Source organism: Streptomyces humi (assembly GCF_001005085.2).
In the GTDB taxonomy this organism is placed as follows: domain Bacteria; phylum Actinomycetota; class Actinomycetes; order Streptomycetales; family Streptomycetaceae; genus Streptomyces; species Streptomyces humi.
Window position 1 is genome coordinate 1 of record NZ_LBMU02000017.1, and the last position, 57,671, is coordinate 57,671.

At 72.5% G+C, this 57,671-nt stretch carries 47 protein-coding genes and 1 pseudogene (1 of these 48 running past the window's edge); 26 read left to right on the top strand and 22 right to left on the bottom strand.

Annotation, left to right across the window (positions count from 1 at the left end; genetic code table 11):
• The first annotated feature begins 906 nt into the window (after positions 1–906).
• A complete protein-coding gene (locus AAW13_RS45775) occupies positions 907–1,698 on the top strand; it encodes an RICIN domain-containing protein (RefSeq protein WP_052768784.1) in 792 nt (263 codons plus the stop codon).
• Positions 1,699–1,715: 17 nt separating this feature from the next.
• Here the strand turns inward: AAW13_RS45775 and AAW13_RS46565 are convergent, their stop codons facing one another.
• Positions 1,716–5,957, bottom strand: coding sequence for an ATP-binding protein (locus AAW13_RS46565; RefSeq protein ID WP_071659454.1), 4,242 nt, complete (start codon positions 5,955–5,957; stop codon positions 1,716–1,718).
• A 211-nt stretch (positions 5,958–6,168) separates the two neighbouring features.
• On the opposite strand from AAW13_RS46565, the gene AAW13_RS06475 reads away from it, so the two are divergent.
• Both AAW13_RS06475 and AAW13_RS44085 read left to right on the top strand, forming a co-directional pair.
• On the top strand, positions 6,169–7,062 hold the full coding sequence (locus AAW13_RS06475) for a glycosyltransferase family 2 protein (RefSeq protein ID WP_046730931.1): 894 nt from the start codon (positions 6,169–6,171) through the stop codon (positions 7,060–7,062).
• A 496-nt stretch (positions 7,063–7,558) separates the two neighbouring features.
• Entirely contained in the window at positions 7,559–10,957 is a 3,399-nt protein-coding gene (locus tag AAW13_RS44085) for an AfsR/SARP family transcriptional regulator (RefSeq protein WP_079178728.1), read from the top strand.
• Here AAW13_RS44085 and AAW13_RS06495 read toward each other — a convergent pair whose 3' ends face one another.
• Entirely contained in the window at positions 10,958–12,649 is a 1,692-nt protein-coding gene (locus AAW13_RS06495; protein ID WP_046730922.1) for a bifunctional 3'-5' exonuclease/DNA polymerase, read from the bottom strand. It abuts the gene before it with no gap.
• A 79-nt stretch (positions 12,650–12,728) separates the two neighbouring features.
• Positions 12,729–13,517 carry a Clp protease N-terminal domain-containing protein gene (locus AAW13_RS06500; RefSeq protein ID WP_046730921.1) on the bottom strand — a complete coding sequence of 263 codons (789 nt, stop codon included), beginning with the start codon at positions 13,515–13,517 and terminating at the stop codon, positions 12,729–12,731.
• Between the two features lie 130 nt (positions 13,518–13,647).
• Here AAW13_RS06500 and AAW13_RS06505 point away from each other — a divergent pair, with 130 nt between their 5' ends.
• Positions 13,648–14,784: a DUF2786 domain-containing protein gene (locus tag AAW13_RS06505; RefSeq protein ID WP_046730920.1), complete on the top strand. Its 1,137-nt coding sequence runs from the start codon at positions 13,648–13,650 to the stop codon at positions 14,782–14,784.
• 65 nt (positions 14,785–14,849) lie between these two features.
• Here the strand turns inward: AAW13_RS06505 and AAW13_RS06510 are convergent, their stop codons facing one another.
• Together AAW13_RS06510 and AAW13_RS06515 are read right to left on the bottom strand one after the other, a co-directional pair.
• A complete protein-coding gene (locus tag AAW13_RS06510) occupies positions 14,850–15,365 on the bottom strand; it encodes a DUF4232 domain-containing protein (protein WP_046730919.1) in 516 nt (171 codons plus the stop codon).
• Positions 15,366–15,438: 73 nt separating this feature from the next.
• Entirely contained in the window at positions 15,439–15,963 is a 525-nt protein-coding gene (locus AAW13_RS06515; protein ID WP_206306161.1) for a hypothetical protein, read from the bottom strand.
• 171 nt (positions 15,964–16,134) lie between these two features.
• Here AAW13_RS06515 and AAW13_RS46570 point away from each other — a divergent pair.
• Positions 16,135–16,255, top strand: a pseudogene (locus AAW13_RS46570) (SRPBCC family protein); the annotation flags it as partial.
• Between the two features lie 198 nt (positions 16,256–16,453).
• On the top strand, positions 16,454–16,723 hold the full coding sequence (locus AAW13_RS06525) for a DUF397 domain-containing protein (RefSeq protein WP_046730917.1): 270 nt from the start codon (positions 16,454–16,456) through the stop codon (positions 16,721–16,723).
• Positions 16,724–16,814: 91 nt separating this feature from the next.
• Here AAW13_RS06525 and AAW13_RS06530 read toward each other — a convergent pair whose 3' ends face one another.
• Positions 16,815–17,294, bottom strand: coding sequence for an ATP-binding protein (locus AAW13_RS06530; RefSeq protein ID WP_046730916.1), 480 nt, complete (start codon positions 17,292–17,294; stop codon positions 16,815–16,817).
• Between the two features lie 354 nt (positions 17,295–17,648).
• Here AAW13_RS06530 and AAW13_RS06540 point away from each other — a divergent pair, with 354 nt between their 5' ends.
• From AAW13_RS06540 to AAW13_RS06550, 3 genes are all read left to right on the top strand, one after another.
• Positions 17,649–18,473 (top strand): helix-turn-helix domain-containing protein, encoded by an 825-nt coding sequence (locus tag AAW13_RS06540; RefSeq protein ID WP_046730915.1) that lies wholly within the window; start codon positions 17,649–17,651, stop codon positions 18,471–18,473.
• Positions 18,474–18,625: 152 nt separating this feature from the next.
• Positions 18,626–20,086 (top strand): aldehyde dehydrogenase family protein, encoded by a 1,461-nt coding sequence (locus AAW13_RS06545; protein ID WP_046730914.1) that lies wholly within the window; start codon positions 18,626–18,628, stop codon positions 20,084–20,086.
• Between the two features lie 121 nt (positions 20,087–20,207).
• Positions 20,208–20,744, top strand: a complete 537-nt coding sequence (locus tag AAW13_RS06550) for a DinB family protein (RefSeq protein ID WP_046730913.1) — start codon at positions 20,208–20,210, stop codon at positions 20,742–20,744.
• 4 nt (positions 20,745–20,748) lie between these two features.
• On the opposite strand, the gene gad is transcribed toward AAW13_RS06550, so the two are convergent.
• Positions 20,749–22,158: a glutamate decarboxylase gene (gene gad, locus AAW13_RS06555; RefSeq protein ID WP_046730912.1), complete on the bottom strand. Its 1,410-nt coding sequence runs from the start codon at positions 22,156–22,158 to the stop codon at positions 20,749–20,751.
• 45 nt (positions 22,159–22,203) lie between these two features.
• The gene (locus tag AAW13_RS06560; protein WP_046730911.1) at positions 22,204–23,490 is read right to left on the bottom strand and encodes an ion channel protein; all 1,287 of its coding nucleotides are present in this window, start codon (positions 23,488–23,490) and stop codon (positions 22,204–22,206) included.
• Positions 23,491–23,594: 104 nt separating this feature from the next.
• Here AAW13_RS06560 and AAW13_RS06565 point away from each other — a divergent pair, with 104 nt between their 5' ends.
• The gene (locus AAW13_RS06565) at positions 23,595–24,356 is read left to right on the top strand and encodes a MerR family transcriptional regulator (protein ID WP_046730910.1); all 762 of its coding nucleotides are present in this window, start codon (positions 23,595–23,597) and stop codon (positions 24,354–24,356) included.
• Position 24,357: 1 nt separating this feature from the next.
• Here the strand turns inward: AAW13_RS06565 and AAW13_RS06570 are convergent, their stop codons facing one another.
• A complete protein-coding gene (locus AAW13_RS06570) occupies positions 24,358–24,726 on the bottom strand; it encodes a YbjQ family protein (RefSeq protein ID WP_046730929.1) in 369 nt (122 codons plus the stop codon).
• 156 nt (positions 24,727–24,882) lie between these two features.
• On the opposite strand from AAW13_RS06570, the gene AAW13_RS06575 reads away from it, so the two are divergent.
• Positions 24,883–25,779 (top strand): DedA family protein, encoded by an 897-nt coding sequence (locus AAW13_RS06575; protein WP_046730928.1) that lies wholly within the window; start codon positions 24,883–24,885, stop codon positions 25,777–25,779.
• 95 nt (positions 25,780–25,874) lie between these two features.
• On the opposite strand, the gene AAW13_RS06580 is transcribed toward AAW13_RS06575, so the two are convergent.
• Together AAW13_RS06580 and AAW13_RS06585 are read right to left on the bottom strand one after the other, a co-directional pair.
• Positions 25,875–27,530, bottom strand: a complete 1,656-nt coding sequence (locus AAW13_RS06580; RefSeq protein WP_046730909.1) for a threonine/serine exporter family protein — start codon at positions 27,528–27,530, stop codon at positions 25,875–25,877.
• Between the two features lie 123 nt (positions 27,531–27,653).
• Entirely contained in the window at positions 27,654–28,145 is a 492-nt protein-coding gene (locus tag AAW13_RS06585; protein WP_046730908.1) for an inorganic diphosphatase, read from the bottom strand.
• Positions 28,146–28,224: 79 nt separating this feature from the next.
• Here AAW13_RS06585 and dacB point away from each other — a divergent pair, with 79 nt between their 5' ends.
• The 6 genes from dacB to folE all read left to right on the top strand — a co-directional run bounded on the left by dacB (position 28,225) and on the right by folE (position 36,089).
• Positions 28,225–29,931, top strand: coding sequence for a D-alanyl-D-alanine carboxypeptidase/D-alanyl-D-alanine endopeptidase (gene dacB, locus AAW13_RS06590; protein WP_079178729.1), 1,707 nt, complete (start codon positions 28,225–28,227; stop codon positions 29,929–29,931).
• Positions 29,932–30,025: 94 nt separating this feature from the next.
• Entirely contained in the window at positions 30,026–31,159 is a 1,134-nt protein-coding gene (locus tag AAW13_RS06595; RefSeq protein ID WP_046730907.1) for a zinc-dependent metalloprotease, read from the top strand.
• A gap of 191 nt (positions 31,160–31,350) precedes the next feature.
• Positions 31,351–32,475, top strand: a complete 1,125-nt coding sequence (gene tilS / locus AAW13_RS06600; protein WP_046730906.1) for a tRNA lysidine(34) synthetase TilS — start codon at positions 31,351–31,353, stop codon at positions 32,473–32,475.
• Between the two features lie 66 nt (positions 32,476–32,541).
• Positions 32,542–33,102: a hypoxanthine phosphoribosyltransferase gene (hpt, locus tag AAW13_RS06605; RefSeq protein WP_046730905.1), complete on the top strand. Its 561-nt coding sequence runs from the start codon at positions 32,542–32,544 to the stop codon at positions 33,100–33,102.
• Between the two features lie 208 nt (positions 33,103–33,310).
• Positions 33,311–35,350, top strand: coding sequence for an ATP-dependent zinc metalloprotease FtsH (gene ftsH, locus AAW13_RS06610; RefSeq protein ID WP_046730904.1), 2,040 nt, complete (start codon positions 33,311–33,313; stop codon positions 35,348–35,350).
• A 133-nt stretch (positions 35,351–35,483) separates the two neighbouring features.
• On the top strand, positions 35,484–36,089 hold the full coding sequence (folE, locus tag AAW13_RS06615) for a GTP cyclohydrolase I FolE (protein ID WP_046730903.1): 606 nt from the start codon (positions 35,484–35,486) through the stop codon (positions 36,087–36,089).
• A gap of 63 nt (positions 36,090–36,152) precedes the next feature.
• On the opposite strand, the gene AAW13_RS06620 is transcribed toward folE, so the two are convergent.
• From AAW13_RS06620 to AAW13_RS06645, 6 genes are all read right to left on the bottom strand, one after another.
• On the bottom strand, positions 36,153–36,641 hold the full coding sequence (locus tag AAW13_RS06620; RefSeq protein ID WP_046730902.1) for a DUF3180 domain-containing protein: 489 nt from the start codon (positions 36,639–36,641) through the stop codon (positions 36,153–36,155).
• Positions 36,642–36,691: 50 nt separating this feature from the next.
• Positions 36,692–37,303, bottom strand: a complete 612-nt coding sequence (gene folK / locus AAW13_RS06625; RefSeq protein WP_046730901.1) for a 2-amino-4-hydroxy-6-hydroxymethyldihydropteridine diphosphokinase — start codon at positions 37,301–37,303, stop codon at positions 36,692–36,694.
• Positions 37,300–37,659, bottom strand: coding sequence for a dihydroneopterin aldolase (gene folB / locus AAW13_RS06630; RefSeq protein ID WP_046730900.1), 360 nt, complete (start codon positions 37,657–37,659; stop codon positions 37,300–37,302). Before folB ends, folK begins: the two co-directional genes overlap by 4 nt.
• A gap of 312 nt (positions 37,660–37,971) precedes the next feature.
• Entirely contained in the window at positions 37,972–38,475 is a 504-nt protein-coding gene (locus AAW13_RS06635; RefSeq protein WP_046730899.1) for a nuclear transport factor 2 family protein, read from the bottom strand.
• Complete coding sequence (gene folP, locus AAW13_RS06640) at positions 38,472–39,395, bottom strand: dihydropteroate synthase (protein ID WP_071659457.1); 924 nt, start codon at positions 39,393–39,395, stop codon at positions 38,472–38,474. The genes AAW13_RS06635 and folP overlap by 4 nt, the downstream gene beginning before the upstream one ends.
• Before the next feature lie 101 nt (positions 39,396–39,496).
• Positions 39,497–41,308 carry a phosphatidylglycerol lysyltransferase domain-containing protein gene (locus AAW13_RS06645; protein ID WP_046730897.1) on the bottom strand — a complete coding sequence of 604 codons (1,812 nt, stop codon included), beginning with the start codon at positions 41,306–41,308 and terminating at the stop codon, positions 39,497–39,499.
• A gap of 224 nt (positions 41,309–41,532) precedes the next feature.
• On the opposite strand from AAW13_RS06645, the gene AAW13_RS06650 reads away from it, so the two are divergent.
• A complete protein-coding gene (locus AAW13_RS06650) occupies positions 41,533–42,660 on the top strand; it encodes an alpha/beta hydrolase (protein WP_046730896.1) in 1,128 nt (375 codons plus the stop codon).
• Positions 42,661–42,757: 97 nt separating this feature from the next.
• Positions 42,758–44,056 carry a hypothetical protein gene (locus AAW13_RS06655; RefSeq protein WP_476756029.1) on the top strand — a complete coding sequence of 433 codons (1,299 nt, stop codon included), beginning with the start codon at positions 42,758–42,760 and terminating at the stop codon, positions 44,054–44,056.
• A gap of 497 nt (positions 44,057–44,553) precedes the next feature.
• Here the strand turns inward: AAW13_RS06655 and AAW13_RS06660 are convergent, their stop codons facing one another.
• Positions 44,554–45,882 carry a PH domain-containing protein gene (locus tag AAW13_RS06660; protein WP_046730894.1) on the bottom strand — a complete coding sequence of 443 codons (1,329 nt, stop codon included), beginning with the start codon at positions 45,880–45,882 and terminating at the stop codon, positions 44,554–44,556.
• Entirely contained in the window at positions 45,879–46,382 is a 504-nt protein-coding gene (locus AAW13_RS06665; RefSeq protein WP_046730893.1) for a PH domain-containing protein, read from the bottom strand. The genes AAW13_RS06660 and AAW13_RS06665 overlap by 4 nt, the downstream gene beginning before the upstream one ends.
• Positions 46,383–46,413: 31 nt before the next feature.
• On the opposite strand from AAW13_RS06665, the gene AAW13_RS06670 reads away from it, so the two are divergent.
• Positions 46,414–47,565, top strand: coding sequence for an NADH-quinone oxidoreductase subunit D (locus AAW13_RS06670; RefSeq protein ID WP_046730892.1), 1,152 nt, complete (start codon positions 46,414–46,416; stop codon positions 47,563–47,565).
• A gap of 18 nt (positions 47,566–47,583) precedes the next feature.
• On the opposite strand, the gene AAW13_RS06675 is transcribed toward AAW13_RS06670, so the two are convergent.
• Positions 47,584–48,606, bottom strand: a complete 1,023-nt coding sequence (locus AAW13_RS06675) for an SAM-dependent methyltransferase (protein WP_046730891.1) — start codon at positions 48,604–48,606, stop codon at positions 47,584–47,586.
• Between the two features lie 118 nt (positions 48,607–48,724).
• On the opposite strand from AAW13_RS06675, the gene AAW13_RS06680 reads away from it, so the two are divergent.
• Positions 48,725–49,930, top strand: coding sequence for a sensor histidine kinase (locus tag AAW13_RS06680; RefSeq protein ID WP_046730890.1), 1,206 nt, complete (start codon positions 48,725–48,727; stop codon positions 49,928–49,930).
• An 84-nt stretch (positions 49,931–50,014) separates the two neighbouring features.
• Positions 50,015–50,689 carry a response regulator gene (locus AAW13_RS06685; protein ID WP_046730889.1) on the top strand — a complete coding sequence of 225 codons (675 nt, stop codon included), beginning with the start codon at positions 50,015–50,017 and terminating at the stop codon, positions 50,687–50,689.
• 13 nt (positions 50,690–50,702) lie between these two features.
• Here AAW13_RS06685 and AAW13_RS06690 read toward each other — a convergent pair whose 3' ends face one another.
• Together AAW13_RS06690 and AAW13_RS06695 are read right to left on the bottom strand one after the other, a co-directional pair.
• Positions 50,703–51,803, bottom strand: coding sequence for a DUF5937 family protein (locus AAW13_RS06690; protein ID WP_046730888.1), 1,101 nt, complete (start codon positions 51,801–51,803; stop codon positions 50,703–50,705).
• 163 nt (positions 51,804–51,966) lie between these two features.
• Positions 51,967–53,205 carry a threonine aldolase family protein gene (locus tag AAW13_RS06695; RefSeq protein ID WP_079178730.1) on the bottom strand — a complete coding sequence of 413 codons (1,239 nt, stop codon included), beginning with the start codon at positions 53,203–53,205 and terminating at the stop codon, positions 51,967–51,969.
• A gap of 207 nt (positions 53,206–53,412) precedes the next feature.
• Between AAW13_RS06695 and AAW13_RS06700 the strand changes: the two genes are divergently transcribed.
• The 4 genes in view from AAW13_RS06700 to nadC are tightly spaced (at most 5 nt apart) and all read left to right on the top strand, a layout consistent with a single transcriptional unit that may run on beyond the window.
• Positions 53,413–54,378, top strand: a complete 966-nt coding sequence (locus AAW13_RS06700) for a Rossmann-like and DUF2520 domain-containing protein (RefSeq protein WP_046730887.1) — start codon at positions 53,413–53,415, stop codon at positions 54,376–54,378.
• Positions 54,375–55,376 carry a pantoate--beta-alanine ligase gene (gene panC, locus AAW13_RS06705; RefSeq protein ID WP_046730886.1) on the top strand — a complete coding sequence of 334 codons (1,002 nt, stop codon included), beginning with the start codon at positions 54,375–54,377 and terminating at the stop codon, positions 55,374–55,376. Before AAW13_RS06700 ends, panC begins: the two co-directional genes overlap by 4 nt.
• Complete coding sequence (locus AAW13_RS06710) at positions 55,373–57,094, top strand: L-aspartate oxidase (RefSeq protein WP_046730885.1); 1,722 nt, start codon at positions 55,373–55,375, stop codon at positions 57,092–57,094. Before panC ends, AAW13_RS06710 begins: the two co-directional genes overlap by 4 nt.
• Before the next feature lie 5 nt (positions 57,095–57,099).
• Positions 57,100–57,671: the 5' portion of a carboxylating nicotinate-nucleotide diphosphorylase gene (gene nadC / locus AAW13_RS06715; protein ID WP_046730884.1), read on the top strand. It continues 406 nt past the right edge of the window; only the first 572 of its 978 coding nucleotides appear in the window; its start codon is at positions 57,100–57,102; its stop codon lies off the right edge, out of view.

The following is a 57,671-nucleotide window of genomic DNA, read 5'->3' on the forward strand; positions in this document are numbered from 1 at the left end:
GCGAGGGCGACCGCACGGGCGTGGGTGAGGGGGCGCGGGGCGAGGACGCGGGGCGTGGGCGACCACCCGGGCGGGGGTTGGGGGCGTGGGCGACCGTGCGGGAGAGGGTGAGGGCGACCGCGAGGGGCGTGGGTGAACGCACGGGCGTAGGTGAGGGGGTTGGGGCCGACGGGGGTGCTCCGGGGAACCAAGGTGCTGACTGGGCTCGGCAGAGCCCCGCAGGGGCGTGGGGAACTGCGCGAACCGTGGTGCTTGCCTGGGCTTGGCAGCGCCCCGTAGGGGCGCGGGGAACTGCGCGAGCAACCCCCACCGGCCCGCAGGGGAAGGGTTTCCGGTCCTGCGGGGCAGAGTCCGCGGCGATCACGGGGCCGCCCCTCGCCGCACCCCTAGATTCGCGCGCCGGGGAACATCACACGCGGAGACGGGCAGGCAGACATGGGGCACACCGCAGAACAGCCGGAGACACCGGAGGAACCGGCCGTCTGGGAACGGCCACTGCCATGGCTCCAGGAACCCGCCCCGGAACCCGGCCCGAAACCGGCAACGGAGCCGGAGCGGGAGCCGGCAACGGAGCCGGAGCGGGAGCCTGAGCACGCCTCCGAGTCCGAGAAGCCCGAGGCCGGACCCGCGCCCACGCCTACCACTGCCCCCGCCCCCGTTCCAACGGCGGCCCCAGCCCCCGTGCCTACGGCGGCCCCAGACCCCGTGCCTACGGCTGCCTCCGCCCCCGCGCTCGCACCGGCCCCCGAACCCGCGCCCTCGCTCACGTCGGCACCCGTGGCCTCAGCCGGTGCGGCCGGGGGGCTGTTCCGGTCGGCGGGCGGGACGGCGGGGCAGGTCGGTGCACAGGATGACGGGGGTACAGGGGAGGCCCGGCCGGAGCGTGGCGCGCGGGTCGTCGGAGCCGTGGTCGCCGCCTGTGTCCTGCTGGTCCTCGGCCTCGGCAGCGCGGCGTTCGTGGCGCTGCCCAAGCACGACGACGCCACGCCGCACGCCGCCGCCGTCGCTGACGGCGCCGTCCCCCAGCTCACCGAGGGCGCCTCGGCCTGGCCCACCGGCTCCGCGTCCGCGTCGGCGTCCGGCAGCCACCGTCCGGCGCACGACCCGAAGGGCTCGAAGCCCGGCAAGGACAAGGGCGCGCACACCACCGGGGGTTCGCCCGCGGAGACGGACCCCGCCGACCCGGACAAGGCGTCCGGCGCCAAGTCCACCCACGCCACCGGCACCAGCGGCAGCAACGGCGACGGCGGTACGAAGTCGAGCACGTCGACGTCCCGGCCGGCCGCCACCCACGTCGCCTCCTCGGCCACCGTGCCCGGCGACGCGATCGCCGGCTACGCCTCCTCGAAGTGCATCGAGGTGAGCGCCCACGCCGGCGTGGACGGCTCCCCGCTACGGCTGTGGGGGTGCGACGGCGACGCCTGGCAGAAGTGGGTCTTCAAGTCCGACGGCAGCGTGCGCTCCATGGGCCTCTGCCTGGACATCGCCAACGCCTCCCAGGACAACGGCGCGACCGTCCAGCTGGCGACCTGCAACGGCGGCTGGGCCCAGAAGTTCAACCTCAACAGCTCGCACGACCTGGTCAACTCCGTGATCGGCAAGTGCGTGGACGCCAAGGACTCGGGCACCGCCAACGGCACCCGGCTCCAGCTGTGGGACTGCTCCGGAACGTCCAACCAGAAGTGGCACCTTGCCTGATCCCGGCCGTCGTCCGGTCAGCTCCGAGGGACCGTGTCCCGCGCGGCGGCCCGGACCGCGGCCACCAGGTGCGGGGAACCCCACTGCCGGGCCACGTCCTCGGCGAGCGCGAACTGCCGTGCCGCTTCGGTCCGATCACCCAGCAGCCGGTACAACTCGCCCAGCGAGTGCGCGAACGGCCGGGTGGTGAAGGAGACACTGGCGGCCCCGGCGAGCTGGGAGCGCAGCGGCAGCAACAGCGGGACCAGCTCCAGCGCGGCGGTCATGTCGCCCAGCAGGAACGCCAGTTCGGCACGGAGCGACAGGGCGATGCCGTACAGGTGGTCGGGTACGAGCGGTACGGCGGCCTCGGTGTGCCGGCCGAGCGCGTGCGCCTGCTCGTGCTCGCCCAGCCGGGCCAGGACCACGCCGAGGGCGAGCTCGGCGGTGGGTTCGGGTTCCGGTCCGGTGAGCAGGGCCCGCAGCAGCGGTTCGGCCTCCCGCGGGCGGCCCTGCCCGAGCCGTACGGTCGTCAGCCCCAGGCCGTACACCAGTTCGCCGTACGGCGATCCGCGGGAACGCAGCCGTTCGCGGACCTCCGCGTAGCCGGCCTCGGACTCGGCGAAGCGGCCCTCGACGCGGGCCAGCATGGCGAGGGTGGTCAGGTTCATGGCCTCCGCCTCCGCCAGCCGGTGCCGCCGGGCGACGGTCCGGCCCTCCTCGGAGTGCCGGCGGACCTGGGCCACGTCGTTGCGGGCACCGGCGGCCATGGCCCCGATGTGCTCCCGCACCCAGCTGTTGGCGGGCAGGTCGTGGGCGTACCCGAGCAGTCGCAGTTCGGTCGCCAGCGCCGCGCGGCGGTCCGGGAACGTGCCGGGCGTGACGACGGACGCGACGGTCAGCGCGGAGGAGAGCAGCAACGGATCCCCGACCGCCCGCGCGACAGCCAGCCCCCGAGCCACCCCCTCCCCAAACCCCCACCCACCACCGGCACCAGCCCGACCACCAACCCCGGCCCCACCGGGGCCCGCGCCACCACCGGCATCCGCCCCGGCCCCACCGCGGCCAGCGCCGCCATCGGCACCAGCCCGACCACCAACCCCAGCCCCACCGGGGCCCGCGCCACCACCGACCCCCGCCCCACCGCGGCCCGCGCCACCACTGGCATCCGCCCGACCACGGGCATCCACTCGACCACCGGCATCCACTCGACCACCGGCATCCGCCCAGCCACCGGCATCCGCCCAGCCACCGGTCCCCGCCCAGCCACCGGTCCCCGTCCCGGCACCGGAATTCGCCCCGGCACCGGAACCCGCCCCGGTACCGGCCCTCACCCCGCTCGGGTATCCGCCGCCGTCCCCACTGTCGTCGGTCTCTCCGTCGTACCCCGCACCGGTGGCCGGGGGCGGCAGGGCGGTGAGGACGGCCGGGTCCAGGTCGGCGCGGGCCAGGAGACGGTCCACGAAGGTGTCGAGAGCCGCCGGTCCGACCAGCCCCCACGGCCCGCTGAGGGCCCCGCCCGGCAACCGCTCGGGTCCCATGGACGCGCCGAGGGCCGCGGCCGCCAGTTCGTCCTTTCCGACCCCCTCGGCCGCCGCCAGGGCACGCTGCCGGGTGTACCGCGCCGCCATGATGGCCCCGGCCCGTATCTCGGCCCGCAACAGCCGCCCGAGCAGGGCGACCAGCCGGCCGTCCCGGCCACCGCCGACAGCGTCGACGGCGTCGACGGCGTCGACGCCGTCGACGTCCACGGTGCCGGCGGGTATCAGGGCGAAGGACTCGATCGCCTGCGTCAGCAGTCCGACCGCCGTGTCGTGGGCGTACCGCCGCTCGGCCAGGTCGGCCGCCCCCAGCGAGTACTCGACGGCGAGGGCGGCCGTCCGCCCGTTCGCCGCGCGCGCGAAGTGGTGTGCGAGGGCCGTCAGGTCGTCCGGGCGGCGCCGGCGCAGGACCTCCGCCAGCCGGGCGTGCAGCCGTGCGCGCCGTACGCCGACCAGGTCGGTGTAGAGGGTGTCGCGGACCAGTGCGTGCGCGAACCTGACCACCCCCGGCGCCGGTTCGGTCAGCAGCCCGGCCACGACGGCGGCCTCGACGGCGTCGAGCACCTCGTGCTCGCCGTGCTGCGCCGGGTCCGCGGCCTCGACGAGCACCCCGACCTCGGTCTCCCGGCCCACCACCGAGGCGAGCTGGAGGACGGCCGGTGCCCCCTCGGGCAGCTGCCGCAACCGGCGTCGCAGCACGTCCCGTACGCCCTGCGGCACCTCCGAGACCGCCACCAGGGCGCCCTCGCCGGCGAGCAGCCGGGCGCTCTCGCGGACGTAGAAGGGGTTGCCGCCGGTGCGCTCGGCGAGCGCGGTCACGATGGCCGAGTCGACCGGCTCCCCGCACACCGCCCCGACCAGCGTGGCCACGTCCGGCAGCGGCAGCCCGCCGAGCGCCAGCCGGTACGGCGAGCGGTGGGCGAGTTCGGCGAGGGTCTTGGTCAGCCGGTCCGCCGCGTCGGCCGGCCGGTACGCGGCGATCACCAGCACCGGGGAGCCGACCAGCTCGGCGGCGCGTTCCAGCAGGGCCAGCGTCTCGCCGTCCGCACGGTGCAGGTCGTCGACGACGACCGCCAGCGGGGCGTCCGCGGCGGCCTCCCGCAGCCACGCGCCGAACGCCCGGTGCAGCCGGAACCGTCCCGCCGACGCCCTGCCGCCGTCCGGACCCGGGACCGCACCGTCCTCGCTCCCGGCGTCCCGGTGGGCGTAGCCGGCCTCCTGGAGCAGGGCGCCGAGTGCGGCGGGGTCGGTGGGCGGCACGCGGCGGGCGAGCTCGCCGAGCGCCTCCACCCAGGCCCAGGCGGAGGGAGCGCCGTCGAACTCGGGGCAGCGGCCGACCACCACGGTCCAGCCCCGCTCCCGCAACCGTCGGCGGTACTGGCCGAGCAGCGCCGACTTGCCCGCCCCGGCCTCCCCGGTCACCAGGACGACGCCCCCGCCCCGCCGGGCGTCGCGCGCGACCTCGTCCAGCTTCCGCAGTTCCCCGTCCCGCCCCACGAACAACTCCTCGCCCGCCGGAACCCCGCCGGCCGCGACCGCGGATTCCGCGAACGACCTCGGCGTACCGGCCGGCACCGCCCCGGGCCGGTCGGGCGTGACGTCGGCGGCCGCCCCGGAGCCCGCGGCCGACGACCCCGCCGTGATGTCCTCGGCGCCCGCCGGCCCTGACGTGGCGTCCTCCGCGTCCGACGGCCCCGGCGCGCTGTCCGGGACCGGTCCTGACCGCTCCGGCGCGGCCCGGGGCACCCCGCTCTGGCCGTCCGCCCCGATGGCCGAACTCTGCCAGGGCGTCCCACCCTGGCCGTCCGCCCCGATGGCCGAACTCTGCCAGGGCGTCCCACCCTGGCCGTCCGCCCCGATGGCCGAACCCTGCCCGGTGCGGGCGAACGGTATGTGCGGGACGACCGGGGCGCGGGCCCTGGCGTGGGGGAACGGTACGGACCGGACGGCCGGAAGCGGCGCCGGAGCCGACGGCACCGACGCGCGCAGGACCTCGGTCCGCCCCGTCAGCAGCGCGTTCTCCAGTTCGGTCAGGGCGTCGCCCAGTCCCAGACCCAGTTCGTCGGCCATGACGGCGGCGGCGCGCCGCAACTCGGCCAGCGCGTCGGCGCGGCGCCCGACGGCCCACAGCCCGAGGGCCAGCAGCCGCCGGCCCTCCTCCCGCAGCGGGTGCTCCCGCACGAGCGCCTCGGCCGCCGGCACCGCCTCCGCCGGAGCCCCGGACGCGAGGGTCGCCCCGATCGCCAGCTCCCGTGCCGCGAGATGCAGTTCGTTGAGCCGGGCGGCCTCGGTGACCGCCCACTCCTCGTCGGCCCACTCGCCGTACGCCGCCCCGTGCCACCACCCGATGGCCTCCTCCAGCAGGCGCCGGGCCTCGGCCGGAGGCGCCGTACGGGCCCGCCGCACCGCCGCCTCGAACCGCCAGGCGTCGACCGCGTCCTCGGACAACCGCACCGCGTACCCGGGGGCGGCGCTGACCAGGACACCGGCGGGGGTACGGGGTGCCCGGCCCGGTTCCAGCACCCGGCGCAGGTTGGACACGTAGACATGCAGGGAGGCCGCCGCCTTCTCCGGGGGCCGGCCCCGCCACAGCCGGTCGATGAGCCGGTCGACGGACACCACCCGGCCGCGGTTCGCCAGCAGCAGGGCGAGGACCGCACGCTGCCGGGGACTTCCCAGGCGGACCGGTGCGCCGTCGATGTCGGCACCGATCGGTCCCAGGACCTGAACACAGAGCATGGACCGGCAATTTACAGCGCTGCCGCGCCCCCTCGGAGGCGCTCCGTGGCGTGTCCGAGGTGCGTGTGCAGGTGCCCGTGAAAGCGCGCGCGGCGCCACGAGGCAGGCCCATTTATGGAGTATCGACCTACCAGTGGTGACGCCTTGGTGAACAATAATCATCCTTGAGGGCAGGTGCGAAAGCCGCCGTCGTCCGGATGGGGTGAAGGCCATGCAGGAGCCGGGACTCGGGGTCGCCGTGGTGACCATGGGAAACCGCCCCGACGAAGTCGACGCCCTGCTCAGGTCGGTCGCCAAACAGGATCTCGCCCCCACCAGGATCGTGATCGTCGGCAACGGCTGCCGGCTTCCCGAGTTCGCCCGCCGTCTCGACCTGCCGGGCGAGGTCACCACCGTCGAGGTCGAGGAGAACCTCGGCTGTCCTGGCGGCCGCAACGTCGCCCTCGCCCGGCTGCGCGCGTTCGGTGACGTGGACGTGGTCGTCGAACTGGACGACGACGGGCTGCTCGTGGACGTCGAGGTGTTCCGGCAGGTCCGCGACCTGTACGCGGCCGACCCCCGCCTCGGCATCGTCGGTTTCCGGATCGCCGACGAGCACGGCGCCACCCAGCGGCGGCACGTGCCGCGGGTCGGCGACGCCGACCCGATGCGCGGCGGTTACGTCACCGGCTTCCTCGGCGGCGCCCATGCCCTGCGCATGGACATGCTCGCCGACATCGGCGACTGGCCCGCCGAGTTCTTCTTCGCACACGAGGAGACCGACCTCGCCTGGCGGGCCGCCGACGCCGGCTGGCGCATCCTCTACGCCCCAGAGCTGCTTCTCCGGCACCCCCGCACCTCGCCCGCGCGGCATGCCGTCTACTTCCGGGTCACCGCCCGCAACCGGGTCTGGCTGACCCGCCGCCGGCTGCCCTTGCCGCTGATCCCGGTCCACCTGGGTGTCTGGATACTCATCACCCTGCTGCGCGCCCGTTCCGCGGGCGGGCTGCGGGCCTGGTTCGCGGGCTTCGTCGAGGGCCTGCGGGAGCCCGCCGGCGAGCGGCGGCCCATGCGCTGGCGCACGGTCTGGCAGCTCACCCGCCTCGGGCGCCCGCCGATCATCTGAGAAACAGCCCTGCGGCAAACGGCCTGGCGGCACACGGCCCGTCGGCAGACGGCCCGTCGGCAGGCGGCCTGGCGGCAGGCGGCCTGGCGGGAACGGTGCTGGAAACGGGACGAGGGTTCCGGTCGTTCACCTCCGCCGACCGGAACCCTCTCGCGTCCCCGGATCAAGGCCTGCGGCGACACTCCCCCGAGTCAGCGCGACATACGCGCGCGCCGTCGGACCCGATCCGATGCGAAGATCACATCAAGGCTCGCCAACGGATCGCTAACATGTGGCCAGCGTTTCTCCCGGAGGTCGCCGACCGGTTGGCGAGAAGCGGTCGTACGACTCCTGAAACACACCGGAAACCCGGGGTTCTCCGGCTCCGACCGTACGCAGAAGATGGCGGGAATCCGACCCCGATGTGATGGGATTCCGCCACGATCCACGGGCAGGATCCAGGGACCGGCGGACACTCCCGCCGTGCGACGCGGGCTGTCATGACCGCGGGAAGGCGATGGGCGGAGCGATGCGGCGGTACGAGCTGCGGTTCGGACTGCTGGGCCCTCCTGTACTCGTCGACACCGACGACGTACGGCCCATCGGCAGCCCCAAGGTGCGGGTACTGCTCGCCACACTGCTGCTCGCCGCCGGGCGGGTCGTCTCCGTGGAGTCGCTCAAGGAGGCGCTGTGGGGCGGGGTGCCCCCGGTGTCCGCGCAGGCCTCGCTGCACAACCACGTCACCCGGCTGCGCCGGCTCCTCGACGACCCCGAGCGGCTGCGGGCCGTTGCTCCCGGGTACCTGCTGCGGATCGACGACGGTGAGCTGGACGCCGACGTGTTCGACGCCCTGGTCGCGCAGGCGCGGGCCGCGCACGGACGGCAGGAATGGCCGGTGGTGCTGCGTGCCTGCGACGACGCGCTCGCGCTCTGGCGGGGCGCCCCGCTCAGCGGGCTTCCCGCCGACTTCGGCGGCTACTCCTTCGTCCAGCGGCTGGAGGCCGCCCGGCTGCTCCTGCTGGAATGGCGCTACGACGCGGAGCTCGCCCTCGGCGACGACCGACCGGGCGGCCTGGTACCGGAGTTGGCGGCGCTCGTCGCCGAGTATCCGTTCCGGGAGGCCTACCACCGTCAGCTGATGCTCGCCCTGCACCGCACGGGCCGGCAGGCGGAGGCTCTCGCCGTCCACCGTGACCTGCGCAACCGCCTGAGAGAAGAACTGGGCATCGAACCGGGACCGGCGATCCGCGCGGCCCACGTGGAGGTGCTGCGGGGGAGTGGCAGGTCGGAAGAGACGACACCGCCCGAAGCCGAGCCGCCCGAAGCCACGCCGCCCGAAGCCACGCCACTCAAAGCCACGCCGTCCGAAGGAGCGGCGTCCGGTGGAGTGGCGTCCGGAGTGGTGGGTGGCGGGGACGAGGCCGGTGCGACGCCGTCGTGGCCGGTCGCGCAGTTCCCCGCGCCCCTGGGGGGCGCGTCGGTGAGCCGTCAGCAGGAAGGCGACGGCGCCCGTGAACCCAAGGAGTCCAGCCCACCCGCCGAATCGCCCGCCCGTGCCGGCGAACCCAAGGAGTTCAGCCCGTCCGCCGAGTCGCCCGCCCGTGCCCGCGAACCCGGGGGCTCCAGCCCGTCCGCCGAGTCGCCCGCCCGTGCCCGCGAACCCGGGGAGTCCGGTCCGTCCGCTGAATCGCCCGTTCGTGCCGGTGGGCCCACGGAGTCCGGGCCGGCCGTCGTATCAGCTGTCGGTGGTGGGTCTACGCGCGCCGACTCCCCGCCGCGGCCTGCTCAACTGCCCCCGGCGCCCGCTCACTTCATCGGACGGGCCGCTGTCCGTGCGGAGCTGCGCGGTGCCTTCGCCTCGGCGCCCGCCCCCGCCCTCGCCGTCGTCAGCGGTATGGCCGGGGTCGGGAAGAGCGCGCTCGCCCTGTACGTCGCCCACCAGGTGCGGGAACGTTTCCCTGACGGTCAGCTCCACCTCAACCTGCACGGCGCCACCCCGGGCGTGCCCCCGCTCGCACCCGGCCAGGCACTCGCCGCGCTGCTGCGGGACCTCGGCGCCGACCCCCGGCACATCCCCGGACACCCGGACGCGGCCGCCGCGCTGCTGCGCTCCCTGCTGGCGCCCACCCGCACCCTGCTGGTGCTCGACGACGCCGCGAGCGCCGCGCAGGTACGGCCGCTGCTCCCGGGCGGCCCCGGCTGTGCGGTGATCGTCACCAGCCGGTCGCCGCTCACCACGCTGGACGGCGCGCGCCGTTTTCCGCTCGGACCGCTGACCGGCGAGGACAGCGCGGCGCTGCTGCGCGCGGTCAGCGGGCGGGAGGAGATCGGCGCCGGTCACCCGCTCGTCGGACTCACCGGCCGGCTGCCCCTCGCGCTGCGCGTGGTCGCCGCCCGGCTGGCGGCCCGCCGGGCCCTCACCCCCGATGTGCTGGCCGGTCAACTGGCCGCCACCGAAGGCAGGCTGCGCCACCTCGAATACGACGACCTGAGCGTCCGCCGGTCCCTCGCCGTCGCCCATGACGCCCTCGCCGCCGCCGACCGCGCCCCCGACCGCGACGCGGCCGACGCCCTGCGCCACATCGGCGCCCTCGACCTGCCCACCTACGGCGCCCCGCTGATCGCCCGGCTCACCGGAACCGACGAGCACCGCGCCGAGGCCGCCCTGGACCGGCTGGTCGACGTGGCCCTGCTCGAGGAGACCGCGTACGGCCGCTATACCCCGCACGACCTGGTACGCGACTTCGCCCGTGAGCTCACGGAGGACGCCGACCGCACCGAACCCGCGCTCACCGCCCTGCGCTGGTTCGCGGCCGTCGCCGAACACGTCCTCGTCGCGATCCTCGAACCCGGCCCGGACCAGGGCGACCGCCGCCGCCCCACCACCGCCCAGCCGCCCGGACACCAGGCGTACACCGCCGCCGTGCCCCCTTTCGAATGCGCCGAGCACGCCTTCGCCTGGGGCGATCTGGAGCTGGAGAACATCGTCGCCCTGGTGGCCCGGCACGCCGACACGGCGGACGCGCGGATCAGCGCGCACCTCTCGGTGCTGGTCCGGCTGCTCTTCCCGTACGTGCTGCGCCGTGGCCGGGTCGCCGAGATGGAGGTGCTCGGCACGGCCGCCCTGGCCGCCGCCCGCCGCCTCGGCGACGAACCCGCCGAGGCCTACGCCCTGGGCGACCTCGCCGGGCTGCGCTTCCTGACCGGCCGCCAGCGGGAGGCCCTCGACCTCACCGACCGGGCGCTCGCCATCTGGCGGCGGCTGGAGACGGCGTCCTGGATCCGGCGCTGCCTGAACAACCGCGGCCTGCTCCTGGAAGGGCTCGGCAGATACGAGGAGTCGGGCGAGGCGCTGCGGCTGAGCCTGGAGTACTCCCGGCGGCTGAACGACCCCTACGGCGAGGCCGTCACCCGCAGCCACCTCGGCAACCTCTACGAGCACACCGACCCCCGGGCCGCCATCGGGCAGCACCGGCGCTCACTGGCGATCGGGGACGCGATCGGCGCCGTCATCGTGCGTCACTCGGCGCACTGCAACATCGGTTTCGCCCATCTCACCCTCGGCGAACCGGCCGCGGCCGCCACGCACTTCGAGGAGAGCCTGCGCATCCTCGGCCGGCACGGTGACTGGCACGGCGAGTCCCAGACCCGGCTCGGCCTGGTCCGCGCGCTGCGCGGGCTCGGCCGCACCGACCGCGCCCATGAGGAGTGCGCCGAACTCCTGCGGCGCGCCGACGCCCGCGCCGACCGCTACAGCGGAGGTCTCGCGCGCCACCAACTGGGTCTGCTCCTGCGGGAGCGGGGCCGTACGAGCGAGGCGCACCAGGTCTGGCGCGAGGCCCTGACGGCCCTGGACGGCACGGACGAGACCGAGGTCATCGCCGAGCTGGGGGACCTGCTGGCCCGGCGGAACTGATCACTTGGCGTCGGCATAGCACTCCACCACCGCCGTGGTGAACGGGAACCGGACCGGCGTCTCCCCGAACGTCAGCCGCCCCGCGAGCTCCGCCGCCTCCCGGATCGCCGCCACGACGGTCTCGGCCTCCTCGGCCGGGCAGTGCACGATCACCTCGTCGTGCTGGAAGAAGACCAGCTCGGCCGCCATGTCCGCACAGGACCTGCGCAGCGCCGCGAGCATCAGCAGCGCCCAGTCGGCGGCACTGCCCTGGACGACGAAGTTGCGCGCGAAGCGGCCCCGGGCACGGGAGTCGGTGGACGCGTAGCCCGGCACCCAGCCGTCGGCCGAGCGTTCCTCCGCCTCCTCCTGGGGCATGCCGCCCTCCTCGGTGCCGTCGCCCGCACCGGCCGCCGGCGGGCAGGTCCGGCCCAGCCAGGTGCGCACCAGCCGGCCCTCCTCGCCGGCCCGCGCCGCGTCGTCGACGTAGGCCACCGCTCTGGGGAAGCGGCGCCTGAGCGCGGCCAGGTTCTTCAGGCCGTCGCCCGAGGTCTGGCCGTAGACCGCCCCGAGAACGGCGAGCTTGGCCTGCGCGCGGTCGCCGGAGAACGCGCGGTCGGAGACGGACTGGTAGAGGTCGGTCTCCCGGCCCGCGACCTCCATCAGACCGGGGTCGCGGGAGATCGCCGCCAGCACCCGCGGCTCCATCTGGTCGGCGTCGGCGACGACCAGCCGCCAGCCGGGGTCGGCGACCGCGGCCCGCCGGATCACCTTCGGGATTTGCAGCGCGCCCCCGCCGTTGGTCACCCAGCGCCCGGTGACCGTGCCGCCCGCGTGGAACTCGGGCCGGAACCGGCCGTCGCGCACCCAGTCCTGAAGCCAGGTCCACCCGTGCGCCACCCAGATCCGGTACAGCTTCTTGTACTCCAGGAGCGGTTTCACGGCCGGGTGGTCGACGGCCGAGATCTCCCAACGACGGGTCGACCTCACCTTGATCCCGGCCTGCGCGAAGGCCTTGATCACATCGGCCGGCAGGTCGGGGCGGACCCGCCTGCCGAACGCGGCCGACACCTCGTCCGCCAGCTCGGCCAGCCGCCGCGGCTCGCCGCCGCCCGCGTACCGCTCGCCGAGCAGTTCGCGCAGCATCTCGCGGTGGACCCCGGCGCTCCAGGGCACGCCCGCGCGGTTCATCTCCGCGGCGACCAGCATCCCCGCGGACTCGGCGGCGGTCAGCAGCCGCATCCGCTCCGGGTGTTCGGCCCGGTCGTGCCGGCGCTGCTGCTCGGCGTAGACGGCGAGGAGTTCGTCGAGTGTCAGGGAGGACGTGCCGCCGTGCGGTTCGAACAGCGGGGACTGGGCGCCCGGTTCGGCCGCGCGCTGCGGTGGATCGGGCGGTACGGGGCCGCCGCGGAGGCGGGCCAGGGCGGCGGCGGCCGAGTGCGGCTCACCGGACCGTCCCTCGTGGCCCAGCAGAAGTGTCTCGGCGTCCTCGATGTCGTAGCACCGCTCCACTCGCACCCCCGTGGCGAGCAGGCGCGGGTAGACCTCGGCGGTCGACCGCCACACCCAGCGTGTGACCTCCGGGCGGCCCCCGACCGCCGCGGCGGGATCGGGCTCCCGCCGCACCGGCCCGGCGGGCAGCCCGTCCGGGCCGAGGGGGGCGACGTCCACGCCACCGTCCTCGGCCGGAGCGAGAGCCCACCGGTCGGTCATGCCGAGAGTGTTGCAGGCGGCACTGACAATCGCTCTGACCTGCGGATTCACTGGCTCCGAGAACGTGTCGGCCGACCGCTCACGCCTCCGGCCCCGCCGGGTCGCCCGCCGCGGCCTCCGCGGCGCCCGCCGCCTCCGCCGCCGCGTTCTTCTGTTCCAGCAGCAGCCCCAGCACCTTGGTGACGTACTCCTCGGTCGCGGGTTTGGTGATGCCCAGACCGCTGAGGACGCCGTCGCCGTTCTCGTGCTCCAGGAGGGCCAGCAGCAGGTGTTCGGTGCCGATGTAGTTGTGGCCGAGGCGCAGGGCCTCACGGAAGGTGAGTTCGAGGGCCTTCTTGGCCTCCGGGCCGTACGGGACGAGGTCGGGGACCTCGTCCGCGGCCGGCGGGAGCGCGGCCGTCGCCGTCTGGCGCACGGTGTCGAGCAGGACGCCCTGCGCGAGGATCGCCTTCGCGGCGACGCCCTCCGGTTCGGCCAGCAGGCCGAGGACCAGGTGCTCGGGCCGGCCTTCCGGGTTGCGGGCCGCCAGCGCCTCGTTGTGGGCCGCCATGACCACGTTGCGGGCGCGTGGGGTGTAGCGGTTGAACCCCTGGCTGGGGTCGAGGTCGGCCGACTCCTTCGGCACGAAGCGCTTCTGTGCCGCCTGCCGGGTCACGCCCATGCTCCGGCCGATGTCGGTCCAGGAGGCGCCCGAGCGCCGGGCCTGGTCCACGAAGTGGCCGATCAGGTGGTCGGCCACGTCGCCCAGGTGATCGGCGGCGATCACCGCGTCCTCGAGCTGGTCGAGGGGTTCCGGATGGACCTTCTTGATCGCCGCGATGAGGTCGTCGAGGCGTACGGATGCCGTGATGTTCGGGTTGGTCGCCATGTGTCAACCATAGGTTGACACCCCTTCACTGTCAACCCGAAGTTGACACCCGAAGAGGGTGCTCCGGGTGTTGTCCACAGGGTGTGGACGGCCGCCGCGCCCGGTCCGCACGGCATGGCACGATCGACAGGTGACCAGCACCGAGCCCAGCACCGTCGACCGAGCCTTCCAGGCCGCCCTCTACGACGGCACCGACTCCGGCCTCGACACGGGCGCGTCCCTCCTCGCGGCCGACTCCGGCGCGGACGCGGAACTCGAACGCCGGGGCCGGGAGTTCGTCGCGGCGGCCTGGCGGCGCGGCTGGCAGCCCGCCGACGTGGTACGGCTGGTACGGCGCGAGCTGGACGAACCGCACCTGCGGCTCGCCGCCGGTCTGATCAGGGCGCAGGTGCCGGACGACCGGCCGCGCGGCCCCCGCTGGCGGTCCCAGCTCGACACGCTGCCGGACGGGCACGCGCGCGTGGGTGACCGTTTCTCGCACGCCACCGCCGTCCTGGAGCTGTACCGGCTGCTGTTGCGGCTGCCCGCCCTGGAGCCTCTCGACGAACCCGGGCACCGCGCGGACGCGCACCGGCCGGAGTCCCGCATGCTGACCCGGATCCGGGCACTGCTCGCCAAGGCCGAGGCGACCGGCTTCCCGGAGGAGGCGGAGGCGCTCAGCGCCAAGGCGCAGGAGCTGATGGCCCGGCACAGCGTCGACGAGGCGCTGCTCGCCGCAGGGGCGCCCGCCCCGGACACGCCCGGCGCCTGCCGGATAGGCGTCGAACCGCCGTACGAACAGGCCAAGGCCGTGCTGCTGGACGCGGTGGCCACCGCCAACCACTGCCGCGCGGTGTGGAACGAGCCGCTGGCCTTCTCCACGGTCGTCGGTTTCGAGCCGGACCTGGAGGCGGTCGAACTCCTCTACACCTCGCTGCTGGTGCAGGCCACGCACGCGATGACGAAGGCGGAGGCGGCTCAGCGGGCCGGCGGCCGGAGGCGGACGAAGACCTTCCGGCAGTCCTTCCTGGCGGCCTACGCCCACCGTGTCGGAGACCGCCTGGCCGCCGCCGCCGAGGCGGCGGTGTCCGGGACCGTGGCGCCGGCCGACCTGCTCCCGGTCCTGGCGAGCAGGGCGGTGGCCGTCACCGGCCGCATGGAGCGGATGTTCCCGGAGACGACCACGACCCGGCTGCGCGGGGTGACCGACGAGGCGGGCTGGACGGAGGGCACGCGGGCGGCGGACCGGGCACAGGTCCGTTCCCGCGCACAGCTCCGACCGTCATGACGCACCCGCGACGGCCTTCGTGAGGCGCCCGCGACCGCGGTCCTGAGGTGCCCCGCGACGGGCGGTCAGTCCCCCGCCTGCTGGAACGTGCTCACCGTCGCGTCCACCTTGTCCGCCGAACCCTTGCCGGCGACCGCGCCGTACTTCCACGGGAAGCTCTGCGTCGCGTCGCTGCCCGGCAGGGACACCGTCATCGAGGTGGCCGCGAGGCTCGCCTTGTCGCCGTCCTTGCCGCGCACGTAGCTGACCGAGAACGTCGCGGAGTCGCCCTTGGCGAGCTTGAGCTTGCCGGTCTTCGCGCCGGACTGCGCGGCGACGGTCACGGAGGTGCCGCCCGCCTTCAGCGTGACCCCGGGGAAACCCTCCAGGGTGCACGGCGCGCTCTGGTTGGTGATGCTCACCGGCACCTCACCGGTGTCCCCCGTGGCCGGTGCCACGCTCGCGGAGCCGACCTGGACGGAGACCGTGCCGATCTCGCAGGCCGAGCCGTTCTTGCTGTTGGTGCCCGAGCCGTCGTTGCCGCAGGCGGTCAGGGCGAGGGCGGCGGCGAGGGCGGTGACGGTGAGCGGAATGGCGCGCATGAGCAGATCCCCATCGAGGTCGTGACGTGTCCCAGCATCATCACGCCCACGGTCCGGTCCCGCTCACCCGGCCCTACTGTCCGAGGCTCGCCGTGGGCAGCCCGGACGGCAGCTTGCCGCCCTCGGCCTTGGTGTAGGTTTCCTCGCCGGATTTACCTGACCAGGTGACTTTCATGCTGTCCTTGCTGACCGTGTCGACCATTCCGGTGACCCGGTTCTTGCTGCCGTCCGTGCAGGCGAGGTGGATCATCCGCATCCCGGCCTCCTCGCCCGCGGTCCCGGAGCACACCGCTCCGCCGGTCTCGAAGAGCCCGGCCTGCTTCCCGGTGACCACCAGGGCGACGATCTTGCCGCCGCTCGTGGTGATCCAGCTGCCCTGCAACGCGTCCGACGAGGCGGTGGCGCTGCCCGATCCTGCGGAGGCGGTCGCGGCCGCGGACGACGTCCCGGAGGGGGTGGCGGAGGAGCCGCCGCCGGAGTCACCGCCGCTGCACGCGGTCAGCGTGAGCGCGCCCACCAGCCCGGCGGCGGCCGCCGCGAGCCGTACGGCCGACCGCGCGGCCACCGTCTCCGTACGCGGCGCAGCCGTACGCGTCATGGACGTACTCGCCGTAGCCGTAGCCGTAGTCACCGCAACGCTCCCGGGTTCTAGGGGGTCGGCCGCCCGGCTGCCCGGGCGACAGCGGCAAGCTACCAGCACGCACCCACGGGACTTGTGTATGCCAGGTAGGGATCCGCTGTGGCCGATCCTGTGTGTCTCGCTCACCGGACCATCACACGGACACTGGAACACCCCGGCCGCGGTACGCGTCTGTTCCTAGTACACGATGGTTTCGATCCGGACGATCCCGCCGCGGACGGCGCGCGTGATCATGGACGGGGGCCGGTGACCGCATGTCCTCGCAGCTCTGGGGCAGACGCAGGAACGGGCAGGGTAAAGCGGACGTCAAAGCTGTAACCGCAGGAACACCCCGCGTGCACGTGCATCTGCTCATGCATCTGCACATGAACAGGGTTATGATCCGGGTCAGTTGACCACAGCACCAATGGTCACATCAGCCAGTTAGTGCACCACCGGGGAGCGACCTGTGGACCTCGACGTTGACGGCGTGTACGAGGGGTTTGACGTGTACAACGGCATGGCTGCGACGCAGCTGGACGGAGTCGCCTGGCAGAAGAGCAGGCACAGCAACTCGCAGGGGTCCTGCGTCGAGTTCGCCCGGCTGCCGGGCGGTGACGTCGCGGTCCGCAACTCGCGCTTCCCGGACGGCCCGGCCCTCGTCTACACGCGGGCGGAGATAGAAGCGATGCTCCTCGGCGTCAAGGACGGCGAGTTCGACCACCTGATCGTCAGTTGACGGCGGTCCCGGCCGGGTGCAACCCGGTGCATAGGCGGCACAACGCTCGGTGACGCGCGTAGAAACCCGGCGTCGGAAGACGCCGGGTCCGCTACTCGGCCGACGGGAGCCGGAACAGCGCCCAGACGACCTTGCCGCTCAGGGTGCCGGCCAGCGGGTGCCAGCCCCAGCTGTCGCTGAACGAATCGACCAGGAACAGCCCGCGGCCCGACTCCGCCGAGAAGTCGTCGGAGTCGCGGGGGGTCGGGGTCGCGTGACTGGGATCGCGCACCGCGCACACCAGCCGCTCGGTCCACCTCAGCAGATGCAGGCGCACGGCCGGTGCCTGCGGCGCGTCCGCACACTCGCTCTCGCCGGGCACCGCGTGCCGCAGCGCGTTGGTGACCAGCTCCGACACGACGAGACAGACGTCGTCGAAGCGGTCGCCGACATCCCACTGGCCGAGCGTTCTGCGGGTGAACAGGCGGGCCTCGCGCACGGCTTCGTAACGGGCGGGCAGAGCGCACGAGGCGGCGTTGGACACGGCCGCGGGATCAAGCGGCGGAAGGCCCTGCCGTAATGGCTTGAGCATGGTCGATCCATTCGTCCCCATGCGAGGCACTCCCGGGAATTCGCGGTCGTTGCGATGCAGCGGTGGCGCGGGACCATGGTTTCGGATGCGTACAGCAGATGCAAGGGCAGATGCACGTGCACGCGACCGAATTGGACCCTCCCGTACCGCTTGTTGGCCATTTTTTCCGCCAACTTCGTGCCAGTGGCTCACTACCTGCTTGCCAGTTCCTGTGCTTAAACTTTGGCCGCTTTCCGTTTCCGTAACCGGACGAGTACTGCTCGAAGTGTTTTAGTGGCAGACTGCGGGCCCTGAAGACGGTTGGGGAGGCTGGCGAACGTGAGCGCGGGAGAGCCCGGATCGGTGGTGCGGCGAATGCTGCTCGGCTCGCAACTCAGGCGGCTGCGCGAGGCGCGGGGGATCACCCGCGAGGCCGCGGGGTACTCGATCCGTGCCTCCGAGTCGAAGATCAGCCGCATGGAGCTGGGCCGGGTGAGCTTCAAGACCAGGGACGTGGAAGACCTGCTGACGCTGTACGGCATCACCGACGAGGCCGAGCGCGAGCAGCTCGTCTCCCTCGCCCGGGAGGCCAACGTGGCGGGCTGGTGGCACAGTTACTCCGACGTCCTGCCGACCTGGTTCCCCACCTATGTCGGCCTGGAGGGTGCGGCGCACCTCATCCGGGCGTACGAGGTGCAGTTCGTCCACGGTCTGCTTCAGACGGAGGACTACGCGCGCGCGGTGGTGCGGCGCGGTATGAAGGGGGCCGGTGAGGCGGACGTCGAACGCCGGGTCACCCTGCGCCTGGAGCGGCAGAAGTACCTGGTGGCCGAGAACGCCCCCGACTTCCACATCGTTCTCGACGAGGCCGCCCTGCGCCGGCCCTACGGTGGCCGTGAGGTGATGCGCGGGCAGCTCCAGCACCTCGTCGAGATCTCCGAACGCCCCAACGTACGGCTCCAGATCATGCCGTTCAGTTACGGCGGTCACTCCGGGGAGGGCGGCTCCTTCACGATCCTGAGCTTCCCGGAGTCGGACCTGTCGGACGTGGTCTACCTGGAGCAGCTCACGAGCGCCCTCTACCTCGACAAGCGCGAGGACGTCGCCCAGTACGAGCAGGCCCTGAAGGAGCTCCAGCAGGACAGCCCGGGGCCGGACGAGAGCCGGGACCTGCTGCGCGGACTCCTCCAGCTCTCCTAGGGCTGCCCGCTGTCCCGCGGCTCTCCCGGAGCCTTCCCGTAGCTCTCCCCAGAAGTTCGCTCTCCGTCCCCAACTGCCGTGTGACGCAAGTAGGATGACGCGTGATCAGACCGTGATGTCGATCATGTGTCTGCTACTGATTTGGGGTGCACATGTCGTCGTACTTCACTGAACTGGCCCAGCAGTACATCGACGGTGAGTGGCGCCCGGGGACCGGTTCCTGGGACATCATCGACTTCAACCCCTACGACGGGGAGAAGCTCGCGTCGATCACGATAGCCGCGGTCGAGGAGATAGATCAGGCCTACCAGGCCGCCCAGCGGGCCCAGAAGCAGTGGGCCGCCACCAACCCCTACGCCCGCCGCGCCGTCTTCGAGAAGGCCCTGCGCCTCGTCGAGGAGCGCGAGGACGAGATCACCGAGGCGATCATCGCCGAACTCGGCGGCACGCACCTCAAGGCCGGCTTCGAACTCCACCTCGCCAAGGAGTTCCTGCGCGAGTCCGTGCACCTGGCGCTGCGCCCCGAGGGCAAGATCCTGCCCTCCCCGGTGGACGGCAAGGAGAACCGCCTCTACCGCGAACCGGTCGGTGTCGTGGGCGTGATCAGCCCCTTCAACTTCCCCTTCCTGCTGTCCGTCAAGTCGGTCGCGCCGGCCCTCGCGCTCGGCAACGGCGTGGTGCTCAAGCCGCACCAGAACACCCCGATCGTCGGCGGCACGCTGGTCGCGAAGATCTTCGAGGACGCCGGTCTGCCGGGCGGCCTGCTCAACGTCGTCGTCACCGACATCGCGGAGATCGGCGACGCCTTCATCGAGCACCCGGTCCCGAAGGTCATCTCCTTCACCGGTTCCGACAAGGTCGGCCGCCACGTGGCCACCGTGTGCGCCTCGCTCTTCAAGCGCTCGGTGCTCGAACTGGGCGGCAACAGCGCCATCGTGGTCCTCGACGACGCCGACCTCGACTACGCGGTGGACGCGGCGGTCTTCAGCCGGTACGTCCACCAGGGCCAGGTCTGCATGGCCGCCAACCGCGTGCTGGTGGACCGCTCGATCGCGGACACGTTCACCGAGAAGTTCGTCGCCAAGGTGCGGACCCTCAAGACCGGCGACCCGCGCGACCCCGGGACGATCATCGGCCCGGTGATCAACTCCCAGCAGGCGGAGTCGATTTCGGCCACCGTCGAGCAGGCCCTCGCGGAGGGCGCCACCGCCCTCGTGCACGGCACCACCACCGACAACCTGGTGGAGCCCTCGGTCCTCACCGGCGTGCCCGCCGACTCCGCGCTGCTCCGCCAGGAGGTCTTCGGCCCGGTCGCCTTCCTCGTCCCCTTCGACGGCGAGGAGGAGGCCGTACGCATCGTCAACGACACCCCCTACGGCCTCAGCGGTGCCGTGCACACCGGGGACGTCGAGCGCGGCGTGGCCTTCGCCAAGCGGATCGACACCGGGATGTTCCACGTCAACGACGGCACCGTGCACGACGAGCCGCTGGTCCCCTTCGGCGGCGAGAAGCACTCCGGCATCGGCCGCCTGAACGGCGAGACCACCCTGGAGGCCTTCACCACCCTGAAGTGGATCTCGGTGCAGCACGGCCGGAGCGGCTTCCCCTTCTAGCCCGCGCGGCCGCCCAGCCGGCGAATCCGCGTGCCCGGGCCCTTTAGGACGCGATCTGTCCTAGAGGGCCCGTAGCTTCGGTCGGGACAGGGAAACACGACCCGAGGAAAGGCGGCCGGCCATGGTCACCCACGTTCCCGCGGAAGCACAGGGCGACGAGCGCGGAGCACTGCTCTCCTTCATCGAGGAGCAGCGCGGCGGCATCCGCCGGGCGCTGCTGGGCCTGACCGACGAGCAGGCGTCGAGCAAACCCAGCGCGAGCGAACTGTCCCTGGCGGGCGTGCTCAAGCACTGCGCCGAGGTCGAGCAGAGCTGGATCGCCCGCGCCAGGCAGGAGCCCCCGGCGATCAGCCGCGACCAGTCCAACTGGCACGAGACCTTCCAGCTGGTCGGCGACGAGACGGTCGCCTCCCAGCTCGCCCACTGGGAGCAGGTCGCCGCCGAGACCGAGAAGTTCATCCGCTCGGTCCCCAGCCTCGACGACACCTTCCCGCTCCCCGAGGCCCCCTGGTTCCCGAAGGGCAGCGTCTCCATGCGCTGGGTCTGCCTCCACCTGATCCGCGAGACCGCCCGCCACGCCGGCCACGCGGACATCATCCGCCAGTCCCTGGACGGGAAGACGGCCTTCGAACTGGTGGCCCTGGAACAGGGCTCGTGAACCCCTAGTGGTGGAAGCTGGTGGCCGCTTCCTTGTCCCTGACCAGCGGATGCGGCTGCCGGCGCAGTTCCGGCAGCAGCCGGGCCAGGTCCTCGATGAACAGGTCCGCCAGGTCCTTCGAGAAGCCGTTGCGGCACACCACCCGCAGTACCGACAGGTCCTCCCGGTTCGCCGGGAAGGTGTAGGCCGGCACCAGCCAGCCGCCCTCGCGCATCCGCCGGGACACGTCGAAGACGTCGTACGCCGTCACGTGGTCGGCCGTGGTGAACGCGAACACGGGCAGTTCGTCGCCCCGGGTGAGGAGCCGGAAGTCGCCGAGCGCCTCGATGCGTTCGGCGAGCCCGGTCGCCACGTCCCGGGACGCCTGCTGCACCGCCCGGTAGCCGTCCCGGCCCAGACGCAGGAACGTGTAGTACTGCGCGACCACCTGGGCGCCCGGCCGGGAGAAGTTGAGGGCGAAGGTCGGCATGTCGCCACCGAGGTAGTTCACCCGGAAGACCAGTTCCTCGGGCAGCGACTCCTTGTCCCGCCACAGCGCCCAGCCGACGCCCGGGTAGACCAGGCCGAACTTGTGCCCCGAGGTGTTGATCGACGCCACCCGGGGGAGCCGGAAGTCCCACACCAGGTCCTCGTCGAGGAAGGGCGCGATCATCGCCCCGGAGGCGCCGTCCACGTGCACCGGGACGTCGTACCCGGTGCGCTCCTGGAGGGCGTCCAGGGCGGCGCAGAGGTCGGCGACCGGCTCGTACGACCCGTCGAAGGTGGAGCCGAGGACGGCGACCACCCCGATGGTGTTCTCGTCGCAGAGGTCGGCGGCGGCCTGCGGATCCAGGTGGTAGCGGTCGCCGTCCATGGGCACGAACCGGGGTTCCACCTCCCAGAAGTTGCAGAACTTCTCCCAGCAGACCTGGACGTTGATGCCCATGATCAGGTTCGGCCGGGCACCGCCCGGGTAGCGGTCGGCGTTGCGCTGCGTCCAGCGGCGCTTGAGCGCCATCCCGGCCAGCATGCAGGCCTCGCTGGAACCGGTCGTCGAACAGCCGACCGCGGTCGACGGGTCCGGCGCGTTCCAGAGGTCGGCGAGCATCGCCACGCAGCGCCGCTCCAGTTCGGCGGTGCGCGGGTACTCGTCCTTGTCGATCATGTTCTTGTCCCGGCACTCCTGCATCAGGACGCCGGCCTGGGGTTCCATCCAGGTGGTGACGAAAGTGGCCAGATTCAGCCGGGCGTTGCCGTCCAGCATCAGCTCGTCGTGGACCAGCTGGTACGCGGTGTTCGGCGGCAGCGGGGTGTCCGGCAGCCGGTGCGTGGGCGGGGCCTCGGTCATGCCGCCGACCGGATTCGCCTCCCCGAAGAACGGGTTGACGGACATCGGTCGCTCTTGGTGCTTCTCGGGGCCTTTGTGGAGCGGCATGAGGGGTGCCTCCTGGGAGAGTTCACATGGTTCGCTTCGAGGGGATCAGCGCAGCGCGGTACCGTCCGTCCGCAACTGCATTCTCGGCCGCCCGGTCACCAGCAGCCACGCGGGCAGCGACGCCACGCACAGCAGGACGATGACGGTCGGAGAGGCCACCAGCACCGCGGCGGTGAACAGGCTCACCCAGCCCTGCCGGGTGATCGCCAACAGCATGCCCAGGACACCCGCCGCCACGCCCACCGACGGCTGGACGGCGGGCACCAGGGCGTGGGCGCACAGCCCGAAGGCCGAGCCGATGAACACCGACGGAAAGATCCGGCCACCGCGGAAGCCGCAGGAGGCGGCCACCGTCAGCGCGGCCAGCTTGACGACCGTCATGACGGCGAACTGCCCCGCCGACCAGCCCTCCGGGTCCTTCGCCAGCACCGCGACCTGGTCCAGCCCCTTGAAGAGCGTCAGCGGGCCGCCCAGCGCCCCCAGCAGGCCCAGCACGAGCCCGCCGACCGGAAGCGCCACCATGGGGTGCCCGAGGCGCCGGAAGGCGCCGTGGAGGTACGGGAAGGCGCGGACGGCGCACATGCCGAGCAGCGCGGCCGCGGGCGCGATCACCAGGGCGGCCAGCAGATCGGGCCAGCGCGTCCCGTCGAGCGCGGGCAGTCCGAGGTCCAGGGTCGGACGGGCCAGCAGGTCGGTCGTCATCGCGCCCGCCGCCGCGGCCGTCAGCGGCCCGAAGAGGTTGTCCCACAGCGCCCCCTTCAGCGGTTTTCCGGCCAGCGCCTCGGAGATCACCAGGGCCGCCGCCACCGGCGTCCCGAACAGCGCGCCGAGTGTCGCCGCGTCGGCCAGCGCGGGCCACAGCGAACCCGGCAGCCGGGGCATCGCGAGCCGCCCGAGCCACAGCGCCAGCCCGACGTTGACGGCGATGAGCGGATTCTCCGGACCGAGGCTCGGCCCGCCCGCCAGCATCAGGGCGGTCGCCAGCACCAGCCCCGGCAGCACGGCCGGCGGCAGCGCCACCGCCTCCAGGCCCATGGTGGCCGGATCGGGTCCCGCGTGCCCGGGCACCTTCCACACCACCAGCCCCACCGCGATCCCGGTGGCGGTCAGCATCACCAGCATCCACAGCACCGAGTACCGTCCGATGCCCAGCGCGTCCGGCAGGTTGTTCCACAGCACGTGCTGTAGCCGTTCGGCCAGCGAGCTCACCAGCAGGAACAGCAGGCTGCTCCCGACACCGACGGCGAGGGAGGGCAGGATCAGCGGCAGCAGGGCACGCGCGGGGGCCGAGGGCGGGGTGGGGAGCGCGTGCTGCGCGGTGTCCTGGACCACGGGCCCACCATAAGCGGGCAAAAGCGGCACAACATCCGGAGCGTGACCGGGCTTGCACCTCACGTGGCGTGAGGGCCCAGGCTGGAGCGCGGAAAGGAGCGGAAGTGAGCTACTCCGTAGGACAGGTCGCCGGCTTCGCCGGGGTCACCGTGCGCACCCTGCACCACTACGACGAGATCGGCCTGCTGGTCCCGGGCGAGCGCAGCGCCGCCGGGCACCGGCGCTACGGCGACGCCGACCTCGACCGGCTCCAGCGGATCCTGTTCTACCGGGAGCTCGGCTTCCCGCTCGACGAGGTCGCGGCCCTGCTGGACGACCCGGAGGCGGACCCCCGCGCGCACCTGCGCCGGCAGCACGACCTGCTGACCGCCCGGATCGAGCAGCTGCGGAAGATGGCCGAGGCCGTGGAACACGCCATGGAGGCACGCAGGATGGGCATCAACCTCACCCCCGAGGAACGCTTCGAGGTCTTCGGCGACAAGGACCCGGAACAGTACGCGGAGGAGGCCGAGCAGCGCTGGGGCGGCACCGAGGCCTACGCCGAGTCGCAGCGCCGCGCGGCCCGCTACACCAAGGCCGACTGGCGGCGCATGAAGGCCGAGGTCGACGACTGGGGCGCGCGTTACGCCGCCCTGGTGACCGCGGCCGAGCCGCCGGACGGCGAACGGGCCATGGACATGGCCGAGGAACACCGCCGGCACATCTGCGTCTGGTTCTACGACTGCCCGTACGAGATGCACCGCTGTCTCGGCGGGACGTACGTCGCCGACGAGCGTTTCAAGGCGTTCTACGACGCGATGGCCCCGGGCCTCGCCGAACACCTCAGGGAGGCGATCGAGGCGAACGCGGACCGGCACGCGGGATGAGCTAGCCGTCCCTGTCGATGATCACGGCGGTCCCGTAGGCGCAGACCTCGGTCCCGACGTCCGCCGCCTCGGTCACGTCGAACCGGAAGGCCAGCACCGCGTTGGCGCCCCGCGCGCGTGCCTGCTCCACCAGCCGGTCCATGGCCTGGTTGCGGGTCTGCACGAGGGTCTTCGTCAGACCCTTCAGCTCACCGCCGATCATCGACTTCAGACCCGCGCCGATCTGACTGCCCAGGTGCCGGGAGCGCACGGTCAGTCCGAAGACCTCGCCCACGACCTCGCGCACGCGGTACCCGGGAACGTCGTTCGTGGTGACGACCAGCACGTCCGGCTGGGGCCCCTGGCCGCCGCCGTATTCTTCGATACCCATGTCCACAGGTGTTCCCCAGGGCGGGCACAGTGCATCCAGGTTCCACCGGTGGAACCTGGGGTGGACACATTACGTTGATAGGTTTGTGCGCCCGCACGAGGACCTCGACGTGCCTTCACCCCTCAGGAGCCCGGAACCGTGACGACCGGAACCGCGATGACGCTCGCACTCGGCCCGAGCTGGCTGGATCCGAACAACCTGCTCGACTCGTTCGGCATCTGGGGCCTGCTCCTGGTCGTCTTCGCCGAGTCCGGGCTGCTGATCGGCTTCTTCCTGCCGGGCGACTCCCTGCTGTTCACCTGCGGCCTGCTGATCACCTCGCACCAGCTGGACTTCCCGCTGTGGGGCGCCGTCGCCCTGATCTGCCTCGCCGCGGTCCTCGGTGACCAGGCGGGCTACATGTTCGGCAAGAAGGTCGGCCCGTCGCTCTTCAACCGCCCGGACTCCCGCCTCTTCAAGCAGGAGAACGTCGCCAAGGCGCACGAGTTCTTCGAGAAGCACGGCCCGAAGTCCCTGATCCTGGCCCGCTTCGTGCCGGTGATCCGCACCTTCACGCCGATCATCGCCGGCGTCAGCGGCATGGCCTACCGCTCGTTCCTGACGTTCAACGTCATCGGCGGTGTCCTCTGGGGCGCCGGCGTCACCCTGCTCGGCTCCTGGCTCGGAAAGATCGACTTCGTCAAGAACAACATCGAGGCGATCCTGATCCTGATCGTCCTGGTCTCGGTGGTCCCGATCGCCATCGAGTTCCTGCGGGCCCGCTCGAAGGCGAAGAAGGAGGCCGCGGCCGCCCCGCCGGAGCAGCAGTTCCAGCCCTTCCAGCAGTACCCGCCGGCCCCGGTGATGGACGACGCCACGACCCGGCTCCGCAGGATCGAGCCGACGTACGAACAGCAGCAGCCGCAGCAGTACGCCCAGCCCCAGCCGCAGCAGTACGCCCAGCCCCAGCCCCAGCAGTACGCCCAGCCCCAGCAGCAGTACTACGACCAGAACGGCTACTACGACCAGCAGCAGTACCCCTACAACGAGGAACAGCAGTACCGAGCCCCGTGAGCTGAAGCGTTCCGAAAGGGGCGCGGGGAACTGCGCGACCGGCCACGACGCACCCGCACCCGCCGACGCACCTCACCTGCCCCCACGGACGCTGCTCAGAACCCCCTGGTCCGCTTGGCAGCCCGCCGCTTCCCGGCGGACCCCACCCGCAGCCCCAACCGCGAGATCTCCGACCCCAGGTTGACCCCGATCGCGATGGCCATGGCGAGCGACGCCGCCTTGGCCAGCGACACCAGCCCCTTGTCGACCTCGTTCTGGGCCATCGACAGCAGCCCGAAATACGTCGCGGAACCCGGCAGCAGCGGCCCGATCGCCGCCGTCGTGTACGGCAGCGCGGACGCGAACCGGTACCGGGACAGCAACTGCCCGAACAGTCCCACGAGACCCGCCGCGACGGCCGTGGAAGCCACCGGCGAGATCTTCCCGGCGTCGTGCATGGCGCCGTACACCGACCACGCCACGCCGCCGTTGAGGGTCACCGCCAGCACGGTGGACCGCTCCTGCTGGAGCAGTACCGCGAAGGTCAGCGACAGCACCATCGACGCGGCGATCTGTAGGTACGGCCGGTCGGAGCCGATCAGCGCCGCGTCCGGGTTGAGCCGGCCGCCCAGCTTCACGCCGAAGTACAGGACCGTCAGCACCCCGATGACGATGCCGACGAAGAAGTACATGACCTCCAGCAGCCGCGCGGAGGCGGTGATGTAGAAGCCGGTCAGCCCGTCCTGGACGCCCGCGACCAGCGCCCGCCCGGGCAGCAGCGCGAACAGCCCACCGGTGACCACGGCGGACGCCGCCACGTCCACGTGGGCGAGCGAGAACGCGATCCCGATCGCGGCCGGCGGCATCGCGGCGATCATGAACTGGTAGAACTCGGGCAGCCCCCGCCCCGCGCACAGCCATGCCAGCCGGTCGCCGAGCATCGCGCCGATCGCGGCGGCCACGAACACCAGGAGATCACCGCCGACCAGCACGGAGGCGGCTCCGGCGAGCAGCCCGCTCGCACCGGTCAGTGCCCAGCCGGGATACGGGTGCCGGTTGCGGCGGATCTCCGCGAGCCGCCGGTAGGCCTCCTCCAGCGAGACACCGGTCTCCGGGTCGGTGAGGTCGTCCACGAGCCGGAAGACGGCCGCGAGGCGCGTGTAGTCGGTCCCGCGCCGCCGTACCGTCCGGGACGCGGTCACCGGGTCCTCGACGAGCGAGGGCTGGTAGGAGATCGCCAGCAGCGTGAACGTGACGTTCGGCTCGCACCGGTCGAGGCCGTAGGAACGGCAGACCGCGAACATCGCGGCCTCCACGTCCTCCGCGCCCTCCCCGCCCGCCAGCAGCAGCTCCCCGATGCGCAGCGTCAGGTCGAGCACGCGCGGGACGGCGGGACCGCCCTCCTCGGCCCTCTGCACCGGCTCCGGCGCCGGCCGCTCCGCCACCGGCATACGCAGCATCGTGCGCATCCGGTCCTGCCAGGGAGCGTCCTTCACCAGACTGACGGCGGGAAACCCGGAGGCGGGCGTGAAGGCGGCCGGGGCGTCATGGGCGCTGTAGGTACGCGGCACGCTGAACGCCGAGCCCTCCGGCTCCGCACTCACCGGCTCCCGCGCCTGGAACCCGTCCGGCACCGCGAACTCGGACGTGGTCTCCGGCTCGGTCCCGGCCTCGGGGACCGCGACGCCCGCCGGAACGGCGAACTCCGACGTGATCTCCGGGTCGTACCTCGCCTCGTCCGACTTGGGTTTGCGGTCCTCCGCCTCCGTCACTGCCGTAACGCTCCCTGAACGACATCCTCACGTAAGCCTCAGTATGCGCACTGCCCCACAGCAGGCACGAAAAACGGGCCGCACACGCGCGTGCGGCCCGCCTTCCGAGGACGTTCGGGGGTGTCAGTGACCGCCCTGCTCCTTGAAGCGCTTGTACGACCGCTCGATCTCGACCTCGGCGTCCGTGCGGCCCACCCAGTTGGCGCCCTCGACGGACTTGCCGGGCTCCAGGTCCTTGTAGACCTCGAAGAAGTGCTGGATCTCCAGGCGGTCGAACTCCGACACGTGGTGGATGTCGCGCAGGTGCTCCACGCGCGGGTCCGTGGCCGGGACGCACAGCAGCTTGTCGTCGCCGCCGGCCTCGTCCGTCATCCGGAACATGCCGATCGCGCGGCACTTGATGAGGCAGCCCGGGAAGGTGGGCTCGTCCAGGATGACCAGCGCGTCCAGCGGGTCGCCGTCCTCGCCGAGGGTGTTCTCGACGAATCCGTAGTCGGTCGGGTAGGCGGTCGAGGTGAAGAGACGACGGTCCAGGCGGATCCGACCGGTCTCGTGGTCCACCTCGTACTTGTTCCGCGAACCCTTCGGGATCTCGATCGTGACGTCGAACTCCACCGGTGGCTCCTCCATGATCAACACATAGTTCTGGTGGTTAAGTGTCCCTCACGCAGGTGTGTGATCGCGAAAGGGGCTGGTGGTCGTGCCAGAGCTGAGGCCTTGGCAGGCCGCGAAACCGCGGGTGCGGAAGATCGCGGGCGCCGTGCGACCGCGTCTGGCACGCCTGGCGACCGCCACGAAACCGCAGGTCACGCGGTTTCGGCAGGCAGTAGGACCGCAGCTTGCCCGCTTCACGCGCGCGAGCGGACCCCGGCTGGCCACCCTGGTCCGCCTCCCCCGTGCTTCTCGTCCTCGGGGCCCCCAGGACCCTCGAGGGTCCCGGACCCTCAGGACCTGGCAGTACACCGCCGGCGCCGCCACGGCCGGACTCGCGCTGGCCGCCGGAGTGGCGACCGCCGCGGGCCCCTGGGACGCCGACGGTCAGCGTACGGCCGAGCGGGACCGGGCGGCCGCCCTGGAGCGGCCGGGTGGCGCAGATCACGGCACCGGCTCCGGCACCGCCGCCCAGGACCCCGCGGCCGCCCCGAGCGCCGGCCCCGTCCTCACGGGCCTCGGAGGCGCCACGGACACCGTGAAGTCGGCCCCGACCGCGAACGCCACCGGAACCACCGGGGACGACGCCGGGGCCTCCCCGGCGGCCCTCACGGACCTCCTGGGGCCCCTTCTGGACGCCCCGGAGCTCGGCCGGACCCGTACCGCCGTCGTCCTCGACGTGGCCACCGGCAAGCGGCTCTACGCCGAGGGCGCCGACACGGCCCTCACCCCCGCCTCCACCACCAAGATCGCCACCGCCGTCGCCGCCCTCTCCGCCCTCGGCCCCGACCACCGCCTCACCACCCGTGCCGTCCTCGAACCCGGCACCCGGCAGGTCGTCCTGGTCGGCGGCGGCGACCCGACCCTCACCGCCCGCCAGGACCCCGGCGGCTGGGCCAGCCTGCGCACCCTCGCCACCGAGACGGCCAGATCACTGACCGAGCGCGGCATCCGGCAGATCACGCTCTCCTACGACACCTCGCTCTACACCGGCCCCGACCTGCACCCCATCGGCGTCAACGACAACCTCGCGCGCGTGAGCCCCCTCATGGCCGACGAGGGCCGCACCGACGACTCCGTCAGCGGCCCGGCGGCCCGGGTGAGCGACCCGGCGGCCGACGCGGCACGGAAGTTCGCGGCCTTCCTGACCGACGCCGGCATCAAGACCTCGGCCCCCGGCACCGCCAAGGCCGGCAGGCGGGCCGGCACCCTCGCCACCGTCTCCTCGCCCCCGCTGTCCTCCGTCGTCGAACGCATGCTCACCAACAGCGACAACGACATCGCCGAGGCTCTGGCCCGGCAGACCGCGCTGGCGACCGGGGGACCGGCCGGCTTCGACGGGGGAGCGGCCGCCATCGACGCCCGGCTGACCAAGCTGGGCCTGCCGACGACCGGCGCCTCCTTCCACGACGGCAGCGGCCTCGACCGCGACGACCGGCTGACCGCGAACCTCCTCACCGCCCTGCTCGCCAAGGCCGCCGACGCGGACCTGCCGGGCCTGCGCCCGGTCCTCACCGGCCTGCCCGTCGCCCACTTCACGGGCACCCTGACCAGCCGTTACACGGACGGCGCGGCCGGCGTCGTACGCGCGAAGACCGGCACCCTGACCGGCGTCAACACCCTGGCGGGCACCCTCGTCGACCGGGACGGCCGCCTGCTGGCCTTCGCGTTCCTGACGTCGGACACCACGAACCCGCAGGAGGCCCAGGAGGCACTGGACCGGACGGCCACGGCCCTGGCGGGGCTGTAACCGCCGCCGGCCGCGCCGGAGACCGACAAGTCACGCCAACCTCACCAACCTCCACGGCCTGCCCCAAGCGGTAGCGCTAACGTACGGTTGACGCATGACGAGCATCGGTGGCGCTGCTTCTTCTGGGATGGTCGACTGGAATCTCGCGGTCGCGACCGCGACCCGGCTCGTGCGGCCGGGCCCCGAGGTGAGCCGCGACGAGGCCCGGGCCATCGTCGCGGAACTGCGACGACACGCGAAAGCCTCGGAGGAACACGTCCGGGGCTTCACTCGTATGGGGACCGACGACGTCCACGACACCCCCGTTCTGGTGGTCGACCGCCCCGGCTGGGTGAAGGCGAACGTCGCCGGGTTCCGCGAACTGCTCAGGCCACTCCTGGAGAAGATGCAGGAGCGGCGCTCCGGCACTCCGGGCGGCGCGGTCCTCGGCGCCGTCGGCGGCAAGGTCACCGGCGTGGAACTCGGCATGCTGCTCTCGTTCCTGTCCTCCCGCGTCCTCGGCCAGTACGAGACCTTCGCCCCGGCCTCCGGGGACCTCCCGGCGGACGAGCGCGGCGGCGGCCGGCTGCTGCTCGTCGCCCCGAACATCGTCCACGTGGAGCGCGAACTCGACGTGCAGCCCCACGACTTCCGCCTCTGGGTGTGCCTGCACGAGGAGACGCACCGCACCCAGTTCACGGCGGTGCCCTGGCTGCGCGCCCATCTGGAGGGCGAGATCCAGGCGTTCCTGTCGGAGACCGACGTCGACCCGATGACCGTCCTCGAACGCGTCCGTGACGCCGCACAGTCGCTCGCCGGCGGCCGCCCCGAGACCGAGGAGGACGACGGCGGACGGTCGTTCGTCGAACTGGTGCAGACCCCGGCCCAGCGCGAGATCCTCGGCCGGCTCACCGCCGTCATGTCCCTCCTGGAGGGCCACGCCGACTTCGTCATGGACGGCGTCGGTCCGGCCGTCGTACCGACCGTCGCGGAGATCCGCGAGAAGTTCCAGCAGCGCCGTGCCAAGGGCGCCTCCCGGCTGGACATGACCCTGCGCAAACTGCTCGGCCTGGACGCCAAACTCCGCCAGTACCGGGACGGCGAGCGCTTCGTACGGGCCGTCGTCGACCAGGTCGGCATGGACGGCTTCAACCGGGTGTGGACCTCCCCGAACACCCTGCCGACCAAGGCGGAGATCGCCAAACCGGCGGACTGGGTCGCGCGGGTGCACCGCAGGGCCGAGTCGTGAACCGGTCGGGACGGGGTGAACCGGATCCGGCACGCGGCAGACGAACGCCCCTTCAATCACCCGTCCGAGGGACCGTGAGCGATGGGTAGGCGTGCGATGCTCGGGGAACGGCCCGTTTCTGTCACCATCTACACACTCTGAGTGACCGATCTCGGGCTCACCCCCCGAAAACTTCATGAAGGGAACCGGACATGGGTCCCCATCCTGCGGTCGCGGCGATACGCCTGGCGGTCCGCCGCGTCCTCCACGACATCCTCACCGACCAGAGCCGTCACAGCCGCACCACCGGCGACCGCACCGGAGGGCGCATCACCGCGCGCTTCGCACGCCCCGTCGGGGACATCCCGGAGCAGACCCCGAGCGAGCAGGCCTCAAGCGAGCAGGCCCCGAACGAGCGGACCCCCTCCCCGCTCGTCCTCGTGGCGTGCTCCGGCGGCGCCGACTCCATGGCACTCGCCTCGGCCCTCGCCTTCGAAGCCCCCAAGCTCGGCATCCGCGCGGGCGGCATCACCGTCGACCACGGCCTCCAGCCGGGCTCCGACCTGCGCGCCGAGGAAGTCGTCCTGCGACTGCGCGAACTCGGCCTCGACCCGGTGGAGTCCATCACCGTGACCGTCGGCCGCGACGGCGGCCCCGAGGCCGCCGCCCGCGACGCCCGCTACGCCGCCCTGGACGCCGCCCTGGAACGGCACGGCGGCACCGCGATCCTGCTCGGCCACACCAGGGACGACCAGGCGGAGACCGTCCTGCTCGGACTCGCCCGCGGCTCCGGCATCCGCTCCCTGTCCGGAATGGCCGCGGTCTCGGGGGCCGACGGCCGTTACCGGCGTCCCTTCCTCCAGCTGGACCGGCAGACCGCCCGCAAGGCCTGTCTGGTCCAGGCCCTGCCCGTCTGGGACGATCCTCACAACGCGGACCCGGCGTACACCCGCTCCCGGCTCCGCCACGAAGGGCTTCCCGCCCTGGAGAAGGCGCTCGGCAAGGGCGTCGTCGAGGCCCTCGCCCGCACCGCCCAGCTCTCCCGCGACGACGCCGACGCCCTCGACACCTGGGCCAGCCAGGCGGAGGCCTCCGTACGCGACGCCACGGGCCTGCTGGAGTGCGCCAAGCTCTACGCCCTGCCGCCCGCCGTGCGCCGCCGGATCCTGCGCCGTGCCGCCATCCAGGCGGGCGCACCGGCCGGCTCCCTGTTCGCCCGGCACATCGAGGAAGTCGACCGCCTGATCACCGGCTGGCGCGGCCAGGGGGCCATCAATCTCCCCGGCAAAGTCGTCGCCCAGCGGCAGGGTGGCAGACTGGTGATTCGGCAAGGCTGAATCCCGGCCTCCCGGAGGACTCCTCCGAAGGGCTGGGTAGGCCGGTGGGACGACCGACCGAAAGTGATGCGGGTGGACGCGAAAGACATGGGTGCCGACCTCCAGCAGGTGCTCATCACCAAAGAAGAGATCGACGCGAAGCTGGCCGAGCTGGCCGCGAAGATCGACGCGGAGTACGCGGGCAAGGACCTGCTCATCGTCGGCGTCCTCAAGGGCGCGGTGATGGTCATGGCGGACCTCGCCCGGGCGCTGTCCACCCCCGTCACCATGGACTGGATGGCCGTGTCCTCCTACGGCGCGGGCACCCAGTCCTCCGGCGTGGTGCGGATCCTCAAGGACCTCGACACCGACATCAAGGGCAAGCACGTCCTGATCGTCGAGGACATCATCGACTCCGGGCTGACCCTGTCCTGGCTGATCAACAACCTCGGCTCCCGCGAGCCCGAGACCCTGAAGATCTGCACCCTGCTGCGCAAGCCCGACGCGGCCAAGGTGGCCATCGACGTCGAGTGGGTCGGCTTCGACATCCCCAACGAGTTCGTCGTGGGCTACGGCCTCGACTACGCCGAGAAGTACCGCAACCTCCCGTTCGTCGGTACGCTCGCGCCCCACGTCTACGGCGGCTGAACCCCGGCTGATACGCCGGAGGGTCCACTTACGTAAGACGATCGGGAACCCCAGCGGGTTTCGCGCCGTTGGAGCATGCAGAGACGGGTTTACCAGCCGTCCGAGCAGCTTCGTGCGGCTTCGGGCGACAATGCTGGGGTACCGTCAGAAGAACTGTCTTATCAAACTCACTATGGCAGGAGGGACGGGGCGACACCGCTCCGTATGGATGGACGTGAAGCGATACTTCCGTGGGCCGGTCATGTGGATCGTGCTGGCCGTCCTTGCCGTGGTCGTGTTGATGCAGGTCGTCGGCTCGTCCGGCGGCTACAAGACGGTGGACACCGGCCAGGTCGTGGCGGCGATCAACGACAACAAGGTGGAATCGGCGAAGCTGACCACCGGTGACGAGCAGACCATCAAGGTCACGCTCAAGAACGGCGAGAAGGTCGACGGCAGCTCGAAGATCCAGGCGAGCTACATCGGCGACCAGGGCGTCACCATCGCCAACACGCTACAGACCAAGTACCAGGACAAGCAGATCCCCGACGGTTACACCGTCTCGCCGACCAAGCAGAACGCCTTCGTCGGTGTGCTGCTCTCCCTGCTCCCCTTCGTCCTCATCGTGGTCGTCTTCCTGTTCCTGATGAATCAGATGCAGGGCGGCGGCTCCCGGGTCATGAACTTCGGCAAGTCCAAGGCGAAGCTCATCACCAAGGACACCCCGAAGACGACCTTCGCGGACGTCGCGGGCTGCGACGAGGCCGTCGAGGAGCTCCACGAGATCAAGGAGTTCCTCCAGGAGCCGGCCAAGTTCCAGGCCGTCGGCGCCAAGATCCCCAAGGGCGTGCTCCTCTACGGCCGCCCCGGTACCGGCAAGACGCTCCTCGCGCGTGCCGTCGCCGGCGAGGCCGGGGTGCCCTTCTACTCGATCTCCGGTTCCGACTTCGTCGAGATGTTCGTCGGTGTCGGTGCCTCCCGGGTGCGTGACCTCTTCGAGCAGGCCAAGGCGAACGCCCCGGCGATCGTCTTCGTCGACGAGATCGACGCGGTCGGCCGCCACCGCGGCGCCGGCCTCGGCGGCGGTCACGACGAGCGCGAGCAGACCCTGAACCAGCTGCTCGTCGAGATGGACGGCTTCGACGTCAAGGGCGGCGTGATCCTCATCGCCGCGACGAACCGGCCCGACATCCTCGACCCGGCGCTGCTGCGCCCCGGCCGCTTCGACCGCCAGATCGCGGTCGACCCGCCGGACCTTCAGGGCCGTCTGGAGATCCTCAAGGTCCACCAGAAGGGCAAGCCGGTCGCGCCCGACGTCGACCTCGCGGCGGTCGCCCGCCGCACGCCGGGCTTCACCGGCGCCGACCTGTCGAACGTGCTGAACGAGGCGGCCCTGCTCACGGCCCGCAGCGACCGCAAGCTCATCGACAACCAGATGCTCGACGAGGCGATCGACCGTGTGGTCGCGGGCCCGCAGAAGCGGACCCGGATCATGTCGGACAAGGAGAAGAAGATCACCGCGTACCACGAGGGCGGACACGCCCTGGTCGCGGCGGCCTCCCCGAACTCCGACCCCGTCCACAAGATCACCATCCTGTCCCGCGGGCGCGCCCTCGGCTACACGATGGTCCTGCCGGACGAGGACAAGTACTCGACCACCCGCAACGAGATGCTCGACCAGCTGGCCTACATGCTGGGCGGCCGCGCGGCCGAGGAACTGGTCTTCCACGACCCGACCACGGGCGCCGCGAACGACATCGAGAAGGCCACCTCCACGGCGCGCGCCATGGTCACGCAGTACGGCATGACCGAGCGACTCGGCGCGATCAAGTTCGGTGGCGACAACACCGAGCCCTTCCTCGGCCGTGAGATGTCCCACCAGCGCGACTACTCGGAAGAGGTCGCCGCCCTGGTGGACGAGGAAGTGAAGAAGCTCATCGAGAACGCGCACAACGAGGCCTGGGAGATCCTGGTCGAGAACCGCGACGTCCTCGACAACCTCGTTCTCCAGCTCCTGGAGAAGGAGACCCTGGGCAAGGAGGAGATCGCCGAGATCTTCTCCGCCATCGTCAAGCGCCCGGCCCGGCCCGCCTGGACCGGTTCCTCCCGCCGTACGCCGTCCACCCGCCCGCCGGTGCTCTCCCCCAAGGAGCTCGCACTGACGAACGGGGCGAACGGCTCGACGCCGGCGATCAGCACGGTGAAGTCCACGGCGGCCGAGTCCGCCCCGGCGGCCGAGCCGGCCCCGGAGGACCGCCCCGAGAGCTGACCCCACCGGCCCCACCCGGCCCGGAATGGATGCCGCGCCCCCCAGGACCTAGCCTGGGGGGCGCGGCATTTCGGTAATGGCCGCACATGAGGCGCGTGATCCACACGTGTACAGGTTGAGGAACGAGGCACACATGACCGACCCCGTGACCCTGGACGGCGAGGGAACCATCGGCGAGTTCGACGAGAAACGCGCCGAGAACGCCGTACGCGAACTCCTGCTGGCCATCGGCGAGGATCCGGACCGAGAGGGCCTGCGGGAAACTCCGGCACGGGTGGCACGGGCGTACAAGGAGATCTTCGCGGGGCTGTGGCAGAAGCCTGAGGACGTTCTGACCACCACGTTCGACATCGGCCACGACGAGATGGTGCTGGTGAAGGACATCGAGGTCTACAGCACTTGTGAACATCATCTGGTCCCGTTCCGGGGCGTCGCTCACGTGGGTTACATCCCGTCCGAGAGCGGGAAGATCACGGGGCTGTCCAAGCTGGCCCGGCTGGTCGATGTCTACGCGCGCCGTCCGCAGGTGCAGGAACGACTCACCACGCAGATCGCCGACTCCCTCATGCAGATCCTGGAGCCGCGGGGCGTGATCGTGGTCGTCGAGTGCGAGCACATGTGCATGTCGATGCGGGGGATCCGCAAGCCCGGCGCGAAGACCATAACGTCGGCGGTGCGCGGCCAGCTGCGGGACGCGGCCACGCGGAACGAGGCGATGAGCCTCATCATGGCCCGCTGATCCCCGCTGATCCCCGCTGATCCCTATCGATCCCTGCGGATCCGGCCTGATCCCTGGCGGGGGTCAGGCCACCGGCTCGGCTCCGCTGTGGTTGTTGTCGTCGTCCTCCGGGAGTTTGCAGACGCGTTCCAGGAAGATGGCCGCCGCTATGACGGCGATGCCGGCCACGACCGAGAAGGCCGCGTAGAGGGCCTGGTCGCGGCGGGCGGGGATGTCGAGGAGTTCCAGGAGGAAGAGGCCCGTACCGCCGTACATGCCGGCGACCAGGGCCGCGACCAGGGCGCTGGCCTGGCCGAAGACCACCGCGCGGGCGGCCATCAGCGGGTCGACGCCCTTGGCGCCCGGGCGGCGCTCGCGCTGGGCCCGGAAGCGGGCGCGCAGCGAGAGCGCCGTGGAGACCAGGACCACCGCGATCAGCGCCAGGACGATCGGGGCGGCCACCGGCACGCTGGGCAGGGTCCCCACCGAGTTCCACAGGCGGGCGGCCGCCCAGGACAGCACCGCCGCCACGACGAAGACGCCCGCCAGCACCCTGATCCGCAGCTCTTTCACTGTCTTCCTTCAGCTCCCCCGCAGCGATGTGGTCGTCTCGACCTTAACGACTACTCGGGCAGTCGGAGTTCCAGGTCCCCGCGTACTTCCACACCGTGCCGCGTGACGGCCGTCAGCAGCTCGGCCACCGGGCCGCGGCCGGGCAGCAGGGCCTCGGGGTCCACGTCGTACCAGGGTGCGAGCACGAACGCGCGTTCGTGGGCGCGCGGGTGGGGGAGGGTGAGCCGCGGGTCGTCGGAGACGACGTCGGCGTACGCGACGATGTCGACGTCGAGGGTGCGCGGGCCCCAGTGCTCGTCCCGTACCCGGTTGAAGGCCTCCTCGATCGCGTGCGCCCGCTCCAGCAGGGAGGACGGCGGGAGGGTGGTCTTCAGCACGACGACCGCGTTGTAGTACGTGGGCTGGCTGCCGGGGTCGACGCCCCACGGCTCCGTCTCGTACACGGGGGAGACGGCCTTGATGCGGACGCCGGGGGTGTCCTCCAGCGCGTCGACGGCGCCCTGGAGGGTCTCCAGGCGGTTGCCGAGGTTGGAGCCGAGGGCGACCACGGCGCGTTTGGGGTTGGACAGGGTGGTGTCGGCGGCGTCGACCTGCTCGACGACGGAGGCGGGCACCGGCTGTACGGTCGGGTCGCTGGGCCCGCGCAGGGAGGATGCGGTCATACTCGGCTCCGGGTGATGGTGACGGTGACGTCGTCGAAGGGAACGGTGATGGGTGCGTCGGGCTTGTGGACGCAGACCTCGACCTCTCTTACCCCCTCGTGTTTCAGGCAGGCCTGGGCGATCCGCTCGGCGAGCGTCTCGATCAGGTTCACCGGCTCCCCCTCGACCACGGCGACGACCTCCTCGGCCACGATGCCGTAGTGCACGGTCTTCGCCAGGTCGTCGTCGGCCGCCGCGGGCCGGGTGTCCAGGCCGAGGACGAGGTCCACGAGGAAGGTCTGGCCCTCCTCGCGCTCCTTCGGGAAGACACCGTGGTGCCCGCGGGCCCTCAGGCCGCGCAGCGCGACACGATCCACGCGAATCACTCCTGCAATCGTCGGTGACGGCGGTCGCGTCGTGTGCGGACGACGGACCGGCCACTGACGAATCTACCTGCGGGCACCGACAGTGCCGGGGGTACAGGGCGGTGGCGTGTGCCGGGCGGGCCAGGGTTCATCGCGGGTTTCCCGGAGAGAACCCGGTGGCTCACGGGCCGGTGGCCGGGGCTACCGGTGAGTTCGTGATTCCAGCCACTTCTGCGGCGGGTGCGGACCGTGGGGGCCGTTCGGAGCACCCGGGCCGCCCCGGGAGGGGGTGTCCTCGCCCTCAGGAAGGGGTGTCCTCGTTCCTCAGGAGGGGGTGTCCTCCTCCTCGTCCTCGTCGGCCTCGGACAGCACCGGGGAGGCGTGGTGGGACCAGAGCTTCCAGCCGTCGTCGGTGCGCCGGAAGACGTTCGTGGCGACGACCAGCTGCCCGACCAGCGGACCTAGCTCATGGCTGCCCTCGGGGGCCGGGCCCCCGCTGAGGATGTTCTCGGTGCAGGTCACCAGGGCGGTGTCGCCGGTGACGGAGACGTGCACGTCGGTGAGGAAGAACTGGATGTAGTCGGTGTTCGCCATGATCAGCGCGTACGACCTCAGGACCTCGCCGCGGCCGGTCAGCACCGGCCAGCCCGGGTGCACGCAGGAGATCACGCCGGTGTCGGCCGGGTCGTGGTACTCCTCGTCGACGCCCAGGTCGGCGGGGGCGAGCCAGAGACCCGAGACGGCTTCGAAGTCCCCGCGTTCCAGCGCCTCGTAGAAGGCGGTGTTGGCGGCCTCGACGTGCTCGACGTCGGTGTGGGGGGCGCTCACCGGGCTCCCTCTGCGTGCTGCGCGCCGGGCGTGGCGGGCGCGCCGGGCGTGGCGGTCGCCGTGCGCGCCTCTTCCACGGCGCGCGAGACGCGTACCGCGTCCGCCGTGGCGCGTACCTCGTGCACGCGCACCGCCCACGCGCCGGCGTGCGCCGCGAGCGCGGAGACGGCGGCCGTAGCCGCGTCCCGCTCCCGGGCCGGCGGGGGCGCCCCCTCGGGTCCGGCCAGTACCCGGCCGAGGAACCGCTTGCGGGAGGCGGCGACGAGCAGCGGGTGGCCCAGGGCGTGCAGCCGGTCGAGGTGGGCGAGCAGGATCAGGTCGTGCTCGGAGTTCTTGGAGAAGCCGAGCCCCGGGTCGACGACGATCCGGTCCGGGGAGATGCCGCCGGCCAGCACGGCCTCCACGCGCGCGTGCAGTTCGTCGAGGACCTCGGTGACGACGTCGTCGTACACCCCCTTGACGTTGCCGCCCGCCAGGAAGCCGCGCCAGTGCATGACGACGAAGGGGGCGCCGGAGTCGGCCACGACCGGGATCATGTCGGGGTCGGCGAGACCGCCGCTGACGTCGTTGACGAGTGCGGCGCCGGCCGCGAGAGCCTGCCGGGCGACCGACGCGCGCATGGTGTCGACGGAGACCACGACGCCTTCGGAGGCGAGGCCGCGGACGACGGGCACGACCCGGCGCAGTTCCTCGGCCTCGTCGACGCGGGTGGCACCGGGGCGGGTGGACTCGCCGCCGACGTCGACCAGGTCGGCGCCCTCGTCGACGAGGGCGAGGCCGTGCTTGACGGCGGCCGTCGTGTCGAACCAGCGGCCGCCGTCGGAGAAGGAGTCGGGGGTCACGTTCACGACACCCATGACGGCGCACCGGTCCCATGCCGGAAGCCCTGTCACCTGGCCACGCCCGCTGTGGTTGCTCATACGTTCAGCGTAGGCCCAGGCCGGGGCCGGGAGCCCGGGTGGCCCGAGCGGAGCCCCCCGGGCCGGAGGGGGAGGGGTGTCCGCTCGGGCCGGTCATCGGGTCAGGCCGCGCGGATGTCGCGTTCGGCGGCGTGGTGCGGGCAGGGACGGGCCGGGGCGCTGCCGCGGCGCAGGAAGCGCGGCAGCGGCAGGGCGAGGCTCACGAAGCCCTCGGCCTGCATGGCGGCGAGCCCGATGCGCGGGAGGTCGCCGGAGGCCCGGTAGACCACGAAGCGCGGCTCCCAGCGCGGCTGGAACTTGGCGTTGAACTTGTACAGCGACTCGATCTGGAACCAGCGGGAGAGGAAGACCAGCAGTCCGCGCCAGGCGCGCAGTACCGGTCCCGCGCCGATCTTCTCGCCGCGGGCGAGTGCCGAGCGGAACATCGCGAAGTTGAGCGAGATCCGGGTGACGCCCAGTTTCGGGGCGGCCTGGAGGGCGGCCACGATGAGCAGTTCGTTCATGCCGGGGTCGGCCGTGCGGTCGCGGCGCATCAGGTCGAGGGAGACGCCGTCGGTGCCCCAGGGCACGAAGTGCAGGATCGCCTTGAGGTCGCCGTAGGGGCCGGGTGTCTCGTCGGCCTTGTGGGCGGTGGCGATCAGGCAGTCGCCGTCGGTGGGGTCGCCGATCCGGCCGAGCGCCATCGAGAAGCCGCGTTCGGTGTCGGTGCCGCGCCAGTCCTCCGCGGCGCGGCGGATGCGCTCCAGTTCGGCGTCGCCGAGGTCACGGATACGCCGTACCCGGGTTTCGTAGCCGGCCCGCTCGATGCGCTTGACCATCTGGCGCACGTTGCGCATCGCGCGTCCGGCGAGCGAGAAATCCGCCACGTCCACCACCGCCTCGTCGCCCAGTTCGAGCGCGTCCAGGCCGGTTTCGCGGGTCCACACCTCGCCGCCGGTCTCGGAGCAGCCCATGACGGCGGGGGTCCAGGAGTGGGCCTTGGCCTCGTCCATGAAGCGTTCGATGGCACCGGGCCAGGCCTCGACGTCGCCGATCGGGTCGCCGCTGGCCAGCATCACGCCGGAGACCACGCGGTAGGTGACCGCCGCCTTGCCGCTGGGCGAGAAGACGACCGCCTTGTCGCGGCGGAGCGCGAAGTGGCCGAGGGAGTCGCGGGCGCCGTGCTTCTCGAGGAGGGCGCGCAGCTGGGCCTCGTCCTCCTCGGTGAGGCGGGCGGCGGGGTGTTCGGGGCGGAACGCCAGGTAGATGGTGGTGACGGCGGTGATCAGGCCGAGCGCGCCGAGCGAGAAGGCGACCGTCCAGGACGTGGAGCCCTCGTAGTCCACGGGGCCCTCGAAGCCGAACAGGCCGTACAGGACGTGCGTGAGGCGGTCGGCCAGGCTCGGGTCGCCGATCGTGCGCTTCGGGTGGGCGCTCACGACGACCAGGCCGAGCGCGAGTGAACCGGCGCTCATCAGCACGAAGTTGGCGAGCGCCCGCCATCGGCTGCGGGGATCGGGCAGTGCTTTGAACTCGTCCCGGTGGATCACGAGCGGCACGAACAGCGCCAGTGAGATGAGCGCGCCGATGACCGAGTGCCGGTACACGAACTGCGAGACCGCGCCGGCCGGCAGCAGTGCCACGGCGGCCCGCCACGCCCGGCGCTTGCGCCGCTTGAGCCCGTGCGCGAGCAGCAGCAACAGCACGCCGGCGCTGAGCGACAGCGCGGCGGCGAACGGCCCGAGCGACCCCGGCAGCACCTCGGCCATGGCGTGCATGCGGCTGTGCCGGAAGCGCGGGAACACGCCCGCCGCGATGTCCAGGACGCCGACGACGGCACACGCCCTGCCGACCAGGGCGGGGACGGCCTCGGGGCGCGGACCACGGACTATGCGCCGCGCCCGGCCTGATCGGCTCGGAACCTCGCCCGACATTTCCCCATCTATCCTGACAGACATCGCATCCCGTAGTTCCGCGAGAGACCTTGATTCCGGTGCCGATTCGGGCATCCGGCGACATTGCGCCCTCTAGGACGGTGTCTCGGGGGGAGAGGTTCACTCCTCACCGGAAAGCCAGTTCAAAGGCCAGGGAAAGCCCGGGGCAAGCCTCGCTGAAAGCAGCGGGCGGCACGGGGGAAAGCGCAGGCAGGAAGCACCTCATGGGTCTCACGAGCAATAAAATGCTGGCATTGACGATCTTGTGCGCCGTTCTGCTGTTCGCAGGCACGGTGTGGCTGTGGCCCCGGCTCGCCCGGCGCAACTGGCGGGCCGTCAGCGGTCGCGTCGGACTTTTGCTGGCAACCCAGCTGGCGCTCTTCGCGTGCGTGGGGATAGCGGTCAACCAGGCTTTCGGTTTCTACGCGAGCTGGGCGGACCTGATGGGCACCGAAACCGACCAGGGGGTCGTCGTCGACCACACCCCGGGCGGCTCGGCGGCCGGCCCGGTCCGGCTGGTGGCGACGTCCGAGGTGCACGGCATGGGCGGTTCGCTGCCCCGGACGGCAGGTCAGATCCAGCAGGTCGACATAGTCGGCCGTACGACCCACATCGCCACGCCCGCGTACGTGTACCTGCCGGCGGAGTACTTCCAGCCGCAGTACCGCACGCGTACGTTCCCGGTGCTGGTCGTCCTCAGCGGCTACCCCGGAACCGCGCGGGCGCTGGTGGACAAACTGCACTACCCGCGCACGGCGCAGCACCTGGTGCAGGCCGGCCGGATGCGGCCGACGATCCTGGTGATGCTGCGGCCCACGGTCGCCCCGCCCCGGGACACCGAGTGCGTCGACGTGCCGCACGGGCCGGGGACCGAGACCTTCTTCGCCAAGGACCTGCCCGACGCCGTACGCGCGCACTACCGGGTCGACGGGAAACCGGGCGGCTGGGGGATCGTCGGCGACTCGACGGGCGGCTACTGCGCGCTCAAGCTCGCGATGCACCACCCCGGTGTGTACGGGGCCGGTGCCGGACTCTCCCCCTCGTACAAGGCACCCAAGGACCCCACGACCGGCGACCTCTTCCAGGGCGACCAGGGACTGAAGAACCGCGCGAACCTGTGGTGGTACCTCGCCCACGAACCGGCTCCGGACACCTCCCTGCTGGTCACCAGCAGCAAGATCGGGGAATCCAACTACAAGGACACGCTGAAATTCATCGCGCGCGTGCAGGCCACGAACCGGACCCGGATCTCGTCGATCATCCTCGACAGCGGAGGCCACAACTTCAATACCTGGCGCCGCGAGATCCCCGCGACACTGGAGTGGATCAGCGGGCGATTGGCCGAGCGCTGAACGCGGGCGCCGGCGAAGTCGTGTGAAGACTTCGTTGTCGCTGTGTTTTTACGGCCGGTGGCACCATCATTCGCCTACGCGCGGTAAGTTTCTGGCCATGCCACGTGGACGCCACCGTCATTCACCGCCCTTGCACAGGCTGTTGCCTCCTTCGGCGATCGCCGGTGTCTCCCTCGTCTGCGCCCTGGGCCCCTGGTTGTTCTCGGATCGGACGGCGCTGCGCACCCTGGCCGCGATAGCCGCGGCCACCGCCGCGGTCGGCGCCGCCGTCATGCGCCGCTGGGACAGCGAGGCGGGCAAGCAGGTGGCCGACATGTCCCGCGCGCGGGCCAGCGACGAGTGGCGCCACGAGGAGCGGATCGCCGAGCTGGAGACCGACCTCGAGGAGTCGCGGGAGCTGCGTACCAAGCTGGAGCAGCGGCTGCGCGCGAAGCGGACCGAGCTGGCGGGCCTGCGCAACGAGCACGCGTCCCTGCTGCGCCGTTACGCCACCGCCGAGACCGAGCGGGCCAGCGCGCTGGAGGGCCGCCGCCTGCTGGAGATCGAAGCCGCCGAACCGACGAACGCGCTGCCGGCCGCCCGGAGCGGGGACGAGCCCGCGGAGCCGACGGACGAGGCGCTGACGGACGGGGCGCCGACGGCCGAGGACGCGGTCGCGGAGACCGCTTCGGAGGAGACCGCCTCAGAGGAGACCGCTCCCGAGGTTCCCGCGGTGTTCTCGCCGGAGGGTTCCAAGCTGTTCCTGCGGGCCAAGGTGGCACTGGCCCGGTTCGACGAGGGCGACGCCCCGGCGGTGGCGGCCGCCGCCGACGCGGACACCGGGGGCGCGCCGGAGCAGGCAGCCGAGCGCGTGGCGCCGAAGGCCGCGGCCGCGCCGGAGGACCCGGAGGACGAGGCACAGGGGAAGCCCGAGGCGGCCGACGGGCACACGCGCGCGGCCGCCGACACCCCGGCCGCGCCGGAGCCCACCGCACCGGCGGCGGAGGCCGGGGAAGACGTCCGCGGCGCCGAGGACGACGTCCGCGGCGCTGACGAGGATGTCCGCGTCAGCGCCACGCCGTCCGTCAACTCCGTGCAGCCCTCCGGGCACTTCACGGTGCCGACCGCGGTGGCCGTGCTGCCGGCCGCGCCCATCCCGCGCCCGTTGGTCACCGGCGGCTTCGACTTCTTCGGCACGCAGAAGGGCGATTCGTCGGGCGGCCTCGAGTCCATGCACAACGAGGACCTCGCGGACGTCGTCGGCCAGGAGGCGCTCGCGCTCCACAAGGCCGAGTCGGAGGCGGACTTCAAGCCCGTGGACCCGGAGTCCCGGGGCGTCGGCCAGGTCATCGACCTGACCGCGCACGACGAGACGGAGCAGATCAACCTCGGGGGCCTGCGCAGCGCCGCCTCCTGAACACTCGACGCTTCCCGAGCCGGGACACCCACCGGTGCCCCGGCTCACCCCGTCAAAAGACCCCGACCACCGAGGAGCGCCCCCGAGGAGCACGGCGACTCCTCGGACACGGCCACGACAGCGCCCCGTCAGGGGCGCGGGGAACTGCGCGGCCGGCCACGACGGCGCCGCACCCGACCGACGCCCCTCCCGTTCGTTCAAGGCTTCCGGTCGCAGAGAGCGCCCCCGAAGGGGCGCGGCGACTCCTCGGACACGGCCACGACAGCGCCCTGTCAGGGGCGCGGGGAACTGCGCGGCCGGCCACGACGGCGCCGCACCCGACCGACGCCCCTCCCGTTCGTTCAAGGCTTCCGGTCGCAGAGAGCGCCCCCGAAGGGGCACGGCGACTCCTCGGACACGGCCACGACAGCGCCCCGTCAGGGGCGCGGGGAACTGCGCGCCCGGCCACGACGGCGCCGCGCTCGGTCGACGACCTGTCGGCCCCCGAACCGCGGTAGTCAGGCCATCCAGCGGTCCGGGCGGGCCGAACGGCGCCCCGTTCGTGAGCGTTCGGCCTGCTCGCGCAGCAGCGCCGCGGCCTCCTGGACGTCCCGCAGGCGCGCCGTGACGGTCTTGTTGGCTCCCGTGTCCACATGGACGTCCGCGAGCCGCCACAGCCGCCCCCAGGGCCCCTGCGTCACCCGTACGCTCTGGACCTTGGCGTGCGGCACGAGCGACAGCTTCCGGCGCAGCAGTCCGTGCCGCGCGGCGAACACCGCGTCCGTGACCGCCAGCCCGTGGCCGCGCCACCACAGCGGGACGCACCAGCGGGCCCGTCGCGGCGGCCGCGACAGCTCGCCGGGCACGGTCACCCCGGCCAGCACACGCGCGACGACCGACTCGGCCACCGCCCGCGGAGCGACCGGCACCAGCACGGAGTTCTCCGACCCGGCCACGTCCAGCTCCACCCGCACCCAGCGCAGCGGCCGCCACAGCAGCGGCGCCACGATCCGCACGGTCTGCACCCGCCCCGGCGGCACCGTCTCGTGGGTGCGGTCCAGCAGCCCGTGGTCGATGCGCAGCCCGTCCGGGGACTCGGCGAGCGTCCAGTCGTACTCCGAGACGAACCGCCCCACGCTGGCCGTGGCCGCCGCGCCGAGCAGCGGCAGGGCGGTGGCGAGGACCGTCCACACACTGTGCGTCGCCAGCCACAGGAAGGGCGGTACGACGAGCGCGGCGGCCAGCGAACCCCACGTGGCACCCGTCAGCACGAGCGCGAGCGCCAGCTTGGCCGGCGGCACCCGCATCAGCTCGTGCGCCGGTGCCTCGCCGACCTCGTGCGCCGTCTCGGGCGCGAAACCGGCGGCGCGCGCGAGCAGCTCCGCGCGCAGTCTCCGCGCCTCGCCCTGTCCCAGGAAGGCGAGTTCGTCCTTCTTGTCGGTGCCTACGACGTCTATGCGCAGCTTGGCGACGCCCGCCACGCGCGCGAGGAGCGGCTGGGTGACGTCGACGGCCTGGATCCGCTCCAGCCGGATGTGCGCGGTGCGCCGGAACAACAGGCCGGTGCGTATGCGCAGTTCGCTCTCGGTCACCGCGAAGTAGGTGAACCACCAGGTGAGGAAGCCGTACAGGGAGCCCGCGGCGACCAGGACGGCGAGCCCGCCGAGCAGCATGGTCGTGGTCAGCCTGGTCAGCTGTTCCTGCGCCTGGTTCGGGTCGTGCACGGCCCAGCCGGTGATCACCGCGACCGGCGCCCAGGCCCGCCGGAACGGTGTCACGGGGTGCAGCCGGCGCTCGGCGACGATCCCGTCCGGGCGTATGGCGTCGTCGACGCCGGACGTGCTCACAGGCCCGCCGATCGGGCCTCGCCGAGCTCGGTGAGCCGGTCGCGCAGCCGTTCCGCCTCGGCCGGTTCGAGGCCGGGGATGGTCGCGTCGGTGGCCGCGGCGGCGGTGTGCAGCTGCACGCTGGCCAGCCCGAAGTGCCGTTCGACGGGCCCCGAGGTCACCTCCACCAGCTGCATCCGCCCGTACGGCACCACGGTCTCCTCGTGCCACAGCACACCGCGGCTGATCAGCAGGTCGTCGGCCCGCTCCGCGTACCGCCAGGACCGCCAGTTGCGGCCCAGCAGCACCCAGCCCCATGCCAGCACGGCCAGCGGCAGCAGCGCGAACGCCGCCCACGCCGGGCCCGCGAGCAGGCCCAGCAGCAGTCCCACGGCCAGGGCGGTCAGTCCCAGCCACACCACCAGCAGCAGCCGGCGCATCCGGAGCAGGCCGGGCGGCAGCCCCGTCCACACCGGCTCGGTCCCCGTGGTCTCGGCGCCGGCGGCGCTCCCCGTCTCCATGCGCCCAGCGTACGTAGGGGAGACTGGGTCCATGACTCCTACGACGGAGACCACGGTCGGGATCGGCGGCGCCGCGGAGAGCACCGACATGGTGCTCAACATCGGCCCCCAGCACCCCTCCACGCACGGCGTGCTGCGGTTGCGGCTGGTGCTGGACGGCGAGCGGATCGTCTCCGCGGAACCGGTGATCGGCTACATGCACCGGGGCGCCGAGAAACTCTTCGAGGCGCGTGACTACCGGCAGATCATCATGCTCGCCAACCGTCACGACTGGCTGTCGGCCTTCTCGAACGAACTGGGCGTGGTCCTCGCCGTCGAGCGCATGCTCGGCATGGAGGTGCCGGTCCGCGCGGTGTGGACGCGCACCCTGCTCGCCGAGCTGAACCGGGTGCTCAACCACCTGATGTTCCTCGGCTCCTATCCGCTGGAGCTGGGCGGGATCACGCCGGTCTTCTACGCGTTCCGCGAGCGCGAGGTGCTCCAGAACGTCATGGAGGAGGTCTCCGGCGGGCGGATGCACTACATGTTCAACCGCGTGGGCGGCCTCAAGGAGGACCTGCCGGCCGGCTGGACCGCACGCGCGCGTGCCGCCGTCTCCGCCGTGCGCTCCCGGATGGACGTCTTCGACGACCTGGTGCTCGGCAACGAGATCTTCCGGGGGCGGACGCGGGGCGTGGGTGTCCTCGCGCCGGAGGCCGTGCACGCGTACGGCGTGAGCGGTCCCATCGCGCGGGCCTCGGGCGTCGACTTCGACCTGCGCCGCGACGAGCCCTACCTGGCGTACGGCGAGCTCCAGGACACCCTCCGGGTGGTCACCCGGTCCGAGGGCGACTGCCTGGCCCGCTTCGAGTGCCTCCTGGAGCAGACGCACAACGCCCTGGACCTGGCCGACGCCTGCCTGGACCGGGCCGCCGAGCTGCCGCCGGGTCCGATCAACCAGCGGCTCCCCAAGGTCCTCAAGGCGCCCGAGGGCCACACCTACGCCTGGACCGAGAACCCCCTCGGCATCAACGGCTACTACCTGGTCAGCAAGGGTGAGAAGACCCCGTACCGGCTGAAGCTGCGCTCCGCCTCGTACAACAACATCCAGGCCCTGACCGAACTGCTGCCGGGGACCCTGGTGGCGGACATGGTGGCGATCCTGGGGTCGATGTTCTTCGTCGTCGGGGACATCGACAAGTAGGCGGCGCCAGGCCGGCTGCTACAGCAGTGCGTCCTTGATCCCGACCGGCTGGACCAGCCAGCCGAAGTCGCCGAGGCCGCCGGGGGCGGTGAGTTCGGCGGCCTCGCCGCTGACGGCGAGCGCGCGTACGTAGGCGGCGGGGTGTGTGGAGGCGAGCGTGAGCGGCGGGCGGGCGCCGACCACGCCCAGGGCGCGCAGGGCGTCGCGTTGGGTGCAGAGCAGCGCCTCGGGCAGCCTGAGCGCCGGGTCGAGCGCCGCGCACGCGTCCAGCGCGACGTGCGCCGTGATGTCGCACGCCCCGTCCGGCACGGGCACCGTCCCACGCCCCTTGCGGAAGCCGGTGAGCGTCCCGAAGGGCGGACGGGCGGCCACGGTGTGCGCGTAGTCCACGGCCACCGCGAGCCCCCGCTGGAGGCTGGTGACCGCGGACGCCCACGCCTGGTCCCGGGACAGGCCGATCTCCGCGCGCTGCCCCGGCTCGGTGCCCAGCGGCCACCACCGCGCCAGCCACTCCGCGTCCGCGCCCGACACGGGCCCGCCCGGCAGCTCGGTGCCGTCGCGCCGGACGAGCACCAGCCGGGTCACCCCGGCGGGGTCCACCTCGGCGACGTCGACCGGGACGTTGTCCAGCCACTCGTTGGCGAACAGCAGGCCGGTGACCGTGCGCGGCAGCTCGGACAGCCAGGTGACCCGCTCGGGGAGGCGGGCCGGGCGGTCGGCGATCTCGACGGCGTACGCGCGCGTGCGGGCCGACACCTCGGCGGGCAGCGCCGCGAGCACACCGGTGACCAGTTCGCCGCGGCCGGCGCCCATGTCGACGAAGTCGAGCTCCTCGGGACGGCCCAGCGCCTCGTCGACCCTGCACAGCAGCTCGGCCACCGCCTCGGCGAACAGCCGCGAGGCGTGCACCGACGTACGGAAGTGCCCGGCCGGCCCCTCCGGGCGGCGGTAGAAGCCGCCGGGGCCGTACAGGGCCGCCTCGGTGGCCGCGCGCCAGCCCCGGGCGTCGTCAGCCGTCTCTCGCGTCGCCTCATCCGTCACCGGGCCAGACTAGGCGCACAGGTGATCACCTTCTCCACCTTGCGGAGTACACGTGCGGAGCAGGGATCGGCCCTCCGGTTGACCCCTGCACCTATCACGCTTCCCTACTCTGGGTTACGTGCAGCGCCTCTATGACTTCCTCCGCAGGCACCCGACATGGGTCGACACCTTCTGGGCCGTCGTCCTGTTCGGGCTCTCCGGCGCGAGCGCCTGGAGGCTCGACCAGAGTCGGGACCACCACGGCTCGACCGCCGGCATGGTCGCCGTGTCGGTCGTGATGGCCGTCGTCGTCGCGCTGCGCCGCCGGGTCCCGGAGCGGATGCTGCTGCTGGCCGCGGCCACCGGCCTGGCCCAGCTGATGCTGGACGTGGAGACGACCGTCGCCAACTTCGCCATGCTGGTGATCGTCTGCACGAACGCCGCGGTCGGCGCCCGCTGGGCGTCCCGGTTCGGCCTGTACGGCGGGTTGTGCGCGGCGCCCCTGGCGGAGATCCGCTGGCCGCAGCACGACGCGAGTCTCCCCGGCCATGTCGCGATCGTGCTCTTCCAGACGGTGCCGTTCGTGCTCGCCTGGGTGCTCGGTGACTCCATGCGCACCCGTCGCGCGTACTTCGCGCAGCTGGAGGAGCGGGCCGCCCGGCTGGAGAAGGAGCGCGAGGCGCAGTCCAAGGTCGCGGTCGCCGCCGAACGCGCCCGGATCGCGCGTGAGCTGCACGACGTGGTGGCGCACAACGTGTCGGTGATGGTGGTCCAGGCCGACGGCGCCGCCTACGTCCTCGACGCCGCCCCGGACCAGGCGAAGAAGGCCCTGGAGACGATCTCCTCCACCGGCCGGCAGGCCCTCGCCGAGATGCGCCGCCTGCTGGGCGTGCTGCGTACCGGCGAGCACAAGGAGGTCGGCGAGTACGTCCCGCAGCCGGACGTCGAGCAGATCGACGAGCTGGTCGAGCAGTGCCGCACCTCCGGACTGCCCGTCGACTTCAAGGTCGAGGGCACCCCGCGCCCGCTGCCCAGCGGCGTCGAGCTCACGGCGTACCGGATCGTGCAGGAGGCGCTGACCAACACCCGCAAGCACGGCGGGCCCAACGCGGGCGCGAGCGTGCGGCTGGTGTACTTCGACGACGGACTCGGCCTGCTGGTGGAGGACGACGGTACGGGCGCCCCGCACGAGATGTACGAGGAGGGCGGTGCCGACGGCCAGGGCCACGGCCTGATCGGCATGCGCGAGCGGGTCGGCATGGTGGGGGGCACCCTCGACGCCGGCCCCCGCCCTGGCGGAGGATTCCGCATTAGTGCCCTGCTGCCGCTCAAACCGGCGCACTGACACTGACGCACGCCCCCGGTTGACACCTGTCACGCCCCGGAGAATCCGGGCGTAAGCAGACGAACGGAAACGGAAGAGGAGCCGATGACGATCCGCGTGATGCTCGTCGACGACCAGGTGCTGCTGCGCACCGGGTTCCGGATGGTGCTCGCCGCCCAGCCGGACATGGAGGTCGTCGCGGAGGCGGGCGACGGCGTCGAGGCCCTTCAGGTGCTGCGGTCCAGTGAGGTGGACGTGGTGCTGATGGACGTGCGCATGCCCAAGCTGGACGGCGTGGAGACCACCCGCCGCATCTGCGTCGAGCCCGATCCGCCCAAGGTGCTCATCCTGACCACCTTCGACCTCGACGAGTACGCCTTCTCCGGGCTGAAGGCGGGCGCCTCCGGCTTCATGCTCAAGGACGTGCCCCCGGGCGAACTGCTGGCCGCGATCCGGTCCGTGCACAGCGGTGACGCCGTCGTCGCGCCCTCCACCACCCGGCGGCTGCTCGACCGGTTCGCGCCGATGCTGCCCTCGGCAGGCAAGGAGCCCCGGCACCAGGAACTGGAGCGCCTCACCGACCGTGAGCGCGAGGTCATGGTGCTGGTCGCGCAGGGCCTGTCGAACGGCGAGATCGCGGGCCGGCTGGTGCTGTCCGAGGCGACCGTGAAGACCCATGTGGGCCGCATCCTGACCAAGCTCGGGCTGCGCGACCGGGTCCAGGTCGTCGTGCTGGCCTACGAGACCGGACTGGTCCGGGCGGGCGGCGGACGCGGCTAGGGCGCAACACGCCCTAGCGGAGTATGCCCTCCAGGAAGTCGCTGCCCAGGCGGGCGACGACCGTGACGTCGAGCTGGTGCAGCACGTACCGCCCGCGGCGGCGCGTCGTGACCAGGCCCGCCTTCTTGAGCACACCCAGATGCCGGGACACCTCCGGTGCCGAGAGACCGTGCGCCTGCGCCAGCTCGCTGGTGGTGTACGCGCTGCGTGCCAGGTACCGGCACAGCCGCATCCGCACGGGGTGGGAGAGCGCGGCCATCCGTAGCGTCAGCTGCTCCACCGACGCCGGAGAGGCCAGCTCCGGCGAGCCGGCCGGATAGTGCAGCACCGGCTGCCAGCCGAAGCGGTGCAGCACCATCAGGTGCGGCCAGCCGAGGCTCGTGGGCACCAGCAGCAGCCCGTCGGCGTCCGTCACCGCGTGCCCGTCGGTCAGCTTGTCCACGATGATGCGCGAGCCCGTCCCGTCCAGCGTCACGGAGGGCGAGACCGCCGTCAGCGCTTCGGCCAGCCCCTTGCGCCGCAGCAGCTCGGTCTTGTGCCGGGCGTCGGCCGCCAGCTGGTGCCGCAGCCGCGACCAGGCCTCGTCGAAGAAAGCGGTCGCGCAGTCCTCCAGGAACCGGCGCAGCCAGGCGCGCACGCTCGGCGGGTCGTCGAGCAGGCGCTGGGCGAAACGGACCTGCCGGGGGCCGCGCGAGGCCGCCACCTCCAGCGCCCGCCGACGCACCACGGGGTCCGCCAGGATGTCCGGGGCCCGGGTGTCGTACGACCACACACAGGTGAACTCCAGGGCGGCGTCCACGAACTGGGCGTCCGTCAGCTTGTCCAGCTGGTCCAGTTCCTCCGCGAGCGTGCCGCCCGGGACCGCGCCCGGCAGGCCCGCACAGGGCAGGAACAGGTCCGAGAACGTGGACCGCCACAGGAAGTCCGCCTCGGACATCCGGTCCGCCAGGTCCGGTTCCAGGCGCGCGGTCACGCCCGTCACCCAGCCCTGGAGGCCGGGGTGGTGTCCCGGCTCGGACAGCGCGTGCAGGGCCATGCCGAGCTCGGCCAGCGGCGAGGGCACGACAGCGACCCGCTCGGGCCGCAGCCCCGCGATGTCGATGCGTACGCTCATGTCCCCATCGTGCACCCGGCCACTGACAACGCCCCGCCGGCCGACCACGTACGGCCGCCCCGCGAAGAACGCTCCCCGGCGCTCCCCCGGGCCGCCCTCAGGCGCTCCCGCGGCCGGCTTCAGGCGCTTCCACAGCCCACTTCGGGCGCTCCCGCGGCGGGCTTCAGGAGGACGGCGCTTCGGGCAGGCGGCCCGCGAAGTCCGCGACCGCCGCCCGCACCTCCCGCGGCGTCCAGTCCAGGCCCGCCGCCGCCACCGTCACCTCGGTCATCGAGATGCCCGGACCCTTCGCGTTCCAGAAGCCGGCGAACAGGTAGGTGCCGGTCTCCTCGGCCTGCCGGAGCGCCGCCTCCGTGAGCACCTCCGCCTCGTACGGCAGCCAGACCTGGAACTGGTGGGTGTGAGGTTCCCCGGGGTGCACCCGGGACCAGGGGACGCCGGTCTCCCGAAGGCCCTCGCGCACGGCCGCGGCGACCACGCGCGCGTGCCGTACGTACTCCGGCAGGCGCGGCAGTTCGCGGTCCAGCCCGATCAGCGCCGCGAGGGCGGTCGGAAACTGCTGGAAGACCATCCCGCCGTACCGGTGGCGCCAGGTCTTCGCCTCGTCGACCAGGCTCCCGGGGCCGGCCAGCGCGGCCCCGCCGATACCGCCCAGGGACTTGTAGAACGACACGTAGACGCTGTCCGCGAGGTCCGCGATCTCGGGCAGTGGCCGCCCGAAGTGGACGGTGGTCTCCCACAGGCGCGCGCCGTCGAAGTGCACCACCGCGTCGCGCTCCCGGGCCGCCTCCACGACCTCGGTGAGCTCCTCCCAGGAGGGCAGCACGAAACCGGCGTCCCGCAGCGGCAGCTCCAGCATCAGAGTGCCGAACGGCTCCTCGAAGTCGCGTATCTCCTGGGCGGTGGGGAGCCGGGGCTCACCGGTGACTCGCACCGTGCGCAGGCCGGCCACCTCGCGGAAGGCGTCGCGTTCGTGCACCTCGGGATGGGCGAGGGCGTGCAGGGCGACCGTGGGGCTGCCGGTGCGGGCCGCCCAGCAGCGCAGGGCGACCTGCTGGGCCATCGTGCCGGTCGGGAAGAACGCGGCGGCCTCCGTGCCGAGCAGGTCCGCGACCCGCTTCTCCAGGGCCTCGACGACACCGTTGCCGTAGATGTCCACGGACTCGTCCAGGTCGTAGGCCCCGGGGGCGGCTTCCTGGAGCAGCGCGAGCTGTTCCCGGAGGGTGGCGCGCAGGTTCACGCGCGCGAGGACGCGTTCCGCCTCCCGGTAGGCGGTCGCGCGCCGCTCCTTCAGCCGTTGTTCGGCCGACAGGGGTGCCTCCGGTCGCACGGTGTCGCGGATCTCGTCCCCGGGGGTCTCGCCCGGGCCGGTTCCGTCCTGGGGGGTGGGCTGGTCGCTCATGCCCTGGATGATGCCGTGGCGCGGGCCCGTGCGGCCCGGGATTTTCCGCCCGGTGGCATCCGGCGCCCCGTCCCGGCGGCATCCGCTCCGGTGTGACGGGTCACCCACAGCCTGTGGACGGCCAACTGGGCCCGGACCCGATAGCGTTAACATGACGAGAAATCGTCCGGTACCCAGAGCGGACTGGAACGGGAAGGCCACTGCCGCGTGAGTACAGTCCAACAGCCAGATCCCAGCGACCGCCCCGCACGGCTCACCGTGGGCGTCGTCGGCGCCGGCCGCGTGGGCCCCGCGCTCGCCGCGTCCCTGCGGCTCGCGGGCCACCGTCCGGTGGCCGTCTCCGGTGTCTCCGACACCTCCCGGCGGCGCGCCGAGGCGATGCTGCCCGACGTCCCGCTGGTACCGCCCGCCGAGGTGCTCCAGCGCGCCGACCTGGTGCTCCTGACCGTCCCCGACGACGCACTGCCCGGCCTGGTCACCGGCCTCGCCGAGACCGGCGCGGTGCGCCCGGGCCAGCTGCTCGTGCACACCTCAGGACGCTACGGCGCGAAGGTCCTGGACCCCGCCCTGCGCGCGGGCGCGCTGCCGCTGGCCCTGCACCCCGCGATGACCTTCACGGGGACACCGGTGGACGTGCAGCGGCTGGCCGGCTGCTCGTTCGGCGTCACCGCGCCCGAGGAACTGCGGATGGCGGCGCAGGCCCTGGTCATCGAGATGGGCGGCGAACCGGAGTGGATCTCCGAGGAGAACCGCCCGCTCTACCACGCGGCCCTCGCCCTCGGCGCCAACCACCTGGTCACCCTGGTCTCCCAGTCCATGGAGCTGCTGCGCACCGCCGGCGTCGAGGCCCCCGACCGGATGCTCGGCCCGCTGCTGGGCGCCGCCCTGGACAACGCCCTGCGCTCCGGGGACGCGGCGCTGACCGGGCCGGTCGCGCGCGGGGACGCGGGCACCGTCGCCGCGCACGTCACGGAGTTGCGCAGGCACGCCCCGCAAGCCGTCGACGGCTACCTGGCGATGGCCCGCGCGACGGCCGACCGGGCCCTCGCGCACGGCCTGCTGAAGCCGGAACTCGCCGAGGACCTCCTCGGCGTCCTCGCGAACCGTCCCGGTGAAGCGAACGGCACCGACGGCACCGAAGGCACCGAAGGCCCCGAGGGGAACGCCCGATGACCACCGTCCTGCTGAGCACCGCCGACGAACTGCAAGCGCGCGTACGCCGCGGCCGCCGCGCCGTCGTGATGACCATGGGCGCCCTGCACGAGGGCCACGCCACGCTGATCCGCACCGCGCGGGAGACCGCGGGCCCGGACGGCGAGGTCGTCGTCACGGTCTTCGTCAACCCGCTCCAGTTCGGGGCCGGCGAGGACCTCGACCGCTACCCGCGCACGCTGGAAGCCGACCTGAAGATCGCCGAGCAGGCGGGCGCGGACGCCGTCTTCGCCCCCTCGGTCGACGAGGTCTACCCGGGCGGGCAGCCCCAGGTCCGGGTCACCGCGGGCCCGATGGGCACCCTCCTGGAGGGCGCCTCGCGCCCCGGTCACTTCGACGGCGTGCTCACCGTCGTCGCCAAGCTGCTGCACCTCACCCGCCCCGACGTGGCGCTGTTCGGGCAGAAGGACGCCCAGCAGCTGGCCGTGATCCGGCGCATGGTGCGCGATCTGAACTTCGGCATCGAGATCGTCGGCGTGCCGACCGTGCGCGAGGGCGACGGACTCGCGCTGTCCAGCCGCAACCGCTACCTGTCGGCCGACGAGCGGCGCACGGCGCTCACACTCTCCCGCGCGCTGTTCGCCGGCCGCGACCGGCACGCGGCGCAGGAGGCACTGCGCGCGCGGGCCCTCGAAGTGCCCTCCACGCGCGCGCGTGCCGAGGCCCTCAGCGCCATAGGGGAGTCCCGCGCCGCCGCCGACGCGCACGCCGTCGCCAAGGCCGTGCCGAACGCCGCCGCGGCCGTCCGCGCGGCCGCCCGCGCGGTCCTGGACGAGGGCGTGCACTTCGACCCGCCGCTCCAACTGGACTACCTCGTCCTGGTCGACCCCGCCGACTTCACCGACATCGACGACGACTTCACGGGAGAGGCCGTCCTCGCCGTCGCCGCCCGGGTCGGCAGCACCCGGCTGATCGACAACATCCCCCTCACCTTCGCCGCCCCGGGAGCCGCCTCGTGACCAGCACCGGCATACGACTGCACGCGCCCGCCCCCGGCTGGTCCATCGACGCGGACGTGGTGGTCGTCGGGTCAGGCGTGGCCGGCCTGACCGCCGCCCTGCGCTGCGAGGCCGCGGGACTGACCACGGTCGTCGTCACCAAGGCGCTCCTCGACGACGGCTCCACACGCTGGGCGCAGGGCGGCGTCGCGGCCGCCCTGGGCGAGGGCGACACCCCCGAGCAGCACCTGGACGACACCCTGGTCGCGGGCGTCGGCCTGTGCGACGAGGACGCCGTACGGATCCTCGTCACCGAGGGCCCCGACGCGGTACGACGGCTGATCTCGACCGGCGCCCACTTCGACACCGACGCGGACGGCGACATCGAGCTCACCCGTGAGGGCGGCCACCACCGGCGCCGGATCGCCCATGCGGGCGGCGACGCCACCGGCGCGGAGATCTCCCGCGCGCTGGTGGAGGCGGCCCGCGCGCGGGGCGTGCGGATGATCGAGAACGCGCTGGTACTGGACCTGCTGACCGACGCCGAAGGGCGCACGGCGGGCGTGACCCTGCACGTGATGGGTGAGGGCCAGCACGACGGCGTGGGCGCCGTGCACGCCCCCGCGGTGGTCCTCGCCACCGGCGGCATGGGCCAGGTCTTCGCCGCGACCACCAACCCCTCGGTGTCCACGGGGGACGGCGTGGCGCTGGCGCTGCGCGCGGGCGCGGAGGTCAGCGACCTCGAGTTCGTGCAGTTCCACCCCACCGTGCTGTTCCTCGGCGCCGACGCGGAGGGACAGCAGCCGCTGGTCTCCGAGGCGGTGCGCGGCGAGGGCGCGCACCTGGTCGACGCGGCCGGCGTGCGCTTCATGGTGGGGCAGCACGAGCTGGCCGAGCTGGCGCCCCGGGACATCGTCGCCAAGGGCATCATGCGGCGCATGCAGGAGCAGGACGCCGAGCACATGTTCCTGGACGCCCGGCACTTCGGCGCGGACATGTGGGAGCACCGTTTCCCGACCATCCTGGCCGCCTGCCGGGCGCACGGCATCGACCCGGTGACCGAGCCCATCCCGATAGCGCCGGCCGCGCACTACGCCTCCGGTGGCGTGCGCACCGACGCGCGCGGGCGCACGACCGTCCCCGGGCTCTACGCCTGCGGAGAGGTCGCCTGCACCGGCGTGCACGGCGCGAACCGGCTCGCCTCGAACTCCCTCCTGGAAGGGCTGGTCTACGCCGAGCGCATCGTCGCCGACATCACCGAGCGGCACGCGGCGGACCGCCTCCACGCGCGCGTGCCCGTGCCGGTACCGCACCCGGACCGGCCCGCGCACCCGCTACAGGTCCCCGAGGCCCGTTTCGCGATCCAGCGGATCATGACGGAGGGCGCCGGGGTGCTGCGCTCCGACGACTCCCTGACCAGGGCCGCCGAGCAGCTCCAGCGGCTGCACACCGAGGCCCGCGACGCCCTCGCCGAGAACGGCAAGACCGCCGAGCCCGGCGTGGACACCTGGGAGGCCACCAACCTCCTGTGCGTCGCGCGCGTGCTGGTCGAGGCGGCCCTCCGCCGCGAGGAGACCCGCGGCTGCCACTGGCGCGAGGACCACGCCGACCGCGACGACGCACACTGGCGGCGCCACATCGTCGTACGGCTCAATCCGGACCGTTCGCTGGCCGTACGCACCACCGACACCGCAGACTTCCCCCCTACCCGGCCGCATCAGCCATCCCAGGAGCAGTGACAGACGTGAGCACCAACGACCTTCCCCTCGCCGACGGCGGCGGCTGCGGCGACGGCTGTGCCTGTGGCGCCGAGGGCGACGAGGAGTACCTGGAGTGCGGGCTCGACCCCGCGCTCGCCGAACTCCTCGCCGCCGCCGGACTCGACCCCCTGGAGGTCGAGGACACCGCCAACGTGGCCATCCAGGAGGACCTCGACAACGGCGTGGACGTGACGACCGTCGCGACGATCCCCGAGGAGGCCGTGGCGACCGCCGACTTCGTCGCGCGCGAGGCGGGCGTGGTCGCGGGCCTCCGGGTCGCCGAGGCCGTGGTCTCCGTGGTCTGCACCGACGAGTTCGAGGTCGAGCGGCACGTCGAGGACGGCGACCGGGTCGAGGCCGGGCAGCCGCTGCTGTCCGTCACCACGCGCACCCGCGACCTGCTCACCGCCGAGCGCAGCGCGCTCAACATCCTGAACCGCCTCTCCGGCATCGCGACCGCCACGCGCGCGTGGGCGGACGCCCTGGAGGGCACGGACACGCGCGTGCGCGACACCCGCAAGACCACCCCGGGGCTCCGCTCCCTGGAGAAGTTCGC

Coding starts and splice junctions, on each gene's coding strand:
- AAW13_RS46565 (WP_071659454.1), bottom strand. CDS start 5,957: ATGCTCTGTGTTCAGGTCCTGGGACCGATCGGTGCCGACATCGACGGC.
- AAW13_RS06475 (WP_046730931.1), top strand. CDS start 6,169: ATGCAGGAGCCGGGACTCGGGGTCGCCGTGGTGACCATGGGAAACCGC.
- AAW13_RS44085 (WP_079178728.1), top strand. CDS start 7,559: ATGGGCGGAGCGATGCGGCGGTACGAGCTGCGGTTCGGACTGCTGGGC.
- AAW13_RS06495 (WP_046730922.1), bottom strand. CDS start 12,649: ATGACCGACCGGTGGGCTCTCGCTCCGGCCGAGGACGGTGGCGTGGAC.
- AAW13_RS06500 (WP_046730921.1), bottom strand. CDS start 13,517: ATGGCGACCAACCCGAACATCACGGCATCCGTACGCCTCGACGACCTC.
- AAW13_RS06510 (WP_046730919.1), bottom strand. CDS start 15,365: ATGCGCGCCATTCCGCTCACCGTCACCGCCCTCGCCGCCGCCCTCGCC.
- AAW13_RS06515 (WP_206306161.1), bottom strand. CDS start 15,963: ATGACGCGTACGGCTGCGCCGCGTACGGAGACGGTGGCCGCGCGGTCG.
- AAW13_RS06530 (WP_046730916.1), bottom strand. CDS start 17,294: ATGCTCAAGCCATTACGGCAGGGCCTTCCGCCGCTTGATCCCGCGGCC.
- AAW13_RS06540 (WP_046730915.1), top strand. CDS start 17,649: ATGCTGCTCGGCTCGCAACTCAGGCGGCTGCGCGAGGCGCGGGGGATC.
- AAW13_RS06545 (WP_046730914.1), top strand. CDS start 18,626: ATGTCGTCGTACTTCACTGAACTGGCCCAGCAGTACATCGACGGTGAG.
- AAW13_RS06550 (WP_046730913.1), top strand. CDS start 20,208: ATGGTCACCCACGTTCCCGCGGAAGCACAGGGCGACGAGCGCGGAGCA.
- gad (WP_046730912.1), bottom strand. CDS start 22,158: ATGCCGCTCCACAAAGGCCCCGAGAAGCACCAAGAGCGACCGATGTCC.
- AAW13_RS06570 (WP_046730929.1), bottom strand. CDS start 24,726: ATGGGTATCGAAGAATACGGCGGCGGCCAGGGGCCCCAGCCGGACGTG.
- AAW13_RS06575 (WP_046730928.1), top strand. CDS start 24,883: ATGACGCTCGCACTCGGCCCGAGCTGGCTGGATCCGAACAACCTGCTC.
- AAW13_RS06595 (WP_046730907.1), top strand. CDS start 30,026: ATGACGAGCATCGGTGGCGCTGCTTCTTCTGGGATGGTCGACTGGAAT.
- tilS (WP_046730906.1), top strand. CDS start 31,351: ATGGGTCCCCATCCTGCGGTCGCGGCGATACGCCTGGCGGTCCGCCGC.
- hpt (WP_046730905.1), top strand. CDS start 32,542: ATGCGGGTGGACGCGAAAGACATGGGTGCCGACCTCCAGCAGGTGCTC.
- ftsH (WP_046730904.1), top strand. CDS start 33,311: ATGGACGTGAAGCGATACTTCCGTGGGCCGGTCATGTGGATCGTGCTG.
- folE (WP_046730903.1), top strand. CDS start 35,484: ATGACCGACCCCGTGACCCTGGACGGCGAGGGAACCATCGGCGAGTTC.
- folK (WP_046730901.1), bottom strand. CDS start 37,303: ATGACCGCATCCTCCCTGCGCGGGCCCAGCGACCCGACCGTACAGCCG.
- folP (WP_071659457.1), bottom strand. CDS start 39,395: ATGAGCAACCACAGCGGGCGTGGCCAGGTGACAGGGCTTCCGGCATGG.
- AAW13_RS06645 (WP_046730897.1), bottom strand. CDS start 41,308: ATGTCGGGCGAGGTTCCGAGCCGATCAGGCCGGGCGCGGCGCATAGTC.
- AAW13_RS06650 (WP_046730896.1), top strand. CDS start 41,533: ATGGGTCTCACGAGCAATAAAATGCTGGCATTGACGATCTTGTGCGCC.
- AAW13_RS06655 (WP_476756029.1), top strand. CDS start 42,758: ATGCCACGTGGACGCCACCGTCATTCACCGCCCTTGCACAGGCTGTTG.
- AAW13_RS06665 (WP_046730893.1), bottom strand. CDS start 46,382: ATGGAGACGGGGAGCGCCGCCGGCGCCGAGACCACGGGGACCGAGCCG.
- AAW13_RS06670 (WP_046730892.1), top strand. CDS start 46,414: ATGACTCCTACGACGGAGACCACGGTCGGGATCGGCGGCGCCGCGGAG.
- AAW13_RS06685 (WP_046730889.1), top strand. CDS start 50,015: ATGACGATCCGCGTGATGCTCGTCGACGACCAGGTGCTGCTGCGCACC.
- AAW13_RS06690 (WP_046730888.1), bottom strand. CDS start 51,803: ATGAGCGTACGCATCGACATCGCGGGGCTGCGGCCCGAGCGGGTCGCT.
- AAW13_RS06695 (WP_079178730.1), bottom strand. CDS start 53,205: ATGAGCGACCAGCCCACCCCCCAGGACGGAACCGGCCCGGGCGAGACC.
- panC (WP_046730886.1), top strand. CDS start 54,375: ATGACCACCGTCCTGCTGAGCACCGCCGACGAACTGCAAGCGCGCGTA.